We start from the raw sequence: 56,690 nt of genomic DNA, 5'->3' as shown, positions 1-56,690 counted from the left end.
CTGCCGCCCAATTTCGCGCGGTCCGAAGCCATGTTAAAGAAGGCTTCGATGTTTCTGCCGGGCCTTCGCACCGAAGGCGGGCGGCAATGGATGGGTTATCGTCCGTCCATGCCGGATTCCGTGCCGGTTATCGGCCGGGCCTCGGCGGGCGGCAATATTTATTATGGTTTCGGCCATGGCCATCTGGGCCTCACGCAGTCGGCGGCCACGGGTCGGCTTATCCGCGATCTGATCACCGGTGCCGCGCCTGCAATCGACATTGATCCTTTCAAGCCACAACGTTTTCGGAACTGATCATCATGGCAAGACATTCCTTCTTCTGCGTCGACGGACATACCTGCGGCAATCCCGTGCGCCTGGTGGCCGGCGGCGGGCCGAACCTCGACGGTTCGACCATGATGGAAAAGCGGGCGCATTTTCTGCGCGAATATGACTGGATTCGCACCGGGCTTATGTTCGAGCCGCGCGGCCACGACATGATGTCGGGCTCCATCCTCTATCCGCCGACGCGGCCGGATTGCGATGTGGCGGTGCTGTTCATCGAAACGTCCGGCTGCCTGCCTATGTGCGGTCACGGCACCATCGGCACGGTTACGATGGCGATAGAGCAGGGGCTGGTGACGCCGAAGACGCCGGGCAAGCTCAATCTCGATACGCCCGCCGGCCTGGTGGCCATCGAATATGAGCAGAGCGGCCAATATGTCGAGCGCGTTCGTCTCACCAATGTCCCGGCCTTCCTTTATGCCGAAGGGCTTGAAGTGGAATGCCCCGACCTTGGAAACCTCAAGGTCGACGTGGCCTATGGCGGCAATTTCTATGCCATTGTCGAACCGCAAGAAAATTACACCGACATGGAAGATTATTCCGCGCTGCAGCTTATCGCCTGGAGCCCGGTCCTGCGCCAGCGGCTGAACGAGAAATACAAGTTCGAGCATCCGCTGCTGCCCGATATCAATCGTCTGAGCCATATTCTGTGGACCGGCAAGCCCAAACATCCGGAAGCGCATGCCCGCAACGCGGTCTTCTACGGCGACAAGGCAATCGACCGATCGCCGTGCGGAACCGGTACGTCTGCCCGCATGGCGCAGCTGGCTGCCAAGGGCAAGCTGAAGCCGGGGGATGAGTTCGTGCATGAATCCATTATCGGCTCTCTTTTCCACGGCCGCGTGGAACAGGCCGCGGAAGTTGCCGGGCGTCCCGCAATTGTGCCTTCAATCGCCGGATGGGCCCGCATGACAGGGTACAATACCATCTTCATCGACGATCGCGATCCCTTTGCACACGGGTTCACAGTCGCGTAGGGTCTATTGGGGAAACAGGTTTTGGCGCTAGGTATGGGTGAAAATTCTCCGGTTCGGAAACCAAATCCAGCTCAGCCGCGCTTGCAGGCTGGCGCCCCAAAGACCATAAAGTGGGTACGGTCGGTAATTTTCTTAACGACCTCCCTATTTTTTGGCTTTCCGGTCATGCAAAAAATGTGGAATAAGGCGCCCCGGGTAGGAGAAAAAAACATATACAGGACGTTTGTTAGGGGACATAACTAGTTTGTGGAAGGATGATGCCCTTAGTCTTTTGTTTGAGACAAAAGGGGCTTGCATTCCTTTATACAGCCGTTAGGTGTAAATAGCCGGGAATAAAATGAAGGCGCACGAAATAAAGATGCGTCAAAAAAACCCCGGACGGTAAAATGGGTGGCTTCTCGATGGAATATTTCTTCCAGCAGGTGATCAACGGGCTCGCGCTCGGCTCGATCTATGGCCTGATCGCCATCGGCTACACGATGGTCTATGGCATTATCGGCATGATCAACTTTGCTCATGGCGATATCTTCATGCTCGGCGCCTTCATGGCGCTGATTGTTTTTCTCATCATCACAACCTTCATCGGTGCTTTGCCGATTGCGCTGATGCTTCTTCTGATGATGATCGTCGCCATGCTGCTGACAGGCTTGTGGAGCTGGACGATCGAACGCGTAGCCTATAGGCCGCTGCGCGGTTCGTTCCGCCTCGCGCCTCTGATCACGGCAATCGGCATGTCGATTGCATTGTCGAATTTCGTACAGGTAACGCAGGGGCCGCGCAACAAGCCGGTTCCTCAGCTTCTCAATGGCTCCTTCAATATCTTCGGTACGAATGTGACGATTTCGCTCAAGCAGATCGTTGTCATCGTGGTAACGGCGGTGCTGCTGACGATCTTCTGGTATATCGTCAACCGCACCTCGCTCGGCCGTGCGCAAAGAGCCTGCGAGCAGGATCGCAAGATGGCGGCACTTCTTGGCATCAATGTGGATCGCGTCATTTCGCTCACCTTCGTGATGGGCGCCATGCTCGCGGCGGTGGCCGGTACGCTCTATCTCTCCTTCTATGGCGTGATTTCCTTCGCCGACGGCTTCATCCCCGGCGTCAAGGCGTTCACGGCAGCTGTTCTGGGCGGTATCGGATCGCTTCCGGGCGCTGTGGTCGGTGGCCTGCTCATCGGTCTCATCGAGGCGCTGTGGTCGGCGTATTTCTCGATCGATTACAAGGACGTTGCCGCGTTCTCGATCCTTGCCATCGTGCTGATCTTCATGCCGTCCGGCATCCTTGGCCGTCCTGAAGTCGAAAAGGTTTAATCATGGCTGCACAGTCGAGTTCACGCCCGGATTCCCTTTTTGGCCGGGCCATTCGTGAAGGGTTCTTCGCCGGTCTTCTGGCGCTGGGCCTCTTCTGCCTCATCATCGGTTTCAAGACCGATCAGAACATCAACAACGAACTGGTGCTGCAACAGCGCTGGGGTGCGCTGGCCGTCATCGTCGTGCTGGCCGCTATTGGCCGCTTCCTGTTCGTCGCCTTCCTCCAGCCAACGCTGGAGGCGCGCAAGCTCGCCAAGAGCAAGCAGTCGGCAGCGACGACTGAAAGCCCGTCTTTCGTGCGCCGCAACTTCTCGCGTCTCGGCGTCGCTTTCCTCTTCGTCTACCCGATCCTGATCGTCGCGCTGCTCGGCTGGCAGGGATCGCTCAAATGGGTCGACAATTTCGGTGTCCAGATTCTCATCTATGTGATGCTGGCCTGGGGCCTTAACATCGTGGTCGGTCTCGCCGGTCTTCTCGATCTGGGTTACGTGGCCTTCTATGCCGTCGGCGCCTATTCCTACGCGATCCTTTCAAGTTATTTCGGCCTCTCGTTCTGGCTGCTTTTGCCGCTTGCTGGCATTTTTGCTGCCACGTGGGGTGTCATTCTGGGCTTCCCGGTCCTGCGCCTGCGCGGGGATTATCTCGCCATCGTGACGCTGGCATTCGGTGAAATCATCCGTCTGGTTCTCATCAACTGGACCGATCTGACCAAGGGTACGTTCGGGATTTCCGGCATTGCCAAGGCAACTTTCTTCGGTTTGCCCTTCAACGCCAGCAAGGATGGTTTCGCGGCCCATTTCGGCCTGACCTTCTCGGCGGCGCACTACAAGTTCTTCCTCTATTACGTCATCCTTCTGCTGGCGCTGCTGACGGCCTGGGTCACCATCCGTCTGCGCCGCATGCCGGTTGGCCGTGCCTGGGAAGCGCTGCGCGAAGATGAAATCGCCTGCCGTTCTCTCGGCATCAACACCACCACAACCAAGCTCACGGCTTTTGCTACTGGCGCGATGTTCGGTGGTTTTGCAGGTTCGTTCTTTGCTGCACGCCAGGGTTTCGTTAGCCCGGAATCCTTCGTGTTCCTTGAATCGGCTGTCATCCTCGCCATCGTTGTTCTTGGCGGCATGGGCTCTCTGGTCGGCATTGCCATTGCGGCGATCGTCATGATCGGCGGCACGGAAATCCTGCGTGAAATGAGCTTCCTTAAAGCTATCTTCGGACCGGATTTCACGCCGGAACTCTATCGCATGCTCATCTTCGGCCTTGCCATGGTCGTGGTCATGGTCTGGAAACCGCGCGGTTTCGTCGGAAGTCGAGAACCGAGTGCGTTCCTGCATGAGAAGAAGATGGTGTCGGGTGCCTTTACCAAGGAAGGGCACGGCTGATGGCGGAGATAAGCACTATGTCTGGCACTGTGTCCGGCAACACTCAAAAAGACACCATCCTTCAGGTCGAGCATCTCTCGATGCGCTTCGGCGGCCTCGTCGCCATCAACGATCTGAGCTTCAATGTGAAGCGCGGGGATATTACGGCGATCATCGGTCCCAACGGTGCGGGCAAGACCACGGTCTTCAACTGCATCACCGGCTTCTACAAGCCGACGGGCGGAATGCTGACGATGAACCGGAAGACGGGCGACAAGTTCCTGCTGGAACGCCTGCCCGACTTCCAGATCACCAAGCATGCCAAGGTGGCGCGCACCTTCCAGAACATCCGCCTGTTCTCGGGCCTCACCGTTCTGGAAAACCTGCTCGTTGCGCAGCACAATACGCTGATGCGCTCTTCCGGTTATACGATCCTCGGTCTTCTGGGACTGCCTGGCTACAAGTCGGCGGCGAAGGAGGCGATTGAAAAGGCGCGTTACTGGCTTGAGAAAATCAACCTGATCGGCCGTGCGGACGATCCGGCAGGCGATTTGCCCTATGGCGATCAGCGCCGTCTGGAAATCGCTCGCGCCATGTGCACCGAGCCGGAAATCCTCTGCCTCGACGAACCTGCCGCCGGTCTCAATCCGCGTGAATCGGCAGAGCTCAACAAGCTTCTCCTCGATATCCGCAAGGAAACCGGCACGTCGATCCTGCTGATCGAGCATGACATGTCGGTCGTTATGGAAATCTCCGATCATGTGATCGTGCTGGAATACGGCACCAAGATTTCTGACGGCGCGCCGGAAGAGGTCAAGAACGATCCGCGCGTCATCGCCGCCTATCTTGGCGTTGACGACGAGGAAATCGCCGAGCTCATCGAAGAGGCGGACAAGCCCGGCGTTGTCGATCCGGCGCATGTGGTCGCGGCCCAGCTTGCCGAGGAAGCCATCGAGGAGGAAATTGCCGAAGAGAAGGCTGAAACACCTTCTCCAAACGCGGAATCGGGCGACACTTCGGCCAGCGGTGAGACCGCTCCGGCAAAGGCTGGCAAAAGCGGTGCGAAACGCGCCAAGGCCCCGACAAAAGCTCCCACAAAGGCTTCCTCGAAGCCCAAGAAGGGAGGCGAGTGATGCAGGCTGAAACCATGCAGAAAAAGCAACCGCTTCTGGCCGTCGAGAAGGTCGAAACCTATTACGGCAATATTTGCGCCCTGAAGGGTATCGACCTGACTGTCGATGAAGGCGAGATCGTGGCTTTGATCGGTGCCAACGGCGCGGGTAAATCGACGCTGATGATGACGATCTTTGGCTCGCCGAAGGCGCGTACGGGCCGCATCGTGTTCAATGGCAAGGATATCACATCCATGCCGCCGCACGAGATTGCCAAGCTGCGCATCGCGCAGTCGCCGGAAGGCCGTCGCATCTTCCCGCGCATGACGGTTCTGGAAAACCTCCAGATGGGCGCAAGCCTCGATAATCAGCAGTATTTCGATGAAGACGTAAAGCTGATGTTCGACCTGTTCCCGCGCCTGAAAGAGCGTATCAATCAGCGTGGCGGCACATTGTCGGGCGGTGAACAGCAGATGCTGGCAATCGCCCGCGCGCTGATGGCGCGTCCGAAGCTCCTGCTTCTGGATGAACCATCACTCGGTCTGGCGCCGCTGATCGTCAAGCAGATCTTCGAGGCAATCAAGGAACTGAACCGCACGCAGGGGCTGACCGTCTTCCTCGTCGAGCAGAACGCATTCGGTGCGCTGAAGCTCGCAGATCGCGGCTATGTGATGGTCAACGGTTCGATCACCATGAGCGGCGCGGGCCGTGAACTGCTGGCCGATCCGGAAGTCCGCGCCGCCTATCTCGAAGGCGGAAGGCACTAGGAGGATAAAATGCAGGGTATTCTCTACGAAGAACCGTCGTTCTGGTTGTTTTTCCTCATCACCTGTCTGCTTGGCGGTTGGGCTGCCTGGATGACGGGGCGCGCTTGTGCTTCGACATGGCGGACCTATGTGCAGTTCCTGATCTATATGATCCCACTGGGCGCTGCGGTGCGTTTCATCCACTTCGCGCTGTTTGAGGGAACGCTTCTTTCGTTCCACTACTATCTGGTGGACACGATCGTCCTGATGATCATCGGCACTGTCGGCTTTCGCTACACGCGCACCAAGCAAATGGTGCGGCAGTATAGCTGGCTCTACGAGAAGGCTTCGCCGCTCAGCTGGAAAGCAAAATAATTTCAAAGCTTCGCCGTCATGCGGCGAAGCTTTTTTACAAGATCACGTTGACAGTAATAAGATTCAGCGTAGATATTGCTGAGTAATCAGCAAGAAAATAAAGCGATGCAAAACATCGTTTCGGGGTAAATACAATGATGGGAGTTCCAACAATGAAGAAATCGCTTTTGGCAGGCGTTGCTCTTGCAGCAGTCATGTCTTTCGGGGGCTCGGCTTGGGCTGATGTACTTCTGGGTATCGGCGCACCTCTGACCGGCCCGAACGCCGTTTATGGCGCGCAGATCCAGAAGGGCGCGGAAGCCGCGATCAAGGAAGTCAACGATGCGGGCGGCATCAATGGCGAGAAAATATCGATCTCGCTCGGTGATGACGTTTCGGATCCGAAGCAGGGCATTTCCGTTGCCAACAAGTTTGCAGCCGACGGCGTGAAATATGTCATCGGTCACTTCAACTCGGGCGTTTCGATCCCGGCTTCGGAAGTCTATGCCGAAAACGGCATTCTCGAAATCTCGCCTGCCGCGACCAATCCGGTCTATACCGAGCGCCAGCTGTGGAACACGTTCCGCACCTGCGGCCGTGACGACCAGCAGGGCATCGTTGCCGGTCAGTATATCTTCGACCATTTCAAGGATGCGAAGATCGCCGTCATTCACGACAAGACCCCTTACGGTCAGGGCCTTGCCGACGAAACCAAGAAGAAGCTCAACGAACTGGGCACCAAGGAAGCGCTTTATGAAGGCGTGAACGTTGGTGAAAAGGATTTCTCCGCGCTGATCGCCAAGCTCAAGCAGGCTGGCGTGACGGTGGTTTACTGGGGTGGCCTGCATCCGGAAGCCGGTCTCATCATCCGCCAGATGGCCGATCAGGGCGTGAAGGCCCAGTTCATCTCGGGTGACGGTATCGTTTCGAACGAACTGGCATCGATCGCCGGTCCGGCTGTCGAAGGCACGCTCAACACCTTCGGTCCCGATCCGCGCAACAACCCGGACAACGCCGATCTGGTGAAGAAGTTCCGCGACGCCGGTTTCGAGCCGGAAGCCTATACGCTTTATTCCTATGCGGCCGTTCAGTCGCTGGCTCAGGCTGCGAAGGCTGCAGGCAGCAACGATCCGCAGGAAGTGGCCAAGGCTCTCAAGGAAAAGGGCCCGTTCAAGACCGTGCTGGGCGAACTGTCCTATGACGAGAAGGGCGATCCGAAGCTTCCCGGCTACGTCATGTACAAGTGGGAAAAAGGCGCTGACGGCAAGTTTAACTACATTCAGCAGAAGTAATTTCCTGACTTGTGACACCATCGAGATGCCCGGCTTAATGCCGGGCATTTTTCTTTGCGTATTTCCAGAGATGCCGCCGAACCGCATAAAGTCATGCGCAAAAAGCGGGATATAGGCGAAGTCATTACTTTACTTCGTAATATAACGTGATTGTATCTGTTCTAGCCGTGGTCCATAGAGCGATTCTCTATGTCCGGTTTGCGTTCTGGTGGGAGGACCGGTTCCAGCGCGGGCAGCTTCAGGCCCATATTGCGTTCCAAGGCTGATGTATTCTCCCATTTGAATATCGGGCTTTGCGCGGCGGCTCCGTCGCCGCTGTTCGAGCCTGCAATAAACGGCGGTCTGATCGGATCAGATCACCGCTCTGAACGACTGTTTTGATGCGTATTCCGGATACTGTTTCAAACTTCCGGTATGCGTTTAGTGGGAGCAACTGAAATGAAGAAATCCTTATTCTGCGGCGTCTGCCTTTCGGCACTCGTTGCAATGGGCGGCGTATCGTTTGCCGACATCCAGCTCGGCGTCGGCGCACCGCTGACCGGCAGCCAGGCGGCTTTCGGCGAGCAGATCAAGCGCGGTGTCGAAGCGGCCGTCGCAGAAGCCAATGCCAAGGGCGGCATGAATGGCGAGCAGATCACCATCGTCTATGGCGACGACGCTGCCGATCCGAAGCAGGGCATTTCGGTTGCAAACAAGTTCGTTGGCGATGGCGTCCAGTTTGTCATCGGTCACTTCAATTCCGGCGTCAGCATTCCGACTTCGGACATCTATGCCGAAAATGGCGTGCTGATGATTGCGCCGGGCACCACCAACCCGACCTTCACTGAGCGTGAATTGTGGAACACGTTCCGCACCTGCCGTCGCGACGACAAGCAGGGCATCGTCGCCGGCAAGTACATGGCCGACAACTACAAGGACGGCAAGGTCGCAATCCTTCACGACAAGACACCCTATGGTCAGGGCCTTGCCGACGAGACCAAGAAGTCGCTCAACGAAAACGGCATGAAGGAAACGCTCTATGAAGGCGTGAACCAGGGTGACAAGGATTTCTCGGCACTCATTTCCAAGATGAAGGCTGCCGGAATCACCGCAGTTTACTGGGGCGGCATGCACCCGGAAGCCGGTCTGCTCATCCGTCAGATGGCCGATCAGGGCCTCAAGGCGCAGTTCATTTCGGGCGATGGCATCGTCTCCAACGAGCTTGCCTCGATTGCGGGTGACGCAGTGGCTGGTGTGATGAACACGTTTGGCCCCGACCCGCGCGACGACAAGTCGAATGCGGACCTGATCAAATCTTTCCGCGACAAGGGTTTTGAGCCTGAAGCCTATACCTTCTACGCCTATGCGGGCGTGCAGTCGCTGGTCAACGCCGCCAACGCTGCCGGAAGCAACGATCCGCAGGAAGTTGCCACCGCGATGAAGGAGAAGGGGCCGTTCAAAACGGTGCTCGGCGATATCTCCTTCGACGCCAAGGGCGACCCGAGCCTTTCACCTTATGTCATGTTCGAATGGCGCAAGGGTGAAGACGGCAAATACAATTACTTTCAGAAGTAAAAGTGCCTGATATATTAGCAAAAAATGCTGCAAAATTCAGCAATCTGCCCGGCTTTTAGTCGGGCATTTTGTTTTTATCTCCCGCTTGCACAGTTTGTTTGCGCTTGTGTCTATTGCAGGTTAAGCAATGGCGCCTTTGTCATTGCAGTTTAGGGAGATCTGCCTTGTCCCAAAAGCCTATCCGGAAAATTCTGGTCGCCAACCGATCTGAAATCGCAATCCGCGTATTCCGCGCCGCCAATGAACTGGGTCTCAAAACGGTGGCCATATGGGCCGAGGAAGACAAACTTTCCCTGCATCGCTTCAAGGCGGATGAAAGCTACCAGGTCGGCCGCGGCCCGCATCTGGATCGCGATCTCGGTCCGATCGAAAGTTATCTCTCCATCGATGAGATAATCCGTGTTGCCAAGCTTTCGGGCGCCGATGCGATCCATCCGGGCTACGGCCTGTTGTCCGAAAGCCCGGAATTTGCCGAAGCCTGTGCCGAAAACGGCATCATCTTCATCGGCCCGAAGCCGGAGACCATGCGCCGCCTCGGCAACAAGGTTGCTGCGCGCAATCTCGCCATCGAAATCGGCGTGCCGGTGGTGCCAGCCACCGATCCGCTGCCCGACGATATGGAGGCAGTCAAGAAGCTCGCTGCCGAAATCGGCTATCCGCTGATGTTGAAGGCAAGCTGGGGCGGCGGCGGCCGAGGCATGCGCGCCATCCGCGCCGAGGCTGATCTTGCTCGCGAGGTCACGGAAGCCAAGCGCGAGGCCAAGGCGGCTTTCGGCAAGGACGAGGTTTATCTCGAAAAGCTCATTGAACGCGCGCGCCATGTCGAGGTGCAGATATTGGGCGATACGCACGGCAATGCCGTGCATCTTTACGAGCGCGACTGCTCGATCCAGCGCCGCAACCAGAAAGTCGTGGAGCGGGCGCCCGCCCCCTATCTCAACGACGAACAGCGACAGGAACTTGCGAATTACGGCCTGAAGATCGCCCACGCGACCGACTATATCGGCGCGGGTACGGTGGAATTCCTGATGGATGCCGATAGCGGCAAGTTCTATTTCATCGAGGTCAATCCGCGCATTCAGGTCGAGCATACCGTCACCGAACAGGTGACGGGTATCGATATCGTCAAGGCGCAGATCCATATTCTGGAAGGCTTTGCCATAGGCACGCCGGAATCGGGTGTGCCGCGCCAGGAGGACATTCGCCTTAACGGCCATGCGCTCCAGTGCCGCATCACCACGGAAGACCCGGAGCATAATTTCATCCCCGATTACGGGCGCATCCAGGCTTACCGTTCGGCCTCGGGCTTTGGCATTCGCCTCGATGGCGGGACGGCCTATTCGGGCGCGTTCATCACGCGCTATTACGATCCGCTGCTGGTGAAGGTGACGGCCTCCGGCGCGACGCCGCTCGAAGCGATCCGCCGCATGGATCGCGCCTTGCGCGAGTTCCGCATTCGTGGCGTGGCAACGAACCTTACCTTCCTTGAAGCGATCATCAATCATCCAAAATTTCAGGCGAACGACTATACGACCCGCTTTATCGACACGACGCCGGAACTGTTCGAGCAGGTGAAGCGGCAGGATCGCGCCACCAAGCTTCTGACCTATATTGCCGATGTGACCGTCAACGGCCATCCCGAAACCAACGGACGTGCAAAGCCGGCAAAGGATGCTGCCAAGCCACGTGTGCCATGGTTTGGCGACAAGCCGATTGCCGACGGCACCAAGCAGCGTCTGGACGAGCTGGGGCCGAAGAAATTCGCGGAATGGGTGCGTAATGAAAAGCGTGCGCTGATTACCGATACGACCATGCGCGACGGCCATCAGTCCTTGCTTGCCACCCGTGTACGAACCTATGACATTGCCCGCATCGCCAATTCCTACGCGCAGGCGCTGCCGAACCTGTTTTCTCTGGAGTGCTGGGGCGGCGCGACCTTCGATGTCTCAATGCGCTTCCTCACGGAAGATCCGTGGGAACGTCTGGCGCTGGTGCGCGAAGGCGCTCCGAACCTGCTTCTGCAGATGCTTCTGCGCGGCGCGAACGGCGTCGGCTACAAATCCTATCCCGACAATGTCGTAAAATATTTCGTCCGCGAGGCCGCACGGGGCGGCATCGATCTGTTCCGTGTCTTCGACAGCCTCAACTGGGTCGAGAACATGCGTGTGTCGATGGATGCGGTGCTGGAGGAAAACAAGCTTTGTGAAGCGGCCATCTGCTACACTGGCGATATCCTCAATCCGGATCGCGCCAAGTATGACCTCAAATATTATACCAATCTGGCGAAAGAGGTCGAAAAGGCAGGCGCGCATATTATCGCCGTCAAGGATATGGCGGGCCTTCTGAAGCCTGCTGCGGCGCGCGTTCTGTTCAAGGCTCTGCGTGACGAAACCGACCTGCCGATCCATTTCCATACGCATGATACGTCGGGCATTTCGGCGGCGACCGTGCTTGCCGCGATCGATGCGGGGGTTGATGTGGTCGATGCGGCGATGGATGCGCTGTCCGGCAACACATCGCAGCCCTGCCTCGGTTCTATCGTGGAAGCCCTCCACGGGTCCGAACGTGATCCGGGGCTCGACCCGGATTCTATCCGCCGCATCTCCTTCTATTGGGAGGCCGTGCGCAACCAGTATGCGGCCTTTGAAAGCGACCTCAAGGGACCGGCTTCGGAAGTTTATCTCCACGAAATGCCGGGCGGCCAGTTCACCAATCTGAAGGAGCAGGCGCGTTCGCTCGGACTTGAAACCCGCTGGCATGAAGTGGCGCAGGCCTATGCCGATGTGAACCGAATGTTCGGCGATATCGTGAAGGTCACGCCATCATCCAAGGTCGTGGGCGACATGGCGCTGATGATGGTTTCGCAGGATCTCACCGTTGCAGATGTCGAGAACCCGGCCAAGGACATTGCTTTCCCGGATTCCGTAGTGTCGATGATGCGCGGCGATCTTGGCCAGCCGCCTTCGGGTTGGCCGAAGGCGCTCCAGAAGAAAATCCTGAAAGGTGAGGAGCCGTTCACCGTGCGTCCCGGCTCGCTGCTGGAGCCTGCCGATCTCAACGCCGAACGCGAAAGGTTCGAGGAGACGGTTGAACGCAAGATTTCCGATCAGGAGTTTGCATCGGCGCTGATGTATCCGAAGGTCTTCACCGATTATGCCTCGGCGCAGGAAACCTATGGCCCGACGAGCGTTCTGCCGACACCGGTCTATTTCTACGGCCTCAAGCCGGAGGAAGAAGTCTTCGTCGATCTGGAGCGCGGCAAGACGCTGGTGATCGTCAATCAGGCGATAAGCGAAACCGACGAGAAGGGCATGGTGACGGTGTTCTTCGAGCTGAACGGCCAGCCACGCCGCATCAAGGTGCCGAACCGCGCCAAGGGCGCGTCGGGCGGTGCCCGTCGCAAGGCGGAAGCGGGGAATGACAGCCATGTCGGTGCGCCAATGCCGGGCGTCGTCTCCACGGTTGCCGTCGCTGCTGGACAGACGGTTTCGCAGGGCGATGTGCTGCTTTCCATCGAAGCGATGAAGATGGAAACCGCCATCCATGCCGAACGCGATGGCACTATCGCGGAAGTGCTGGTGCGTCCGGGTGAGCAGATCGATGCGAAGGATTTGCTGGTCGTCTATTCTGAATAGTTACCCAGCGGGAACTGAATATTTTCAGGTTCTCACGCGCTACGCTTCCCCCTCATCCTGAGCTTGTCGAAGGACGAGGGCGGGCGCTCTGCGTTCACTCGCCCTTCGAGACGCCGTTTTCAACGGCTCTCAGGGTGAGGGAAAGGAAGCGGAATCTGTGAACCAACGCTGCGGCCGTCAAACGCCGCGGCATTTTCTTCGCGCTTGCAGTGCGCGCAATTTCTGATATGCATGTTTATGCCGATTTATGCATGATTATGCATGTTAGAGGAAATGGCTGTGACAGAGCTTCTGCTTCACGAAAGACAGGCGCGCATTCGGGAATTGCTGCAGCGGTCGGGCCGCGTGCTGGCGGCTGAACTGGCGGAAAGCTTTGGTGTGTCCGAAGATACGATTCGGCGCGATCTGCGCGAAATGGCGGCGGCCGGGCTTTGCAGGCGCGTTTATGGCGGGGCGTTGCGCGCGGTGCCGGAGCCTTCCCCATTGGCGGAACGGGATTGCGAGCGACCACAGGCGAAGGCCGCGCTGGCTGCGGTACTGGCCGGATTTATAGAACCAGGCATGACGGTGTTTCTGGATGCGTCTTCGGTGAACATGGCGCTGGCGCGGCTTTTAGTCGAACGAGGCGAAGCCATTACTGCCGTCACCAACACGCCTTCCATTGCTGCAATTCTCATGCGTTCCCCGGAGATCGAGCTGATCATGATCGGCGGTCCCATCGACCGGCGGGTCAGCGCTTCCGTTGGGGCGCGGGCTCTACGCGACGCGGAATTGTTGCGGCCCGATCTGTGCGTTCTGGGTGCATGCGGCATAGCCGCCGAAATCGGCGTGACGGCGCTGCATCTGGACGATGCGGAATTCAAACGGGTGATTGCCGGACGCAGCCGGATCGTGGCGCTTGCCATTACGAGCGACAAGCTCGGCACGGTCGCCGCTCATGATGTCGTTCCTCTGGGCGATGTTGGTGTCATGGCTGTCGAATATGATGTGGACGATGCGGCGCTTGCGCCTTATGCGGCATCGGGTATGAAGATTTTACGTGCGGCGGCGGACCGCAACTGAGGGATAGATGGAACAGGTTTCGGGACGCGAAGATGCGGCGCCCGCGCGCGCGCCGATTGTAACCAGAGAGCGGATCGCTGTTGCGCTCCTCTTCTTGACGAACGGCTATATTTTCGGCGGATGGGCCCCGAAAATTCCGGAATTTGCCCTGCGGCTCGGTCTCGATAGTGCCGGCATGGGGTTGATGATCCTTGTCTTTGGCCTTGGTTCGCTGGCCATGATGCCGGTGGCAGGCGCTTTTTCAGCGCATCGCGGTTCCGGCGTTGTGGTGCGCGTTTTTGCCCTTGCCTTCATTCCGGCATTGCTCATCATCGCACTGGTGCCGAACGTGGTCATGGCTGTGATCGTGATGTTCTATTTCGGCGGGACCATGGCCGCGATGGACGTTTCCATGAATGCCAATGCGGTTGCGGTCGAGAAAAGGATGCGCCGGGCGATCATGTCGTCCTGCCATGCATTCTGGAGCCTTGGCGGGCTGATCGGCGCTGCAACGGGCGGCTTTCTCATTACGCAATTCGGATCGACGGTTCACGCTCTGGTCACGACGATTGTCGCGGCCACTCTGATTGCCATTGCGTGGCCTTCGATCATCCCGGACACGGCGCATCATCATTCAAGCGGCGAAAAGCAGAAGCTCACCCTGCCGCGCAATCCTCTGCCATGGCTTGTCGGCATCATGGCGCTGTTTTCGATGGTGCCGGAAGGCGCGATTATCGATTGGGGCGCTTATCACATGCGGCAGGATCTCGGCGCTTCGGTCACGGTGGCAGGCTTCGGCTTCGCGGCATTCTCCGGTGCCATGGCTATCATGCGCTTTGCAGGCGATCTCGTCCGCGACCGGTTTGGTGCGGTTAAAACCCTGCGCGCCTGCACGCTCATTGCCATCATCGGCATGCTGATCGTGGGGTTCGGCAACAGCTCGATAACGGCCATTATCGGCTTCGCAATCTGCGGCATCGGTATTTCCAATATGGTGCCGATAGCGTTCTCGATGGCTGGCAACATGCCAGGCGTCAATCCGAGTGTTGGCCTGTCAATAGCCACCACGCTTGGCTATTCCGGCATGCTGGTGGCGCCGTCGCTGATCGGCTTTGTCGCCAAGCATAGCGGCTTCGGCGTGGTGTTTCTTGCGCTTCCAGTCTTGTTGCTGGTCGTGCTGGCCTTCTCAAGTCTGGCCCGATACGCCGACCAAAAACATTAAGCTTTCTTATGCCGCGCATCTTATCCGAAAACCGGTTCCCACTTTTCGGGATGCGCTATCCGGCCGTCCAGCCGCCATCAACAGGAATAGCGGCGCCGTTGATCTGCGCTGCCGCATCGCTTGCGAGGAAAGCGGCAACGGCACCGATCTGCGCCGTGGTGACGAATTCCTTCGTCGGCTGCTTGTCGAGCATCACTTCGCGGACCACGGTGTCGCGGTCCATGTGATAGGCTTTCATCTGGTCCGGTATCTGCGCCTCGACGAGCGGGGTCAGAACATAACCGGGGCAGATGGAATTGGCGGTGATTTTGGCGGTTGCAAGTTCCAGCGCCAGTGTCTTGGTGAAGCCGACAATGCCGTGCTTGGCGGCGACATAGGCCGACTTGAACGGCGATGCGACGAGGCCGTGCGCAGAAGCGATATTGATGATACGGCCCCAGCCGTTCTTGCGCATATGCGGGATCGCGGCAGCCGATGTGTGGAAGGCCGAAGTCAGGTTGATTGCGATGATGCGGTCCCATTGTTCAGGCGGAAACTCTTCCACCGGCGATACATGCTGGATACCGGCATTGTTGACGAGAATATCTGCGTTGCCGAACTGTTTCACGGTTGCCGCGATGAGTTCACGGCAGTGGTCGGGCTTCGACATGTCGGCTGCGATATAGACCACGCTGACGCCATGCTCTTCGCCGAGCTTGCGCGCGAGTGCATGATCTTCGTCGCGGTCGGTGAAGGAATTTATCACGACGTTGTGTCCCGCCCCCGCCATTGCATGGGCTATACCGAGGCCGATCCCGGAATTCGATCCGGTAATGATTGCGGTCTTGCGGGCAGATGCGTCGTTCATTGGCGGGCTCCTCCTTATGGTCATGACATAATGAGAGGGCGACATTGCGTCGGCAAGCGATTATATAAAGCGAAAGCCGGATATACGCAGGCCCATAGAAATGCGGGCCCATAGAATGCGGGCTCAGAGAATTGCAGGCCCAGAGGATTGCAGGCGTTGACATTCGGGTCGCGCTGCGCCACCTGAAAACAGGCACAGTTAAGAACAGAGCAAAATGTCTTCCGAGACCGTCAGCTATTTTTCGCATCCATTTCCTCGCCGCCAGTCGGTTGGCGTCAGTGTCGGTGGCGTTATCGTCGGCGGCAGTGCGCCCGTCGTCGTGCAGTCAATGACCAATACGGACACGGCGGATGTGGATTCCACGGTCGCGCAGGTGGCGGCCCTTCATCGCGCCGGTTCGGAAATCGTGCGCATCACGGTGGATCGTGATGAATCGGCTGCCGCCGTGCCGAAAATCCGTGAACGGCTGGAACGTCTCGGTCATAATGTGCCGCTGGTCGGCGATTTCCATTATATCGGCCACAAGCTGCTGGCCGATCATCCGGCCTGTGCGGAAGCGCTTGCCAAATACCGCATCAATCCGGGCAATGTCGGCTTCAAGGACAAGAAGGACAAGCAGTTCGCGGATATTGTCGAAATGGCTATCCGCTACGACAAGCCGGTGCGTATCGGGGTGAACTGGGGTTCGCTCGACCAGGAATTGCTGACGACGCTGATGGATCGCAATCAGGCCGAAGGCGCACCGCTCTCCGCTCAGGAAGTCATGCGCGAAGCCATCGTGCAATCGGCGCTGATCTCGGCCAATCTTGCTGAAGAGATCGGGCTTGGCCGCGACAAGATCATCCTGTCGGCCAAGGTCAGTCAGGTGCAGGACCTGATCGCAGTCTATACGATGCTGGCGCAGCGTTCCGACCATGCACTGCATCTGGGCCTCACCGAAGCCGGCATGGGCACGAAGGGCATCGTCGCTTCCTCCGCGGCCATGGGTATTCTGCTGCAACAGGGCATTGGCGACACGATCCGTATTTCGCTGACGCCGGAGCCGGGCGGCGACCGCACCCGCGAGGTGCAGGTGGCGCAGGAATTGCTGCAGACCATGGGCTTTCGCCAGTTCATTCCGATCGTCGCGGCCTGCCCCGGTTGCGGCCGCACGACCTCGACGGTGTTTCAGGAACTGGCGCAGACTATTCAGAACGACATCCGCCGCAACATGCCCCTCTGGCGTGAGAAATATCCGGGCGTGGAAGCGCTGTCGGTCGCGGTCATGGGCTGCATCGTCAACGGGCCGGGCGAATCGAAACATGCCGATATCGGCATTTCGCTTCCCGGCACGGGCGAAACGCCGTCCGCACCGGTCTTTGTCGATGGCAAGAAAGTCACGACGCTACGCGGTCCCGCCATTGCCGAAGAGTTCCAGAAGATGGTTGCCGATTACATCGAGAACCGCTTCGGGCTTGAGCAGAAGGTGGCATCCGGCCAGAACTAAGCTGTACGGATGACCGCGCGTGTCGCGGCTTCGGGCGTTGTTTTCAGTGTCGCTGCCCAGAAGACGAGCGTGGCAAGGCTGATGCCTGCGCCAAGCAGGCACACGCCGTTCCAGCCCGCATGAGCATAGACCCAGGTTGAAACTGCCGAACCGCTTGCGCTGCCGATGGAATAGAAGACCATATAGGCGGCGGTGAGCCTGTTCTGTGCATCGGGGCGCATCCGGTAGATCATCGCCTGATTGGTGACGTGCACGGCCTGAAGGCCGAAGTCGATTACAACTACGCCCGCAATCAGCCAGAGCAGCGAGTGCTCAAGCAGGGCTATCATACCCCACGAGACGAACATCAACAGGAGGGCGAGGCCTGTCATACGCTGCGCATAGCCGCGGTCGGCAGCATTTCCGGCGCGAGAGGCGGCGAGCGCTCCGGCAGCGCCCGCAAGTCCGAACAGCCCGATCTGGGCATGGGTCAGTTCAAAAGGCGGGGCGCTGAGCGGCATGACCAGTGGCGCGAGCAAAGTGGTGATATTGGCGAAGATCAGCATGGCGATGATGGCGCGAATGCGCAGCACCGGCTCAGAGCGAAACAGCGTCACGAGCGACAGAATGAGTACGGGATAGCGGACGCTGGTCGGCTGCCGCTTCTGGTCGGGGAGGGTCCGCCAGAGCAGGAGCGCGATTGAAAGCGTCAGAATGGCGGAAGCGAAATAGACGATGCGCCAGCCGCCAATGTCGGTGAGGGCGCCGGCTATGGCGCGCGCCAGCAATATGCCAAGCACGATGCCGCTCGTCACGATGCCGACCACATGGCCGCGCCGTGCCGGTGCTGCGAGGCTGGCCGCATAGGCGACGAGCGCCTGTGTGACGACAGCGAGCAGGCCCATGAAGGCCATGGCAACCAGAAGCACCGTGGCATTGGCTGCAAAGCCGATTGCGATCAGGGACAGGACCGATAGGAGAAAATGCGTGATGATGAGTTTGCGCCGGTTGAACAGGTCGCCGAGTGGAACCAGGAAGATCAGGCCCAGCGCATAACCGATCTGGCTGGCGGCGACGATAAGGCCCGCTGTCGATCGCTTGAGGCCGAGATCGTCGGCCATCACATCGAGAAGCGGGTGAGCGAAATAGACATTGGCTACAGCCAGTCCGCTTGCGGCGGCGAACAAAAGAAGGGTAGCCGAAGAAAGCGGACGTGCATCGGGGTTCGCGGACAGCGCTGCTGCCGCGTCGGTTGAGGGGTGCATGGTTGTGCTCCTACAAAGTGGTTTTAAAATGAAACCATTTTGTTTGTAGCGAAAAAGGTTTTATATTGCAACCAGATTGCAATTTGTGGAGTGAACATGGTTCGGAAGAAAAGCCTGAAAGGCGATTATTGCCCAAGCGCACGGGCTCTCGACGTGATCGGGGACTGGTGGTCGCTGCTGATCGTTCGCGAGGCTTTTGACGGTGTGACCCGATTCAGCGCCTTCCAGAGAAATCTCGGCATCGCCCGTAATATTCTTTCGGACCGTTTGCGCAAGCTGACGGCCGAGGAGATCATGGAATCCGTGCCGGACCCCAATGGCGGCGCGCATCAGGAATATCGCCTGACGGCAAAGGGACGCGATCTTCTGCCGGTAGTCGTCGCTCTGCGGCAATGGGGCGAGACACATCTGTTCGCGCCCGAAGAACCGCATTCACGGCTGGTGGACACTGTGTCGGGTCAAAACATTGCAAAGCTTGACGTGCGCGCGCAGGACGGGCGCGTACTTTCCGCCGATGATGTCGTTCTGATCAAGGTGCGCGAGGACGATCTCTGAGTAGTTGTTTTTACGCATGTCTTTCTCCCGAAACCGGTTCCTACTTTCGGGAGGCATGCTCCAGAGCGGTTCGTGTTTTAACGGAATCGTTGGAACCGCTCTATCTAACTGTTTTTACCGCATTTCCGGACGCAAAACCGTTCACACTTTTGCTGGAAATGCTCTAGCTCTGGCGTTCGGCGATGAAGCGGGCAGCCTGCTTCAGAATATCGGCATCCTTGCCGAACGGCGCCAGCAGGCTTTCCGCCTGGGCAACGAGGCCGGACAGCTGCTTGCGCGTCCAGTCGATGCCATGCAATGAAACCAGCGTGGCTTTTCCGGCGGCGGCATCCTTGCCGGTTGCCTTGCCCATGGCTTCCGCGTCGGCGGTCACATCAAGAAGGTCATCCGCCAGCTGGAAGGCAAGGCCGATGGCCGAGCCGAACTCAGCCATGCGCTCGCGATCTTCGGTGGATGCGTTGGCGATGATGGCTCCCGCCTCGCAAGCGAAGCGGATCAACGCTCCGGTCTTCATCGCCTGCAGCGTGATGATACCGGCTTCGTCGGGCTTGCTGGTTTCGGCCATCAGATCGAGAGCTTGTCCGCCTGCCATGCCTCCAAGGCCCGAGGCGCGCGCCAGCGCGGATACGAGCTGCACGCGGGTCGTTGCATCGAGATCGGTTTCATCCGAAGAGATTATGTCGAAGGCATAGGTCAGCAGGCTGTCGCCGGCCAAAATAGCCGCGGCTTCATCGAATGCCCTGTGCACGGTTGGCTGGCCGCGCCGCAGATCGTCGTCATCCATAGCCGGCAGGTCGTCATGGACGAGAGAATAGCAGTGAATGCATTCGAGTGCGGCAGCAACGCGCAGAACGGCATCGCCGCCCTTGCCGAACAAAGCGGCACTTTCGACAACCAGAAAAGGCCGGAGGCGCTTGCCGCCGTTCAGCACGCCATGGCGCATGGCGGCGAGCAGCCTTTCCGGACGGGCAATTTCTCCCGTCCGCAGGCGCTGGTCCAGAAGGCCGGTCAGTGCCATTTCCACTTCCATGGCACGAAGATTGAGAGCGGCAGTGAAATCGGTCGACAGCTTTTCCATGGCAAAGGGGATGGACGAAAGCGCCGGATTGGTCAACTGGGCACGTCGATCAGCACAGGCTTTTTCATTTGAACGTCACGAAACGGCACGTTCTGACTTGTTTCCCCGCCTGGATTATGGAATCCGGTTCAAACTTATTGAGGAATGGTTTATGTCGCTTGAGGGAAGGCAGCAGGCGGTGGCAGTGGCAAAAATCATCATCAAGAGCAAGGATGGACGCAATTATCTGGCAGATCCCGTTTGGGGTGCCCGGATTGCCCTTGTGCTCAAGATTCTGGTGATTCTGGCCGTATTGCCGATTTTGCTGCTCCTCATCTATTCCGTGCCCTTCGTCCGCCCGATCTCGACCCTGATGGTCAAGGACTATGTCCTGTTGCAGGATGTGGACCGCAGATGGGTCAGTATCGATGATGTTGCACCGGTTCTCGTCAATTCGGTGATGATGGCTGAGGACGGCCAGTTTTGCAGCCATGGCGGGGTGGACTGGCATCAGCTTGGGCTGGTGCTGGACGATGCGGGCGAGGGTGGTCCGAGCCGCGGCGCTTCCACGATCACCATGCAGACGGTAAAGAACCTCTTTCTCTGGAATGGACGCTCCTACGTTCGTAAGGGGCTGGAATTCCCGCTGGCACTGGCCGCCGATGGGCTTCTGTCCAAAAAGCGCATAATGGAGATTTACCTCAACATCGCCGAATGGGCCCCCGGCATTTACGGGATCGAGGCCGCAGCCCAGCATTATTTCAAGCGCCCGGCAGCAAAACTCAACGCCCAGCAATCGGCGTTGCTCGCCGTCACCCTGCCCAACCCGGCATTGCGCAATCCCGCCAAACCGACACGCAACATGCAGCGCATTGCCCGGATCGTGGCCGGACGCGCCGCGCGGTCGGGCCCCTATGTGGTTTGCGTGCAATAAATCGATGATACGAAAAAAAGATAAGACTCCCGCTGGTCAAACGCCGTCAGAGCGTGTATAGGCACGTGACTTTCCGGAATTTTGTCCGATGTGACAGGCTCTTCGGGGCCGTGCCGGACGTTTATTGACCGATCAGTGGAGCTGGATCCATGGCAGTACCAAAACGAAAAACGTCTCCGTCGAAGCGCGGCATGCGCCGTTCGGCTGACGCTCTCAAGGCCCCGACCTATGTCGAGGACAAGAACTCGGGCGAACTTCGTCGTCCGCATCATATCGATCTGAAGAGCGGTATGTATCGCGGCCGTCAGGTCCTCGAAGCCAAGGAATAAGTCTGACGCTGCATCGCAGCCGAAAGATGGTTTTCAAAACGCCGTTTCCGTTTGTCGGGAGCGGCGTTTTCTTTTGACAATAGAAAACCTCAACAGCGATATGAATATTTTTTGTAAGTAAATCAGTCGGATGGATGGTTTCCAGACCCAGTTGGATGCTTTTGGAATGCAGTAACAATATATGGCTAGAGTAGCTTCGTTCCTATTGAAAACAACTCTGAATTTCAATTATCCATTATCTGTACCTTATTTCTAAAACTGTTTCGGATTATTTTGGGAATTTCAAGAAAATTGAAAATCATAATATTGCCACAAAGTATAAAATATATTTTTCATCTAATTTTTAGGCAATGGATGTTGATATGAAAGATATTATCAGGCTTATTATCCAGAATGGTGGTTTGTCCGTAAGTTCTGGAATTTCGTTCTTCAATGTAGCCGGCAATACACTATACAACGAAGATCAACTGCAGAAAATGTCCGACACACCATGCCAAGTTGGGAGCACGGAACATGCTCTCCCGGGGGCGGTGGCGCATTTTGCTGGTAAAAATCTGCGTTGAGGCGCTGAAGTTCCCCGTGGCGCTGCAACCGGCGAACACTATACCTTAGGGGCGGGATGCAGGTTTACTCCAACAAGGGGCCAGAGCGGTTCTGCTTAATATGGAATCGCAGAACCGCTCTGCGTTTTCTGGTGGAAAAGCTCAGCCTGCGTCCGACGTGAAACCGGCACCCTCGATACCGGCGATGGCTGCAATTTCGTCATTGTCCGATGTGTCGCCGGAAATGCCGACTGCGCCGAGAATTTCGCCGCTTTCGTCCTTGATCAGAACGCCGCCCGGCACCGGCACGATCTTGCCGCCCGACACGCCTGACAGCCCCTCCAGAAAGTGTGGACGATCTTTGGCCTGATTGTTCAGCCAGCGCGAGCCGGTGCCGACCGCAAGCGCGCCGTAGGCCTTGCCCGAACCGATCTCGAAGCGGAGCATGGAGGCCCCGTCCTGACGCTGGAAAGCCTTCACATGGCCGCCGGCATCAAGAACGCAAACAGCAAGCGGCTTCAATTTCAGCTCGGCAGCCTTGGCAAAAGCACCGGCGATGATCGTATTGGCTCGTTCGAGCGACAGTGACGGCATGGTTGTCTCCTTAGATATAGCTAAATGTAGTTTAGCGATCATGGCCGAGGATGCACATTCCAATGCTGCTACTGGCCGGAAAAACACTTTATCGATTTTCATGAAGACGGCTGAAGCAATGCGGCAAAGCTTGCCAAGGCCAGAAATTTGGTCTTTTGTTGCGCAACATTTTATGGAGGAAAGAATGTCCGAACCGAAAGCCATCGTCATCGCCAGCGCGGCCCGTACCGCGGTGGGCGCTTTCAACGGTGCGTTTGCCAATATCCCGGCGCATGAACTGGGCGCCACGGTCATCAAGGGCGCGCTGGAACGTGCCGGTGTCGACGCAACGGATGTGGACGAGGTTATTCTCGGACAGGTGCTGACGGCAGGTGAAGGGCAGAACCCGGCACGGCAGGCGGCGATGGATGCCGGTTGCCCGAAGGAAACCACAGCGTTTTCCATCAACCAGCTATGCGGCTCCGGTTTGCGGGCGGTTGCGCTCGGCATGCAGCAGATTCTCTCCGGCGATGCGAAAATCGTCGTGGCGGGCGGGCAGGAATCCATGTCCATGGCGCCGCATTGCGCGCATTTGCGTTCGGGCGTGAAGATGGGCGACTTCAAGATGATCGACACCATGCTGAAAGACGGCCTGACCGATGCCTTCAATGGCTATCATATGGGGATCACCGCCGAAAATATCGCCCGCCAGTGGCAATTGACCCGCGCCGATCAGGATGAATTCGCATTGGCCTCGCAGCAGAAGGCAGAAGCCGCCCAGAGCGCCGGAAGGTTCGAGGATGAGATCGTTCCGGTTACTGTGAAAGGCCGCAAGGGCGATGTGGTTGTCTCAGCGGATGAATATATCCGGCCCGGCACGACGATGGACGCATTGGCCAAGCTCAAACCGGCCTTCGACAAGGAAGGAACGGTTACTGCCGGCAATGCATCCGGCATCAATGATGGCGCTGCCGCAGTTGTCCTGATGGATGCAGACGAAGCCGCCAAACGCGGCGTGAAGCCGCTCGCACGTATCGTTTCCTGGGCGACAGCCGGCGTCGATCCGGCGATCATGGGAACAGGTCCGATCCCGGCTACCAAGAAGGCGCTCGAAAAGGCGGGCTGGAGCGTTGGCGATCTCGATCTGGTGGAAGCCAATGAAGCCTTTGCAGCGCAATCATGCGCTGTCGTGCGCGATCTCGGTCTCAACCCGGATATCGTCAACGTCAATGGCGGAGCAATCGCCATCGGCCACCCGATCGGCGCCTCAGGCGCACGGGTGCTGACAACGCTGCTCCATGAAATGCAGCGCCGTGATGCCAAGCGGGGTCTGGCGACGCTTTGCATCGGGGGCGGCATGGGGATTGCCTTGTGCGTCGAGCGCGACTGATTTTCTCCCTCATCGGAAAAAGGCGGGCGGAGAATTAACTCCGGCCGCCTTTTTCTTTCCGCAATGGGGCGTTTGAAATCGGTGACGTCGGCATGATGGAATTGCCGTAAACGTTAACGAAAATCGGTTGAAACGGCTATCAAGCCGCTTCAGGCTTGGTTTTCTAGCGCTAACAACAGGCATCGACCACCATATGTTGTGAGAACAAAGGGAGAAAACTTGCAAATCAGCGATTCGTCGCCGATTCGTTCCGGCTTTGGCCTGAAGGTTAACGAAAACCGGGTTTTCGCTCGTTCCGGCATTAACGAAGTATCAGTAACGATTAAGATTTTCTGAGGAATCCCGTTGTCGTGGATCAGTCTGTTGACAGGTTTTGCCAAAGGTTAACGACCCCCGCCATTTCGCGTCAGGAGAACACCGAAAAGCGGAACATCTGATTCATTATGTTGTGGGCGTGCGTGTCAGGCTTACTATATGTTGCCGTGAACAAATGGCGAAGCTCTCGGAGTCAGCGATTCGTCGCCGATTCGTTCCAGAGTCGTTCCAATTGTTAATCGACAAGTTATTGACCGACTTCACATCAGCCATCGACATATCGGCGATTGGCCCATACTTAAACTTTAACAGGAGCGCTTTCGGTGCAGGTCGTATAGTGCTATCGCAGAACCAGCATCCAGCCCGTGAAGGGCGCTTGTACCGGGAATCCGATTATTGGCATGAACCAACTCCCTGCCCATGATTTGCCGCTGACCCTGAGTGGCCGCGATGTGACTGCGGTGCTTGGGCCGACCAATACTGGCAAAACGCATCTCGCCATCGAACGCATGCTGTCGCATGGAAGCGGCATGATCGGCCTGCCGCTGCGCCTGCTGGCGCGCGAGGTCTATAACCGCGTCGTGGAACGGGTCGGTGCAGCCAATGTTGCGCTGGTGACGGGCGAGGAAAAGATCGTGCCGCCAGGTGCGCGCTATTCCGTCTGCACCGTCGAGGCCATGCCCCGCCGCACCGATGTGGCATTCGTCGCCATTGATGAGGTGCAGCTCGCCGGTGATCTTGAGCGCGGCCATATTTTCACCGACCGTATCCTGCATCTGCGCGGGCGGCAGGAGACGCTGCTGCTCGGTGCCGGGACCATGCGCGGGATTCTGGAAAAGCTACTCCGCGGCATCAATGTGGTGACGCGTCCGCGCTTGTCGCATCTGGCCTATGCCGGTTCCAAGAAGATTACGCGCCTGCCCAACCGTTCCGCCATCGTCGCGTTTTCCGCCGACGAGGTTTATGCGATTGCCGAACTGATCCGCCGCCAGCGCGGCGGGGCCGCAGTGGTCATGGGCGCGCTCAGCCCCCGGACCCGCAATGCCCAGGTGGAGCTTTACCAGTCGGGCGACGTCGATTTTCTGGTGGCGACCGATGCCATCGGCATGGGGCTCAATCTGGATGTGGATCATGTCGCATTCGCACAGAACCGCAAATTCGACGGTTATCAGTTCCGCGATCTGACGCCTGCCGAAGTGGGGCAAATCGCCGGGCGCGCGGGCCGGCATCTGCGTGACGGCACATTTGGCGTAACCGGGCAGGTGCATCCTTTCGACGAGGAACTGGTCGAACGGGTGGAAGCGCATAATTTCGATCCGGTGAAGGTTCTGCAATGGCGCACGGCGCGTTTCGACTTTTCGTCGCTCGATTCCCTGCGATATTCTCTGGAAACGCCTGCGCCGGTCGAAGGGCTGGCCAAGGCTTTGCCCGCTGTCGACCAACAAGCGCTTGAAAATTTGTCGAAAGACGAAGAGATTGTGCGGCTTGCGACGACACCGGCGCGGATCGAGCTTTTGTGGGACGCCTGCGCGCTGCCTGACTATCGCAAGATCGCGCCGGCGCAGCATGCCGATATCATTGCAACCATCTACCAGGATCTTGTCCGCCGAGGGAGCGTCGATGAAGATTATATGAGCGAACAGGTGCGCCGCGCCGACAGCACAGAGGGGGAAATCGACACCCTGTCGCATCGCGTGGCGCAAATCCGCACCTGGACTTTTGTGTCGCACAGGCCGGGATGGCTTGCCGATCCGACACACTGGCAGGAAAAGACGCGCGAAATTGAGGACAGATTGTCCGACGCGCTGCATGAAAGGTTGACGAAACGCTTTGTAGACCGCAGGACAAGCGTGCTTATGAGGCGCCTGAGAGAGAATGCCATGCTTGAAGCAGAAATCAGCCCGGCCGGAGACGTGATTGTCGAAGGCCACAATGTCGGGCAACTGGAAGGATTCCGTTTTACCGCTGACGTTCAGGCCGAGGGGCCGGACGCCAAGGCGGTGAAGTCGGCTGCACAAAAGGCGCTGGCCGCCGAGTTCGAACGTCGCGCGGAGCGCTTTGCTGCTGCGCCGAACGGCGATTTCGCGCTGGGCTCGGATGGCGTCATGCGCTGGGTTGGCGCAACGGTCGCAACGCTGGTTGCGGGCGATGACCTGCTGAAGCCGCGCGCAGTGATCCTGGCCGACGAACAGCTCACGGGAGCAGCGCGCGATAAGGTTGCCGCGCGCATCGACCGTTTCGTCGCACATCATATCGAGACCGTTCTGAAGCCGCTTACCGATCTGGCTGCCGCCGATGCCCTGACCGGCATGACGCGCGGTCTCGCATTCCAGATCGTCGAGAATCTGGGCATTCTTCCGCGCCGCGATGTGGCGGAGGAAGTGCGCGGTCTCGATCAGGATTCACGCGCGGCACTTCGCCGCCTTGGTGTGCGTTTCGGCGCCTATCACGTTTTCATGCCCATGCTGCTGAAGCCCGCTCCCGCTGGTCTCATCACGTTGCTCTGGGCACTGAAGAACGATGGTCGCGAACGCGCCGGTTACGGCGATGTCGTGAATGTGCTGGCCGCTGGCCGCACCTCGGTCGTGGTCGACCCGGCGTTCGATCCGATGTTCTATCGTCTGGCAGGCTATCGCGTGCTTGGCCGCCGCGCCGTGCGCATTGACATTTTGGAACGTCTTGCCGATCTCATTCGCCCCGCGCTCGCCTGGCGTCCGGGTTCCGGTGCGCGTCCGGATGGCGCTTATGACGGCGGACGCTTCATCGTCACGCCCGCCATGATGTCCATTCTGGGTGCGACGACCGAGGACATGGAGGAAATCCTGCGCAGCCTCGGTTATCGCCATGAGGCGATGGAAGCGGCTGCCGTGACGGCGAAGCTTGCCGAGCTAGACGCTTTCGCGGCTGAAGCTGCCGCCAAGGAAGCTGGCATTTCGCCGGTTGCAGAAGCCGAAAAGCCCGCTGTCCCAGCCGCAGAACCCGTACCTGCGCCGGTTGTCGCTGCTGAGACAGAAACCGAAGCCAAGGTGGACGAAGCTGTTCCTGCGGCAGCGGAAGCGGCACCTGTTGGTGAAACAGCAGAAGCGGCGGCTGAAGAGCCAAAGCCCGTTCTTCTCTGGCGTCAGGGTCGCTTCGAGGGCCGCAACCGTAATCAGGATCAGAACCGTCAGCGTCAAAATCGCGGCAACCAGAATCGTGGTCATCAGAACCGTGATCAGGGTGGCGAGGCACGCAAGTCCGAAGGCGCAGAGCAGCAGGCTCGCAACGATCGCGGCGGCAAGCGCTTCGACAAGCAAAAGCGTCATGACGGCGAGAACAAGCGTGAAGGTGCCAATAAGGGTGAGTTCCGCGGCGGCAATCAGCGTCAGCAGAAGCGCGATCACAGCCATCCGGCTGGCAAGCGCGTCGAGCAGGAGCGTCCTGCGCGCATCGATCCCGACTCGCCTTTCGCCAAGCTTCTGGCTCTGAAAGAACAGATGAAGAAGTAATATGGCCGCGGAAACAGGCGCTAGACAGCGAATCGACAAGTGGCTGTTCTTTGCGCGCGTGGTCAAATCAAGATCGCTGGCGGCGAAACTCGCCGTCGGCGGCAAGGTCCGGGTCAATCGTGACAAGATCGAGCAGGCTGCCCATCAGGTGAAGGTTGGCGACGTACTGACCATTACGCTCGACCGGCGCATTCTCGTCTACAAGATCCTTGCTCCGGGAGAGCGCCGGGGGCCGGCGCCCGAAGCCCAGCTGCTTTATGAGGATCTTTCGCCGCCGGTGCCAGCTTCGGCGGGGGTACCCGAGGCAGCAACGCCTCAGCGCGAGAGCGGCGCGGGAAGGCCGACCAAGAAAGAGCGGCGCGAAACGGATCGTTTGCGCGGAAACTGACATGGACGTGTTGCCGCAGGCCAGTTGCGACGGTGATGGAAATTGCTCACCGAACCGTTTCGGAGAAAGCCTTTTCCATCTGAAAGGCGTCAAACGAAATGCTGTTTCAGATGTGCTTGACTTCGTGATATTGCGGCGTTTGTACCCTTGTCATGGCAGGATAAAATCGTTACCTCACGCATTGTCATAAAAGGGCATGGGCTGATACCCGCAACCATTTCCGTGCACAGTGACTTCGTGGCGAGATATTCCAAAACCTCAAGCCGGTTGCTGGCCGGTTGTTGGCCGATCGTCGGCTTGTCGGAATATCGGCGCAAAGCTGTAGGATAGATAAGCTGCCTGTTCAGGAATTCGGGCGGCAACAGGAGTTCGACGATGACGTATGTCGTGACCGATAATTGCATTCGCTGCAAATATACGGACTGCGTCGAGGTCTGCCCGGTCGATTGCTTCTACGAAGGCGAAAACATGCTCGTCATCAATCCCGACGAGTGCATCGACTGCGGCGTATGTGAACCGGAATGCCCTGCCGAGGCGATCAGCCCCGACACCGAGCCGGGCCTCGACAAGTGGCTGGAACTGAATACGGAATATGCGGCAAAATGGCCCAATATTACCGCGAAGAAGGACGCCCTTCCGGAAGCCAAGGAAATGGATGGCGTGGCCGGCAAGTTGGAGAAGTATTTCTCTGCAGAGCCGGGTAGCGGCGACTAATACCGTCAGGTATTGCAGCCGTTCCTTCCGGCTGCAGAAAGCTGGACCGTATATATATAAGTATCTCGTTGTTCCAGAAGGCTTCGCACTTCTGGAACATGACCATTCATCCTGTTAAGACTGACAGGATGCCAGACATTACGGAAAAGCAGGATTTATCACTTGCATTTTCTGCAATGCACCGGCAAAAGACGAATAAAATCACGGGAAAACGCCCATCTTTTAGGTGTGTTGCGTTGCCAGATACGGCATATCTGGCAATTTGTTGATTCTTGCGCGAAATTGTGTTAGGTTGTCACAATAATTTCGGTGACTGGACGTCAAGTCGTGGCGCTATGCGTTAATCTCTGAAAGGGCTGATCTTTAGTACCGGGCTGAATGGCACCGGGGAAGATGATTGCGATCTGGCGTCGTCCCCCTCACCGTACACCCGGTTGGTTAGATTTGCCGTCAGACACGTTTTCAGTTGCAAACCGACAAGCAACGTCCGTGCTTCATTTCCTCGGAGCGCGGTCGAACATCATGTGTTAACCGGCGGGTCGCGCCGGGCACAACAGGGAGTAATGAAGCGTATGTCATCCCAGCAGAAAAAGTCTCCAGTAGCGCGTGGCGGTTTCAAGGCCGGTGAGGCCATCGTATATCCGGCTCATGGCGTTGGCCAGATCGTGACGATCGAAGAGCAGGAAGTGGCAGGTCACAAACTCGAACTTTTCGTGATCGATTTCGAAAAAGACAAGATGCGCCTGAAGGTGCCGGTTGCCAAGGCCGCTTCCATCGGCATGCGCAAGCTTTCGGAGACCGATTATGTTGAACGTGCTTTGAAGGTCGTACAGGGCCGCGCACGTGTGAAGCGCACCATGTGGTCGCGCCGCGCGCAGGAATATGATGCAAAGATCAATTCCGGCGACCTGATCTCGATTTCTGAAGTCGTTCGTGATCTTTTCCGCGCTGAAAACCAGCCGGAACAGTCCTATTCGGAACGCCAGCTTTACGAAGCTGCCCTTGATCGCATGGCGCGCGAAATCGCTGCCGTGAACAAGCTCTCGGAAACCGAAGCTGTCCGTCTCATCGAAGCCAATCTCGCCAAGGGACCGAAGCGCGGCAAGGCCGACGCCGAGGCTGACCTCGACGACGATGAAGTCGAAGCCGCATAAGCTTTACTTACCTTTCTTTCAAAAAAGCCCGGCATTTCGCCGGGCTTTTTATTTGCATCGGCAAGAAAAGCCGAGGCTGCGCCATCTTTATGGAAGCTGCCAGCAATATTCTTTGGTTAAACTTTTATTGAGTTTTGCAATCAACGGTTAACCCTTCCAGTCATCATCGTGCAAAGTCGAAGATTTATCCTGATTGGGAGGGAACTTGATCGCGCCTGATGCGTTCTCCCAGACACCAGTTCGTAAACGGGTTTGTTTTGTGGCGTAATCATTTTGGCCAAAGAATGGGCCTGGCGGGGAGTTTTGGGCGAGTTCGCTAGTCGTCCAAGGAGTCTTTGTGGGACTGGCATATCCTTCCACTGAACGCCCGACGGGCGTGAGTTCAGAACAGGAGAACCAGATGAAGCAGTCATCCATGAGCAGTTCTTCCGCAGTTCCGGCCAATCGCATGCCTATGGTTGCACGCAGTCTCCCGGCGACAGCAGCCTCTTCCCAATCCATGATCCGCAGCGCGATGTCGGCTCCTTATCTGGAGCGCGAGGAGGAACGCGACCTCGCCATCCGCTGGAGGGAGCTGAAGGACCAGGAAGCTCTGCACCGCATCACATCGGCCCATATGCGGCTGGTCATTTCGATGGCGGGGCGCTTTCGCAAGTTCAAACTGCCGATGAACGATCTCATTCAGGAAGGCTATGTGGGCCTTCTGGAAGCTGCCGCGCGTTTTGACCCAGAAAGAGAAGTGCGTTTCTCCACCTATGCATCGTGGTGGATCCGCGCATCCATGCAGGATTATATCCTGCGCAACTGGTCCATCGTGCGCGGCGGTACGAGTTCGGCACAGAAGGCGCTGTTTTTCAACCTGCGCCGGTTACGTTCAAAACTGGCCCAGTCCGACGACACCATGAGCAAGGCCGAGATCTATCGGGAGATTTCCGATCAGCTCGGCGTTTCGACGAGCGATGTCGAGATCATGGACAGCCGGCTGTCAGGGCCGGACAGTTCGCTTTCGGCGCCTGTGAACAGTGAAGAGTCGGGTGCGTCGCGCCGCATGGATTTTCTGGTCGACGATCATCCCTTGCAGGACGAAATCGCCGAAAGCTCCATCGATATGGAGCGCCGTAACCGTTGGCTCAATGTGGCGCTCGACACGCTGAACGAGCGCGAACTGCACATTATCCGCGAGCGCCGCCTCGATGACGACGGTGTTACGCTCGAAGCTTTGGGTGAAAAGCTCGGCATCTCCAAGGAACGTGTGCGGCAGATTGAAAGCCGGGCCATGGAGAAGTTGAAGATCGCCCTGTTGAGCCAGCACGAACTGGCAGCCTATCAGGCGTAAATCGTTACGGTCAGGGCAACAGAAGAAGAGGGGCCGGATGGCTCCTCTTACTTTTGTGGTTCGGTGCTCTTGCCTTCGAGCCGGGAGGACCAGTCCTCTACCTTCCGGTTTTCAAGACGCCGGATCGCGTAGCGTTTCCAGCTGTCGGCGAGGTGTGAAAGCTCCGCCATCGATGCCAGTTCGTCGTAATTCAGCGTATCGACATACAGCAAATGCCAGATACGATGCAGCGTCCATTCCGGTGAAAGCCGGTCAACGAGCAGCATTCGGTCTCCGGCTTCCACGTGGCCTTCTTCAAGGATACGGTAATACCAGCCAGTCCGTCCCGTCTTCTGAACGCGGACCGCCATATCTGCGGTTGCAAAGCGTTCGTTCAGCTTCCAGCAAGGCTGGCGTCCCTGCGACACCTCCACAAGCGCACTGCCCAGGCGAAACCGGTCGCCCACGGCGACATTGTGTTCGTCGAGGCCTGACGTGGAGATGTTTTCGCCGAAAGCGCCCCGAGCGTCTAGACGCGGATTATCGCCGATCTCTTTTCGCCAGATGGCATAATGATCATGCGGATAATGATGCAGTGCCTTTTCCGGCCCGCCATGCACCTTTCGGTCGCCCTGCGCGTCGCAATCCAGTCCTTCCAACGCCACACGGATCTTGCCGGAAACCGGTTGCTTGTTGATGCCGCTTGGAACGCCGCGGCTCCCGAGAGGAGCGACTTTTCCGGCAAGGACCGAGTGGACAAATATTTCCGTCATAGGCATTACTCGCTGATCAGCTTGACGCGGTCGCCGACCGAAACCGTGGCGCCTGCCGACATGGCATTGAGAAGACGGAACAGTTCCAGCTTGCGGGTCGTGCCCTGCATGCGCGCTGACAGGCTGGCCATCGTATCGCCCGGCTTTACCGTTACGACGCGGATGCGAAGCGGCTTGATGGAATTCTGTTCGGCAGGCGACAGCAGGCGGAAGGACTGCGTGACGGTTCGTGAAGCGGGCAGAAGCGCGTTGCTGCCTTTCGGAGCAGCCGTCAGGAAGCGATAGACCTTGTTGTTGGCACCGATGACCACGATGTCGAACTGCCAGCGGTCGGCGCTGGCGCGCGCGGTTGCGGCGGGCAGACCGTTGATGGTGGTGGTCTGGATCGAGCTGTCGTCGAGGCCGGTCACCCAGCCGGAGCGGATATAATCGGCTAGGTTTGACCCAGCCGGAAGAGATGCGCCATCGAAGCGAATGGCAACTTCGCCGGGACCGCTTGCCATGACCGCATTGGCCGAATTGTCGATGCTGAAGCCATCCGGCGCCCGGAAGGTAACGCCGAGTTTTGGATGGATGAAGGTCTGCTCGCGCACATAACCTTCATTGGGCGAGTCGCCATAAAGCAGGCCGTCTATGCCGTCGAGGAAGGAATCGCGATCGGTCGTGCCGACACCCGGTGCGCCGATGCGGCGCGCATGGCCAAGCGCAAGCTGGATGCGCTGCGGTGTTGCCGGGTGGCTCGCAAGAAAGTCAAGGCTGGCGTCGGTCGCGCCTGAAACCGAGCGAAAGCCTTGATAGGCTTCCATCGACTGCAGGAAACGGGCCGAAGCGAAGGGATCGTAACCAGCCTCGCCAATCATCTTGATGCCGATGGCGTCCGCCTGCAATTCCTGATTACGCGAGAACTGGGCAAGCCGCAGCTTGCCGCGCAGCGCTTCCTCGCGACTGGCGGATTCGTTGTGCAGCACCTCGCTGGCGACGCGTCCGGCAATCGCGGTCTCTGCTTCCTTTTCCTGCCGCAAGATGCCGTGGTTGGCGATGACATGGCCCATTTCGTGGGCGATCACGGCCGCGACTTCGGAAGAGTCGTTGGCGAGCGCAAGCAGGCCGCGCGTGACGTAGAGATAACCGCCAGGCAATGCGAAGGCGTTGATATTCGGACTGTCGAGAATGGTGATGCGGTAGGTCTGATCCGGCTTGTCGGTAACGGTCGTCAGCTTGCCGACGATTTTCGCCACCATGCGCTCAAGCTTCTGGTCCTTGTATTCGCCGCCATAGGTCGCGAGGATGCGCGGATGCTGCTGGGCGCCGATTTGTGCCAGCCGGTCATTGCGCGTCACATTGTCGACCGTCACAGGATTGTCGGAAGGCTGCAGCCCCAGATCCTTGCTGGAATTGATCGACTGGCAACCTGAAATCAGGGCGATTGCCAGCAGGCCAATACCGATGGCCGGTTTCCGCCAATTTTGCTGCGTCCATTCTGGCAGGGAGATAGGTGAACACAGGAAGGCCCGGGAACGGGTCGATTGACGGAACAGTATTTTATCCTCGCTTCTGAATCAGAATGGATGATCCGGGACAAATCTAGCCACAGACCTGAAAGCGCACAAGAATCTGTAGCCGGTTCTTCCGGTTGATTGCGAACAAAATATGTCCGCAACCGTAACTCTATTTGAGGCCCGACCCCAAACTGCGCTTTTCGCCGATATAGTGCCGCAGTGCTTCCGGTCCAGTCGGTGAAAGCAGTTGAGCTGCGGGGCCGATGGCGGAAATCCTGCCACTGTCGAGAAAAAGCAACACTGCATCGAGATAGAGCGCATCTTCGGGTGTGTGGGTCACCATCAGCACGGTCATTCCGGTTTCGAGCTGAAGCTCTTTCACCAGATCCAGCATCTGGTGTCGCAGTGCCGGGCCAAGCGAGGCAAAGGCTTCATCAAGGAGCAAAACGGGCCGTTGTCGGATCAGTGCGCGGGCAATCGCCACACGCTGGCGTTCGCCGCCGGATAATGCTTCCGGCTTGCGCTGTTCCTTGCCGGTCAGCCCCACTCGTGAAAGGGCGGTTGCAATGTCTGCCCGGTCTTGCGCGGTGAGCCTGAGGTTCGGGGAGCGCCCGAGGCCGACATTCTGTTCGACGGTCAGGTGGGCGAACAGGTTGTTTTCCTGAAACACCATCGAGACGGGCCGGTCTGCAGGCGAGAGCGCGGTTACATCTGCGCCTCCAATGAGGATGCTGCCCGATTGCGGAAATTCAAAACCGGCAATCAGGTTGAGAAGCGTTGACTTGCCCGAACCGCTTGGCCCGACAATGGCAGCAATGACACCGCCTTTTATCGCCGCATCGAAATGCATGGCGGTTTCGCCATAACTGAAATGAACGTCATCGAGGCGGATTTCGGCAAGGGGGTCCATCGGGGCATTCATAGAGAAGGCGTTTCCTTTCGGGATGCGCGATCTGCGATCATCATCAATGCGAGGCAGAGGAGCCCCAGAATGAGTCCCAGTCCGGCGGCATCGAATGTGCGATAGCTGCCCATGCGCTGCAAGAGGAGATAGGGGAGCGTCAAAAGCGCGTCACTGCCGAAAAGGGCAATCGTGCCGAGGTCGCCAAGAGAAAGCGCCATGGCGAAAGCAAAGGCCATGCTAGCGGGACGCCGGATCGAAGGCCAGTCGATGAGCCGGAAACGATTGAGGCTGTGAATGCCCAACTGCGCGCAAAGCCGGTTGTGGCGGCTGGCCGCCGTATCCCATGCGGGCCGGAGAAGGCGCACGGCAAAAGGCATCGCCATGGCGGCATTTACGGTGACGACCATGAAGGGCGCCGCCGTGAAAGGGTCGGTAAAACGGCGGAGCAGGATGAACCAGCCCGCGCCGATTACAATCGGCGGCATGACAAGGATGAGGCTCGCGCCGGTGTCGAAAATATTGGCCAGCCTGCGTTTTTTTAACGCCTCGCGGGCAGAGACGAGTGCCAGTGACAGAATGACCGAGAGAAGTGCTGCCGAAAAACCGAGAGAAAGACTGGTGCCAATGGCGCGCCAGACCGGCGCTTCGGTCAACAACCGGCCGAAATCGGCAGCGAGACCGGAAACAACAACGCCTGCCACCGGCAGGGCGACATAGAGGAAGCCTGCCGCGATGACGATGATGTTAAAAACCCTTTCAGCTGCGGACGTCTTGCCATAGCGCCGCAGGGTTGCTGCATGCGTGAAGCCTTCTTCGGATGGCCTGCCGGTCAGCCGCAGGGCCAGAAGAACAAGCAATGTCAGCGCAAGCTGGGTGAAGGTGAGCGCAACGGCGCCGCCCGGATCGAAATCGAAATGCAGGCTCTGGTAGATCGCGACTTCCAGCGTGGTGGCGCGGGGGCCGCCGCCGAGCGTCAGGACGGTCGTGAAACTCGTCACGCAGAGCATGAAGATGAGACCGATCATGCCCGGCAGATTGCGCCGGATCACAGGCCATTCGATGAGGCGGAAACGTGCCCCATTGCCCATGCCGAGCTGTGCGGCAAGCTTCCAGTAATCGGTCGGGATCGAATCGTAAGCTGCCAGAATGAGACGGACGGCTAGCGGCATGTTGAAGAAGACATGCGCGATCAATATACCGGTGATGCCGTAAATGTCGGGCTGGAAGGGGTGACCAGCTGCTTCCGATAGATGAGCAACGAGACCGTTACGGCCATAGATGCCGGTAACGCCCAGAACTGCGACGAGGGCGGGCAGGGCAAGCGGCAGGGCGAACAGGCGCAGGATCAGCCCGCGACCCGGAAAATTTGCTTCGGCATAAAGCGCGCGGGCGACCGGAACCGCAAACAGCACCGAAAGCAGGCTCGACGCGATTGCCTGCAATATGGTGAAGCGCGCCACCCGCCACAGATAGGTGTCGAGATTGGCGGCAGCGTCGAAACCGCTGCTGTCGGCCTCGAAGGCAAGGGCCGCAAGCGCGCCGCCGGCAAGCACGAACAGAAAGACAAGTGCCAGCACACCCGCGACGGGTTTCATCGCGGGTGTGACATCAGGTTGGCGCCGCGCCGGATGCGCGGTCATCTGCTCGTTGCGGCCAGCCATTCATCGACCCAGGACTTGCGATTTCTGGCCACTTCGTCGGATGGAATGAGCAGGGTCTTTTCCGGCTTCGGGAGAGCATCGAAAGCGGCAGGAAGTGCGGCGGAAATCTTGCCCGCCGGGTACATCCAGTTGGTTTCAGGAATGACATCCTGAAAGCCTGGGCCAGTCATGAAAGCCAGAAATTTTTGCGCCAGGGGATTTTTTGCGCCGGTTGTGGTCTGGGCGGCCAGCTCGATCTGGAGATAATTGCCTTCCGGATAGGCCAGAGCCTTATAACGATCCGTCTTTTCCGCGATCATGTGATAGGCGGGAGACGTCGTATAGGACAGCACCATCGGGGCTTCGCCCTTGGTGAAAAGTCCGTAGGCTTCCGACCAGCCGGGGGTAACGGTGAGAATGCGCTTCTGCAATTTCTGCCAGGCGGCTTCCGCCTCGTCGCCATAGACCGATTTCATCCAGAGCAGCATGCCGAGCCCCGGTGTCGAAGTGCGGGGATCTTGCAGTACGATCTTCTGGGACGAATCGCCTTCGACCAGTTCCTTCAGGCTTTTGGGCGGGTTGGGCAGCTTTTCGGAATCGTAGACCACGGCAAAATAACCGTAATCATAGGGAACGAAAATATCGTCCTTGAAGCCGCCCGGAACGCTCACGTTGTTCTGGTCGATGCCGCTCGGGGCGAAGAAACCGGTAGCGCGTGCTTCGGTCGTCAGGTTGGTATCGAGGCCGAGGACGATATCGGCCTTGGTGTTGCTGCCTTCGAGCTTGAGGCGGTTTAGCAGGGCAACGCCGTCGGCGGATGCAATCCAGTCAACTTCGCAGTTGCATTCCTTTTCGAAGTTTTCCTTCACGTTCGGGCCGGGCCCCCATTCGGAAACGAAGCTGTCATAGGTATAGACGGTGAGCTTGTCTTTCGCCTGAGCCGAAGGCGTGAAAGCGATGGCAGCGGAAAATGAAAAGGCCAGCAAAGATAAAAGCCGCATCACGGCACTTCCTTTCTTTTACTACAAGAGGATTGAGCGCCGTTTTATGGAGCATCTAATCCCTCCGCCGGTGCAAACCGGATCAGGTTCAGCGGGTTGGCCGTTTTATTCAGCATTTCCGGACGCAAAACCGTTTCACACTTTTGCTGGAAATGCTCTTTGGACCTCTCAGCCATCAGCAAAGCGGATGGCACCCCGTTAGAGCGACTGGGACAATAATCTTTCAGGACGGGAAGAGCAAGGGACCGGCGCGGCAGTGAATGTGGCTTCCGGCGCGGATTTGCCCGTGTTATGAGCGGCTTATGAGCACATTCGTCATTCTCCTCGGCGGCGATCTGACCGTGACTGATCGCCTGAAACGCCAAATTGCAGGTGCGCGCATTCTCGCTGCCGATAGCGGTATCCGTCATGCTGCGGCGCTCGGCGTGGAACCGGAACTGTGGCTGGGTGACTTCGATTCGGCCTCTGCCGAATTGCAGGCGCAATATCGACACGTACCGCAGAAACGATTTCCATCGGCCAAGGATATGACAGACGGGGAGCTTGCTTTCGAGGAAGCCTATGTGCGGGGCGCGACACGGGTCATTCTTTGCGGGGCCTTCGGGGGGCAGCGGACCGATCACACGCTACAGCATCTCACCATGGCGACGGCGCAGGCAGCGCGCGGACGGGAGATCATGCTCTCCAGCGGAGCGGAGGAAGCATGGCCCCTGCCGCCTGGAGATTATATTTACGACTTTCCTAATGGAACGCCCTTCAGCGTCATCAATTTCAGCACAGTGGAAGGCCTTTCGATCACGAATGCAGAGTGGCCGTTAGATAATGTGACCCTTCCGTTCGGCTCTTCATGGACGGTTTCCAACATTGTTCGCGGAACACTTCGCATTACTGCGCGTTCTGGCCTCGCGATACTTGTAGCCAACTTGGAGATGGCGGCTTCCCCCATTGCGGGCTGCTAACCTTACCAATTGAAAGAGCTTGACGCTGGCAAACGAAACGTATTGTAAATGGGTCAAGCGGGTGTCATCTGCTTAAGCGCCGAAATTGGGGACGCAAGGTCGGTGATTAGTTCAACCCTGTAGGAGATGTTCCAATGAAATCGCGTCTTACGATGATTGCAGTTGCTGGCGTGCTTGCGTTCTCGACAGCCGCATGCACGACCAACGAACAGCGCACGGCCGGTTATGGCGTCGGCGGCGCAGCGCTCGGCGCTCTCGCTGGCGGCGCAATCGGCGGCAACGGCCGCGGCGCTCTGACCGGTGCTGCTATCGGTGCTGTGGCTGGTACGCTGCTTGGTGCAGCCCAGACCCGCAATGGCGTGCAGTATTGCCGTTACCGCGACCCGTATGGCCGCATCTACGAAGCACCCTGCCAGTAATTTCTGGGCCAGTAATAGCGGGCAAGCAAGTTTACGGACAGGCCGGGGAAACCCGGCCTGTTTGTTTTTAGCGGGACTTTTCGTGCGTTCCATTTGACAGAACGGCTTTTGTCGCGGACAAGCAGGGCGGAATTTTCAATCCTGTTTATCGAAGAGAACCATGGCACCACCACTCCTTCGCCTCGACCAGATCAAGCTCACCTTCGGAGGCACGCCGCTTCTGGAGGATGCCAGCCTTTCGGTGAGCGAAGGCGACCGTATTGCACTGGTCGGACGCAACGGGTCGGGTAAGTCCACCCTGCTCAAGATTGCCGCCGGTATGGTGGAGGCGACATCGGGCGAGGTTTTCAAACATCCGGGTGCAACCGTGCGCTATCTGCCGCAGGTGCCGGACATGGACGGCTTCGCCAATGTGCGCGCCTATGTGGAAGCCGGGCTGGGGCCGACCGACGATCCCCACCGCGTCACCTATCTTCTCGAACATCTGGGGCTGACCGGTGGGGAGAAGCCGGATCATCTTTCCGGCGGCGAAGCGCGGCGCGCCGCGCTTGCGCGGGTGATCGCGCCGCAGCCTGATGTGCTGTTACTGGACGAGCCGACCAACCATCTCGATCTTACGACGATCGAATGGCTGGAAGGCGAGCTTCGCCAGATTCGCTCGGCCATTGTTCTCATCTCGCATGACCGGCGCTTTCTGGAAAATGTCAGCCGGGCGACTGTCTGGCTTGATCGCGGCATCACGCGTCGTCTGGAACAAGGCTTTGCTCATTTCGAGGAATGGCGTGACAAGGTTCTGGAAGAAGAAGAGCGCGATCACCACAAGCTGGGGCGCCAGATTGCCCGTGAAGAACACTGGCTGCGTTACGGCGTCACGGCGCGCCGCAAGCGCAACATGCGCCGCCTTGGTGAATTGCATTCCATGCGCGCCGATTTCCGCAACCACCGCAAGGCGCAGGGAACCGCGGTTCTGGCGGCAAGTGACGCCAAGGAATCCGGCAAGCTGGTGATCGAAGCCAAGGGGCTGAGCAAGGCCTATGGCGAGCGCGTGCTGGTCAAGGATTTTTCGATCCGCGTGCAGCGCGGCGATCGTATCGGTCTTGTTGGTCCCAACGGTGCCGGGAAAACGACGCTTTTGTCGCTTCTGACTGGCAAGCTTGAACCGGATTCCGGAACCTTGCGGCTCGGCGTCAATCTCGAAATGGCAGAACTCGACCAGAAGCGCGAAAGCCTCAATCTGGACGAGACGCTGGCGCATTATCTGACGGACGGGCGCGGAGAAAGCCTTGTCGTGAATGGCGAGCAGCGGCATGTCGTATCCTATATGAAGGACTTTCTGTTCCAGCCTGAACAGGCGCGCACACCCATTCGCGAGCTTTCCGGAGGTGAACGCGCCCGCCTGATGCTGGCCCGCGTTCTGGCGCGCCCCGCCAACCTGCTTATCCTCGACGAGCCGACCAACGATCTCGATATGGAAACGCTCGATCTGCTGCAGGAGCTGGTCGCCGGTTTTCCGGGCACAGTCATTCTGGTCAGCCACGACCGCGATTTTCTGGACCGCACCGTTACTTCGGTCATTGCGCCGGAAGGTGACGGGCGCTGGCTCGAATATGCGGGCGGCTACGCCGATATGATGGCGCAGCGCAAGGAACAGGCGCTCAACCGGCGCTCTATCAAGGCACCAAGCGCCCGAGGTGACGAGAAGCCGGAAGAGGACGCATCCCAGCCCAAGCGTGAGGAAAAGCGCAAGCTCTCCTACAAGCAGAAATTCGCGCTTGAAACACTGCCCGGCAAAATGGATGCGTTAGCAAAGGAAATCGCAGTGCTGGAAGGGAAGCTTGCCGATCCGCAGCTTTATGCCAAGGACCCGGCGTTGTTCGGCAAGACTGCCGATCTTCTTGAGAAAAAACGCTCAGAAAATGCGGCCATGGAAGAAGAATGGCTGGAACTGGAAATGCTGCGCGAGGAGATCGAAGGGTAGGGCTACCCTTAGAGCGGTTCCGGTTAAAGCGGAACCGCTCTAACTATCTGTTTTGTCGCATTATCCTACGCAAAACCGCTGCGCACTTTTGCTGGAAATGCTTTAGATGCCTTGAAATTTAACTGCTCGCCTTGTTCAGCAGGGCGATTTCATCGTCGCTGAGCTTCAGCTCTGCTGCGGCGATCAATTCACCGAGCTGGGCCGAGCGCGTGGCGCTTGCGATGGGCGCTGTGACTGATGGCTGCGCGATCAGCCACGCGATTGCGACCTGCGCAGGCGTGACATCGAGATTGCGAGCCACGTCGTCGAGTGCAGCAATGATCCGCGACCCCCGATCCGTCAGGTATTTCTCGACCGACTTGCCGCGCGCACTTTGTGCCAGATCGTCAGCGGAACGGTATTTGCCGGTGAGGAAACCGGCTGCCAGTGCGTAATAGGGAATGGCGCCGAGCTGGTTGTCGCGGCAGATCTCCTCCAGCCCGTTTTCGAAATCCGCGCGGTCATAGAGATTATAAAGCGGTTGCAGGCTCTCATAGCGCGGCAGGTTGTTGGTCCGGGCGACTTCCAGTGCCTCGGTCAGCCTTTCAGGCGCGAGATTGGACGCACCGATGGCGCGTACCTTGCCCGCCTCGATCAGTTCCTTATAAGTGCCGAGCACGTCTTCAAACGGTGTTGCGGGATCGTCCCAGTGGGACTGGTAAAGATCGATATAATCCGTCTGAAGCCGTTTGAGGGAGGCATCGACCGCCTTGCGGATATAGGCTGGGGCAAGACCCTTCTCGTCAGGGCCCATTTCCGAGCCGACCTTGGTGGCAATAACGACCTTGTCACGCAGGCCGCGCGATTTCAGCCAATTGCCGATAATGGTCTCGGACTCGCCGCCCACATTTCCGGGCGCCCAGGCGGAATAGACATCCGCCGTGTCGATGAAATTGAATCCGGCATCGACAAAACGGTCGAGAAGCGAAAAGGATGTCGCTTCATCGACCGTCCATCCGAATACATTGCCGCCAAAGCACAACGGCGAAACGTTGAGTTCACTACGTCCGAGCTTCCTGAACTCCATGGACCCTATCCCCTTCCTTCGAGCGCGGATCGCGGGCGATCCGCCGGGTTACGATTTCAGGAGAAGGCGGCCGCGAGAGCCGATATCAGCTCATGCCAAGCGCATCCATATAGAGCTGCAGCATGGCTTCTTCTTCCTGACGTTCATGGTCTTCTTTTTTACGCAGACGAATAATGGTCCTCACGACCTTGCTGTCAAACCCCGAACCCTTCAATTCCGCGTAAACTTCCTTGATATCGTCGCCGATGGTCTTTTTTTCTTCTTCCAGGCGCTCGATGCGCTCGATGAAAGCGCGCAACTGGCCGACAGCAATCGTTTGGGCTTCGCTGGTAATGTCGTCGCTCACGAGGAGTTCTCCAATTCAAAGTCTATGATGGTGCGGATGCGCATTGCGCGAGAACCGCTTATCGAAAGTCTGGACCGTTTTTCCCGCGAGTCGCAGGCAAAATTAAGAGCCTTTTTCGATGCACGAGCCGGTTTGACGGGTCAAGCCCTGTGGATAGCGGGCAAAGCCTCTCCTGACAGCCCTGTTATCCAATGCGATCGGCGCGCGATCCGAAATGCCGGACAGTGTGGATGTCTGGAAGCGTATTGATATGCGCGATCATCGGAGCCAGCCTGTCGGCCCATTCCGCAGTTCCCTTGTCATCGGCAATCAGGTCCTGCCGCACTTCGATCAGGACATGGGCGAAGCCCTTCGCCGTCGCATGCCGGTACATGGCATCATTCTTGAGTGCACCATCGTAAGGCTCGTTGTCGCCGACGATAAGACCGGGATTTTCGCGCAACAATGACAGAAGCGGTTTCACGGCGCGATCATCCTTGTCCCACAGAAGGCCGATCTGCCAGGGGCGGGGCTTGTCCTTCCAGCGTGGCGTGAAGGAATGGATCGAAACGATGAAGGGGCCCCCACCGCTTTCCGCAGCCACGCGCTCGCTCGCCCGTGCAACCGCATTGTGATAGGGACGATAGAAGCGTTCAAGACGTTCCTCGCGCTCGCCCGCCGACATCGGATAATTGCCCGAAATGACCGCGCCGTCGGATAATTGCATGATGAGCGTCGGATCATCCTCTCCGCGATTGGGATCAATCAGCAGACGCGAAAAACCTCCGAGAACCGCTGGCGCGTTCAGGCGGCTGGCAAGCCCGCGCGTCAAATTCTCGACGCCGATGTCATAGGCGATATGGCGGTCGAATTCACTTTCCTGCAAACCAAGCGTGCCATATTCGGCAGGAACGTCGCGGCGGGCATGATCGGCAGTGAAAAGAAGGCCGAGGCTGAAATCGCCGTTAATCTCATGCAGGGGAGAAAATGGTGACGCGGATTGATGCAGCATGGAGCAAAATCCCAAAGCTCGTTGGGGAGGGGCCGACGGGAATTATTTCTGTGGTCTAAGGGAAGCTGTTTCACGTCTGTCATGAGAAAGCCCGGATTGCAATGATCATTCTTGGGCCTGGAGCACCTGTTCTCTACCGGACTGCGTTGACATCAAAGGCGAAACTGCCGAAAAGAGAGCGACCCGGAAACCGGGTTTCAGGTGCGATGCAATTCGTACAACATAAAAGCGATAGCGGGCTGAAGGGGTTCGGCGAATGCGATTTCCACTATCTCTAGCTTTGTTTGCCGGAGTGCTGCTGAGTGCGCTGGGTATGACATCCATAGAGGCGCGCGCCGACTTCCGCGTATGCAATGCGACCCAGAATCTGGTCGGTGTGGCCATCGGCTACCGGGCCAAGACCGGCTGGGTGACTGAAGGCTGGTGGCATATCGAAGGCGCTGCCTGCAAAACGCTGCTCGAAGGCCCGCTTTCTTCACGCTATTATTACCTCTATGCCGAAGATGCCCAGGGAGGCGGGCGCTGGGAGGGCAAGGTCAATATGTGTGTGGCCGAAAAAGAATTCCGTATTACTGGCGTCCAGGATTGCTTTGCGCGCGGTTTCCAGCGCAACGGCTTCCAGGAATACGACACCGGGGAACAATCGAGCTGGATGGTTCAGCTTACCGATGAAACGCCGACCCAAAATCCCACCGTTACAGGAACGAATAGTCAATGAAGCGCAACCGCAAGGTCAAGATTCTCGCCACGCTAGGTCCGGCGTCGGGCGAGGAAGCCGTCATCCGCAAGCTGTTTGAGGCAGGCGCGGATGTGTTCCGCATCAATATGAGTCATGCCGATCATGACCTGATGCGCACCCTCGTCAAGCGCATCCGCAATGTGGAAAAGGAACTGGGCCGCCCGATCGGCATCCTCGCCGACCTCCAGGGCCCCAAGCTGCGCGTCGGTAAGTTCAAAGCTGGCAAGGTCGATCTCGTTCCCGGCCAGACCTTCACCCTCGACAATAATGAAGCGCCGGGCGACGAAACCCGCGTCTATCTTCCGCATCCCGAAATTCTTGAAGCTGTCGAGCCGGGCCATCGCCTGCTGATCGACGACGGAAAGCTGCATCTGGTTGCCGAAGCAAGCGACGGCAAGTCGATCCGCTGCAAGGTGATTTCCGGAACGCGCATTTCGGATCGCAAGGGCGTCAGCCTTCCGGATACGACGCTTGGCGTCGGCGCGCTCACGGAAAAGGACCGCAAGGACCTCGATGCCGTTCTGAAGGAAGAGATTGACTGGGTTGCGCTTTCCTTCATCCAGCGTCCCGAAGATCTGGCCGAAGTGCGCAAGGTTTCGCGCGGCAAGGTCGGCCTGATGTCGAAGATCGAGAAGCCGCAGGCTGTAACGCGCCTTGATGAAATCATCGAGCTTTCCGACGCATTAATGGTCGCGCGCGGCGATCTTGGCGTTGAAATGCCGCTCGAAAGCGTTCCGGGCATTCAGAAGCAGATCACCCGCAAAGCACGCCGCGCCGGCAAGCCGGTCGTTGTCGCCACGCAGATGCTGGAATCGATGATCACGGCTCCTGTCCCGACACGCGCCGAAGTGTCGGACGTTGCAACCGCCGTATTCGAAGGCGCCGATGCGATCATGCTTTCGGCGGAATCAGCCTCGGGCCAGTATCCGGTTGAAGCCGTCGCCACCATGAACCGCATTGCGGAGCAGGTGGAAAAGGAGCCGACCTATTCGACGATCATCGATGCGCAGCGCGCAGCACCGGAGCCGACGGGCGCCGATGCAATCTCGCTTGCTGCACGCCAGATCGCGGAAACGCTGAAGCTTTCAGCCATCGTCACCTATACTGCTTCCGGCACGACCGGCCTGCGCGCTGCCCGCGAGCGTCCGCGCACGCCGATCATCGCCCTGTCGCCAGTCGTCGATACCGCCCGCAAGCTGTCGCTCGTTTGGGGCCTCCATTGCGTTGTGACCGCCGATGCGCATGATCTTGAAGACATGGTCAACCACGCCTGCGAAATCGTCTTCCACGAGGAGTTTGGCAAGGCAGGCGACCGCGTCATCATCACCGCCGGTGTTCCGTTCGGAACGCCCGGCGCAACCAACATGCTGCGCATCGCTTATATAGGGCCAGATGGAAAATCAGGCATTTAAAGCATTTCCAGCAAAAGTGCGGAGCGGTTTTGCGTCGGATAATGCGTAAGAATAGGAATAACCCGATCTGATTTCATCAGGTCGGGTTATCTTGTAAAATTCCGGCCGTGACGGCCTGCAAATGGCGTTATTTTGCGCTTCCGGTTCTCAAACCCCACCATTTTCGACTCGTCACAGCCAGAATCTCAACCAGTCATGGCAGACGGCATCTAAAAACGCGCTCCTTCGGGCGCGTTTTGTTTTGGTCATTATGAATTTCGAGAATGTTTCGCGGACGGGTGCGAAGCGGTTCTAAGTCCGCGTGTCGGTCAGTTCGTCAGCCAGATCATTGAAGTTCTTCTGTGCGTCGCGCATCATCGGATAAACGATCAAAGCCTGTTCATAGGCTTTCAGCGCCTGTTCCTTGAGCCCACGCAGGCGCAAGATGGCTGCCATACCGGTCAAAGCGCCATAATGGCGAGGTTCCAGCTCCAGCGTACGATTGATGTCGTACATGGCATGGGCATAATCTTTTTGCAGAAAATAGACTGTAGCGCGGCGGTTCCAGGCCTCCGCATATTCCGGGTCGAGTGCAATAGCCTCGTTCAGGAAGTCGATAGCCGAAGGATAGCGCTGCTCAAGCATCGCCGTGTTCGCCCATTGCATCAGAAGATCGACCGTGGCGCTGCCCGACTGCGACCAGAGCGTATTGATCTGCGAGCCAATGCGCCGCGCCTTGGCTTCATCCGTTGTACGGCGAAGATCGGCAAAGAGCTTGTCGAGACGCTCTTCCGGTGTTTCGGCTGCAGCCGGTGCCGGCTTTTCGGGCGCTGGTTTCTGATCGCTGTCCGGGCCGGTCTGAACGGGCGTCAGCGGCGCCGTAAGCGGGATTTTATCGGGCGCTGCTTCGGCATAAGCCAAAGGCATCGTGCCCAGTGACGCGATCACAGAAAAAGAAATCAGACATGCAAAAACGTTCCGCATGCGCATAGATTTTATCATGCGCAGCGAAACGTCAAATGCAAAATCAGAAATAAGATTAGCCCTGACGAGCCTTGTAGCGCGGGGCAGTCTTATTGATGATGTATACGCGGCCCTTGCGGCGGACCAACTGGCAGTCGCGATGACGGGCCTTAAGCGCTTTAAGCGAGTTCTTGATCTTCATGTCAATCACCGGTCTTGTTGGCCCGTTGACGTGCAGATGCCGCGGGGCTTCATAAAAACAGGCGCCCGAGGCGCCAATTGGTTACAGGCACTGTTAGATGCCCGAAGGGTTGGCCGAAATACACAAGGTTTCAGGCAAATGTCAACTCCTGAGCGGCAGATTCAGGGCGCTGGAGCTGAAATTCTTGGCGGGTGGTAAAAGATTCCTCGGGAATCGGCAGGATTCCCGAGGAACATTATTTCTTGCGAGGCTGGATGCGCGTCACATGCCCCATCTTGCGGCCCGGACGTGCTTCCTTTTTGCCGTAAAGATGCAGCACGGCGTTCTCTTCAGAGAGAATCGCCGGCACCTTGTCGACGTCATTGCCGATAAGATTTTCCATCACGCAATCGGAATGGCGGTCGGTGTTGCCCAAGGGCAATCCGGCAACGGCGCGAATGTGCTGTTCAAACTGCGAAATGGCACAGGCCGCTTCCGTCCAGTGGCCGGAGTTATGGACACGCGGGGCAAACTCATTTGCCAGCAATATGCCGTCCTTCAGGACGAAGAATTCGAGCCCCAGCACGCCGACATAATCAAGCGCATTCAAAAGCTTTGTAGCGGCTTTGCGGGCAGCTTCCGCGGTGCTTTCGGAAATGACAGCCGGTACCGTCGAGGTGGCAAGGATTCCGTCCTTGTGTACGTTTTCGGCGATATCGAAGATTGCGATGTTGCCGTTGCGATCACGCGCTGCGATCACCGAGACTTCCCGCTCGAAATCGATGAAGCCTTCGAGGATTGCAGGCGCTCGATTGATTGCAAGAATTGCCTTGTGGGCTTCGCTCTCGTCGAGGGATGTCAGGCGGACCTGTCCCTTGCCATCATAGCCCAGACGCCGCGTCTTGAGGATGCCGCGCTCTCCAAGGGCTCCCAGAGCCGCGATCAGGGTTTCCTCGTCATCCACGAGGCGCCAGGGAGCCGTTTCGATATCACTTTCGTTGAGGAACTGTTTTTCCGTGAAGCGATCCTGCGAGACTTCGAGTGCCGCGGGCGGTGGCAAGACCAGAGCCGTTTCGGCCAGCCTGTCGGCGGCGCTCACCGGCACGTTCTCGAATTCGTAGGTAATGACATCGGAAGCTGCGGCAAGTTCCGCAAGCGCCTTCGGATCGTCATAGGCCGCGACGATCTGGCGATTGGCGACTTGTGCCGCCGGGCAATCGGCCTGCGGCTCCAGGATTACGGTTTCAAAGCCGAGCCGCGCTGCGGCCATGGCAAGCATCCGTCCGAGTTGGCCGCCGCCGATGATGCCGATGGTTGCACCGGGCTTCAGTACGGAATTGTTCATATCAGGCCTCGTTCGAAGGGCGTTCCGCCACGCTTTCCGTCTGCGCCGTGCGCCAATCATCGAGGCGGGCTGCGAGTGCGTCGTCATAAAGCGCCAGAACGGCTGCGGCGAGCAGTGCGGCATTGACCGCACCGGCGCGGCCGATCGCCAGCGTGCCGACAGGAATACCGGCTGGCATCTGCACGATGGAAAGAAGCGAGTCCTGGCCTGAAAGCGCCTTGGACTGAACCGGGACGCCGAAGACAGGCAGAGGTGTCATGGCTGCTGTCATGCCCGGCAGGTGAGCCGCGCCGCCCGCGCCCGCGATGACGACCTTGAAGCCTTCCGCCTTGGCCCCCTTGGCAAAGGCAACGAGCCGATCAGGGGTGCGATGCGCGGAAACAATCCGGGCATCGAAGGAAATGCCGAGTGCTTCGAGTGTGTCCGCTGCATGGCGCATGGTTTCCCAGTCGGACTGGCTTCCCATGATGATGGCGACATCGGCAGTAACGCTCATTGATCTTCCTGCTCCGCTTCTTTCGTACATGTCTAGGGTGATGTTAAAATGAGAGAGCCGGGCAAACCCCGGCTCTGTCATGGATCGCTATGGATATTCAGGCGATGATGTCGGGGATGACCCGATCTTCCATCTCCTGCAGCTTGTCCTTGATTGCGAGCTTTTTCTTCTTCATGCGCTGGACGCGCAATTGGTCGCAGCCAACCGCTATCATGGCGTTTATGGCAGCATCAAAATCCGCGTGTTCCTGTTTCAGTCGTGCGACGGCCAACCTGATTTCGGCCTGTTCCTGATCGGACATGCGGTGCCCCGTTCTGTTGAATAGTTTTACGGGCCGCGCCAAACCATAAAAAGGTGCGGCGTCAGCCCGTTTCCGGCGAAGCCCTTATCACATTTTTCGCGTCAGGAAAATGCTACCACGACAAAATCGACTTTGCATCAAACTCATGCCAAACTGTCATGGTTCTGTCATGGACGCGGCTGTCGAAGGCGACAAACAATACCGCATCCTTGGCAGCCGGGACTGCGTGTTTGGCCCGGAAATACAGGAGGTGTGCCGGGCGCTCATGCAGGTTGAATGGCGGGATAGCGGGCAAACGAGTTCCACGTTGTTCCGTAAATCAGGGAAATCAACCAAAGGAGATCTGATGATGGCTATCGAGTCCCATCTTGCCACGCTCGAAAAGAAGCACGGCGCTCTGGAACAGGAAATTTCCGAAGCCCTAGCGTCACCGGCAATGGACGACCTGCATGTTGCATCTCTCAAGCGCAAGAAGCTCATGCTCAAGGACCAGATCGAAAAACTGAGATCCCAGGTAACACGTCACTGAAAAGGAAAACCCCGCTTTGATCGCGGTTCGGTAAGGCGCCTCCAGCCATCGAGATAGAAACAGACCGGGTCTGACGAGCCGCGGGTTTCTTATTTGAGGTGTTCCGCAAACTCTACTGCTGGCAGGGACCCTCAATCTACGGGTGAAGACGCTGGATTGCAGTCTTGGCGGCTGTGTCACAGCCGCCGAACATATTGTTGTAATTATTTAAAATCGATTGTTCATAGCGTCTTTCTACGAGCAGATCAGCTTTCCATTTCAGCTCTCGGGTCAAGGTTCAGCGCTTCCGGCGTGGCGCCGCGTTCTGACGGCATGCTCATGAACTGGTCCTTGTCCTCCTTCGGAACCGAAGCGCGCCTGCGGGAACGGAACAGCGCGTAGCCAGTGATGGAAATATGCGCGAGCATAGTGATGGCGAAGAGGCCGGACGGCCAGAAAATATCCATGGCCGCCGCCGCCAAAAGCGGCCCGAGCATTGTGCCGAAACCGTACAGCAGCAAAAGTCCGCTCGATACTTTCACAAAGCTTTCCGATGTCGCGTGATCATTCGCATGGGCGACCGCAACAGGATAGAGCGCATAGGCGAGTGCGCCGTAGCAGCCGGTCATGGCGATAATGACGGGGCCGCTGGAAGGCGCGACGAGGAAGGCGATGAGACCAACCAGAGCCGCCAGTGCCGCCACGCTTGCCAGCACGAAACGCCGGTCGACCAGATCGGAAATGCGGCCGATCGGAATCTGCATCAAGGCGCCCGCTGCAATTGTGACGCTGACCATCAAGGCGATTTCGGTCGTCGATATGCCGGATTTGGCACCGAACACAGCGCCAAGCGTTCCCCATGCGCCATTGGCAATGCCAATAAGGATGCAGCCGACAAAGGCGGCGGGCGAATTATTATAGAGCGCCTTGAGATCAAGTTGCACTTCCGTCAGGGGTTTGGGGCTGACAGCGGTGGAAATCGCGGTCGGGATAAGGGCCAGACAGAAGAAGATGCCGCTTATCATGAACAGATGATCGGAGCGCACATCGCCTGCAGCCACCAGCATCTGCCCGGACATGGTGGCTCCGTAGTTGACCATCATGTACATGCCGAAAATCTTGCCGCGCGATTCGTTGGTTGCACGCTCATTCAGCCAGCTTTCGATGACCATGAAGGCGCCGGCCATGGAAAAGCCGGTGAAGGCGCGCAGGATCACCCAGATCGTTGCATCGACGAAGACACCGGAAAGCAGGGCAATGATCGCAGCCGATGCGGCAAAACAGCCGAATGCCCGTACATGGCCGACGCGGCGCACCAGGCGCGGCGCGAATAGGCAACCGGCAACGAACCCACCGGCCCAGGTTGTTCCGAGCATACCGAGCGATGCGACCGAAAAACCTTCCGCGCCGCCACGCAGTGGCAGCAGAAGACCATGAAGTCCCGAAGCGATAAGGAGGAAGGCTGTGCCGCAGAGGAGGGCCAGAACCTGAATGTAAATGCGCAAAATTCTATTCCCGCAATTTGGAGCTGGGCGGTCAATGCAGCTGAGCGCCCCTTGCGATCAGTGACTATGTTCCTAAAGGTTTCATTCGGAAATGGTTCCGGAGACTTTGCTCCGGCAACCATTTCCGCTGGAGAAATCTTCGCTATCGAAACAGTGCTTCTGCCGCTGCACGGCTGTCGCCCTTCTTCAGGCGTGCAGCTTTCAATCGCTCTATTTCGGATTGCAGCAGGGCAATATGCTGGTCGATCTCCGTGACCGACAGCAGCGACAGTTCCTCCTCGCTTAGCACCACGCTGTTGCGGGGCTTTGGCACCTCATCATCGAAACCGCTCATAGCCGTCCTCCGTGGTCAATGATGGCTCAGAAAAGATTTAACACCTTGAATCGTCGCATATATATTTGGGAAAATCGATGACGATTTCCCTAACGCGATGTCTTGCATCCGTCATGCGGCATTTGTGCGACGATGCTGACCGGCAACTGCCCATAGCGTAGGGCACGAAATCTGAATGGAGTTTTGAACATGATGGCCGACCTGCCTTCCCAGATGACCGCTATCGAAATCTCCGAACCGGGCGGACCCCATATGCTTCGCCCTGTTCAGCGCTCGGTGCCGGAACCGAGGGAAAATGAAGTTCTGGTGCGGGTTCGTGCCGCAGGGGTCAACCGACCGGATGTTTTGCAGCGGCTGGGACAATATGCACCGCCGCCCGGCGCGTCGGATATTCCGGGGCTGGAGATTGCCGGTGATATCGTTGCCGTGGGCGGCGGGGTGAAGCGTTACAAGATCGGCGATCAGGTCGTCGCATTGCTGGCCGGCGGTGGTTACGCCGAATATGCCGTCGTGCATGAAACCAATGCGCTGCCCCTGCCTTCCGGCTATGGCTACATCGAAGCGGCGGCGATCCCGGAGACTTTCTTCACTGTCTGGCACAATGTGTTCGAACGCGGCGGGTTGAAGAAGGGGGAGACGTTTCTGGTTCACGGCGGCTCGTCGGGGATCGGCACGACAGCCATTCAGCTCGCCAAGGCGTTCGGAGCGACTGTCATTGCGACTGTAGGCTCGAAGGAAAAGTGCGACGCCTGCGTGAAACTGGGGGCAGATCGCGCCGTCAATTATCGGGAAGAAAATTTTGTCGAGGTCGTCAAGGAAGTGACGGGAGGCAGAGGTGCCGATGTGATTCTCGATATGGTCGGCGGTGATTATGTCGATCGCAATTACAAGGCTGCGGCCGAGGATGGCCGCATCGTGCAGATCGCCTTTCTCAATGGTGCGAAATCCACGGCCAATTTTGCGCTGCTGATGACCAAGCGCCTGACCCATACCGGCTCCACGCTGCGTTCAAGACCGGTCGATTTCAAGGCCGGCATCGCGCGGGAACTGGAGGCCAAGGTCTGGCCGCTTCTGGCGCAGCGCCGCGTTGCGCCGGTGATGGACATGATCTTTTCGCTGAAAGACGCCTGGCGCGCGCATGAGCGCATGGAGGAGGGCAGGCACATCGGCAAGATCGTACTCGATATCGCCTAGGCACAGACCCATTCTTGCTCTGGCGACAAAAAAACTATATATAGGCCGTGATTTCCCGGAAATTGTGGTTTTGCCCACGTCCCGCGCCACCGGAGCGGACGAACAGAAGGATTATATCTAATGGCCACCCAGCTTCTTATGCCGAAGGCAACGGCCGTTTGGCTTGTCGATAACACGGCCCTGTCCTTTGACCAGATTGCCGCTTTCTGCAAGCTGCACCCGCTGGAAGTGAAGGCTATTGCCGACGGTGAAGCTTCGCAGGGTATCAAGGGTCTTGACCCGGTCATCACTGGCCAGATTTCGCGTGAAGAAATCGCGAAGGGCGAAAAAGACCCCTATTATCGCCTGAAGCTTTCCGAGCCCAAGGTTCGCGTTCCTGAAGCCAAGCGCAAGGGACCACGCTACACGCCGCTTTCCAAGCGCCAAGACCGCCCGAATGCGATTCTCTGGCTGGTTCGCAATCATCCTGAACTGAAGGATGCGCAGATTTCCCGCCTGATCGGCACGACCAAGTCGACCATCGAGCAGATTCGCAATCGCACGCACTGGAACTCGGCAAATCTGACGGCGATGGACCCGGTTACGCTCGGTCTCTGCTCGCAGATCGATCTCGACATCGAAGTCGAACGCGCTTCGCGCAATCGCCCGGCCACGCCGGAAACGGACAGCACCTTGCTGCCAGCTTCCGCGACCGAGAATTATGACTATCGTGACGAGCAGCCGGCGGAAGACGAACTCGATGCGGACAAGGTTTTCGCCAAGCTCTCCTCGCTCAAGAGCTCGACCCCGGACGAAGACGAAGAAGAATAGTCTGGACGAGAAATCGCTTTATCGAAATGCCAAAAAGCCCGGCTTTAGCAGCCGGGCTTTTTCTTTTCGTCTTGGGAGGTACTCAGTCCTTGAAGGCGTTATATTCGCTCAATTCCATGAGGCGGTAGAAATCCGCCAGCGTCTTGCCGCGTTCGGCCCGGAATACCCGGCCTGCATTGTTCGCCTCCACGATGCGGTCGGTGCGGAACGTGCGGAACGCATTGCGCAATTCGCACCAGCCGATAACCGTCCAGACCTTGCCCCAGAACCAGAGGCCGAGCGGACGAATATCGCGCTCGCTTTCCCGCGATTCCAGATCGCGATAGCGGATATTGAGTACGTTGCCCTGATCGACCGCTCGCTCAACCGCGTCGATGATGCGGCGCTCGTCCATGCTGATGCGAGCGGTTGGCGCATGAATCTGTGTGCTGGTGATGCGGGCGCGCTCTTCCTTCGGCAGAACGGCTTCGATCTTGACAAGTGCCTCTTCCGCACCGCGCGCCATGGAAACGCCGCCCCAGGCGCGGATGAGGCGCGCCCCTGCAACGAGGGCGACAATTTCGTCGCGCGTGAACATCAGCGGCGGCAGTTCGAAACCCTGCCGCAAGATATAGCCGACACCGGCTTCGCCATCGATGGGGACGCCTGTCGACTGCAGATCGGAAATGTCGCGATAGATGGTGCGTTCGGAGACTTCCAGCCGCTCGGCCAGCTGGCGCGCGGTGACAAGCCTGCCACCGCGCAGGTGCTGAACGATCTGAAAAAGGCGGTCTGCACGGCGCATTCCGTTTCAGTCTCCGTTGCAGTATCTGGTTTTGCGCTGTTCCAGATAGCGATCCGGCCAGCCCAGATCCTTGCGCAGGTCTTTCGGCAGGCCGTCGATGACCCGCTGTGTGCGGATAAACCGGCGGCGCTCGTCCTGCCTGCGCTTGTATTCCTTCAAAACTGCGATCAATGGTGCGATTGCGAGTGCCATGGTGAAAACTCCCTCATCCTTGGATACGCAGTATCGCACACCCCTCCTGACAGCTATCTGTCAGGAGCAAATCCGTCCTTTATTATCGTCCCAATGGAACGGGATCGCAACGTCACGCCTTGAAGCGCGGTGCCGCCGTGTAGCTGAGAGGCAGACGTCCGCCATCCGCATAGATAGTCTGCCCAGTCACATAACTTGCATCCCGCGATGCCAGAAACGATGCAATCGAAGCAATTTCAGAAGCTTGACCAATGCGCCCGAGCGGCGTTCGCGACAGGATTGTGTTGCGGGCGTCGGCATCCGTGTTTACGGCGGAAAGCATGTCGGTCTCGATGGAACCGGGGCCGATCGCATTGACGCGAATCCCCCAGTGGGCGAGCGCTACTGCCATGGTGCGTGTCAGTTGGTTCAATCCGCCCTTGGAAACGGAATAGGCGAGCTGTTCCGGCAAGCCGAAGATCGCGTTGATCGATGACATGTTGATGATCGTGCCCGGATCGCCGCCCGATTCGACCCGTTCCACCATGCGTTTGGCCACGGCCTGTCCGCACAGAAACGCACCTTTGAGATTAACCCGCATCACGCGGTCGAAATCTTCTTCCTTGAGGTCGAGAAAATCCGCCTGATGCACGATACCGGCATTGTTGATGAGAATATCGATCTCACCCAGATTGGTAATGGTGAAGGTCAGGAGATTGTGAACATCGAGCTTGTCGCCCACGTCAGCCGCCATTGCGCGCACCGGACCGAATTGCTCCAGATCCTTGGCTGCACGCATGGCTGCAGCATTGTCGATGTCGGACAGGACGACGCTTGCGCCATCCATCAGGAAGCGCTTTGCTATGGCATAGCCAATACCGCGGGCCGCGCCGGTGACGATGGCCACCTTGCCTTCTAATTGCATGGTCAATCTCCAGTTCGCGTGGAGAGTGGACCGGCGGAAACCGCCGGTCAATAGCCCGGTAGATTGAGGTCAGGCGAAGGCGAGGCCAGTGTGACGCTCGCGCAGAACGGTGCTGATCTCGTCCAGAATAGCCGGATCATCAATCGTGGCTGGCATCTTCCATTCTTCGCCGTCGGCAATCTTCTGGATTGTGGAACGCAGAATCTTGCCGGAGCGTGTTTTCGGCAGGCGCTTTACGGTCAGCGCCAGCCGGAAGGCAGCAACAGGGCCGATGACGTCGCGCACCATACTGACACACTCGTTCTCGACCTCCTGCGGATCGCGGTCGATATTGGATTTCAACACGAGGAAACCGCAGGGAACCTGTCCCTTGAGAGGATCGGAAATGCCAAGCACCGCGCATTCGGCAACGTCGGGATGGCTTGAAAGCACTTCTTCCATCGCGCCTGTCGACAGGCGGTGACCGGCGACATTGATGATATCGTCGGTGCGGCTCATGATATAGAGATAGCCATCCTCATCCATATAACCCGCATCGGCGGTCTTATAGTAGCCCGGAAATTCGTTCAGATAGGCCTTGCGGAAGCGTTCGTCCGCATTCCAGAGCGTCGGCAGGCAGCCCGGCGGCAGCGGCAGCTTGATGAGGATATTGCCGAGCTGTCCGCGCTCGACCTCGTGGCCTTCATCGTCCAGCACGCGGATATCATATCCCGGGAGACAGACGGCCGGCGAACCGTATCTCGTTTCCAGAAGCCCGAGACCGAGCGGATTGGCGACCATGGGCCAGCCGCTTTCCGTCTGCCACCAATGGTCGATTACCGGACAGCCCAGCAGGTCTTCGGCCCAGTGGATTGTGTCGGGATCGGCGCGCTCGCCCGCAAGATAAAGGGCGCGGAAACCAGAAAGATCATGGCGGCGGACGAAATGGCCGTCCGCATCCTCCTTCTTGATGGCGCGCAGCGCGGTCGGCGCGGTGAACATCACCTCAACGCCGTGTTCTTCAATAATGCGCCAATATTCGCCAGCATCCGGGGTGCCGATGGGCTTGCCTTCAAACAGGACGCTGGTCGCGCCAAGAAGCAGGGGCGCATAGACAATATAGGAATGGCCGACGACCCAGCCCACATCGGATGCCGCCCACCATACTTGTCCGGGTTCCACACCGAAAACATTCTTCATGGACCAGACTAGCGCCACCATATGCCCGCCATTGTCGCGGACGACGCCTTTCGGCTCGCCGGTCGTGCCGGAGGTGTAAAGTACATAGAGCGGGTCGGTCGCGGCCACTGGCACGCAGGGCACAGCACGGCCACGCGCGGCGTCGACAGCTTCGCGATAGTCGATGTCACGGCCAGCCACAGGTTCGTGCCGGTGCTGTTCGCGCTGCAGGATTATGCAATGACTGACCTTATGGCGCGCAAGCGAAATCGCCTTGTCGAGCATGGCCTGATAGGGCACCACCCGCGTCGGTTCGATGCCGCAGGACCCGGCGATGATCATCACCGGCTTGGCGTCGTCGATGCGGGTTGCAAGCTCGTTGGCGGCAAATCCGCCGAAGACGACGGAATGGACGGCACCGATGCGGGCCGATGCCAGCATGGCGACGGCTGCTTCAGGAACCATCGGCATATAGATGAGAATACGGTCGCCTTTCGACACGCCATTGTCGAGCATGACGGCGGAAAGCGCCTCTACTTCTTCCAGCAGTTCGCAATAGGTAAACTTGCGCACCTTTCCGGTGACCGGACTTTCGTAGATCAGCGCGACCTGATCACCGCGCCCATTGGCGACATGGCGGTCAAGCGCATTGTAGCAGGTATTGCATTCGGCTCCGACATACCACCGGCCATAGACGCCTTCGTCGCCTGCAAAAACCCGGTCCCACGGCTTGAACCAGTCAATTGCCGCCGCGGCATCCGCCCAGAAGCCTTCAGGATCGTGCTGCCATGCGGCATAGGTTTCGGCATATTTCGAAGTCATGCTGTTCCTCCCAGAAGCACGCGCCAAACCCACCCCGACAGAGGGCGGTCGTCGCGTGGTGATTATCCGGTGACAAAAACGCAAGATCGGCCTCCTCCGGCCCATCTCCTCCATGCGCGTTCGTCTCCTCCAGAAACGCAGTTTACGCCGCCGGGTTGCGGCTCGTCCATGAAACTTAAGAAGGAGGCGGAACGGTTTGGCGTTTCCAAGCCTTGCGCCAGGGGCCTG

The 56,690-nt window shown here is 58.1% G+C and carries 53 protein-coding genes, 1 pseudogene and 1 riboswitch (1 of these 55 cut by a window edge); of the genes and pseudogenes, 31 read left to right on the top strand and 23 right to left on the bottom strand.

What is annotated here, in order from left to right; translation table 11 throughout:
- From J9800_RS20580 to J9800_RS20525, 12 genes and pseudogenes are all read left to right on the top strand, one after another.
- Positions 1-294: the 3' portion of an NAD(P)/FAD-dependent oxidoreductase gene (locus J9800_RS20580; protein WP_114216937.1), read on the top strand. 969 nt of this gene lie to the left of the window's left edge; 294 of the gene's 1,263 nt are visible here — the last part of the coding sequence; its start codon lies off the left edge, out of view; its stop codon occupies positions 292-294.
- Positions 295-299: 5 nt separating this feature from the next.
- Positions 300-1,301, top strand: a complete 1,002-nt coding sequence (locus J9800_RS20575; RefSeq protein ID WP_114216936.1) for a 4-hydroxyproline epimerase — start codon at positions 300-302, stop codon at positions 1,299-1,301.
- 401 nt (positions 1,302-1,702) lie between these two features.
- Entirely contained in the window at positions 1,703-2,611 is a 909-nt protein-coding gene (locus tag J9800_RS20570) for a branched-chain amino acid ABC transporter permease (protein ID WP_112591531.1), read from the top strand.
- A gap of 2 nt (positions 2,612-2,613) precedes the next feature.
- Positions 2,614-3,993, top strand: a complete 1,380-nt coding sequence (gene livM / locus J9800_RS20565) for a high-affinity branched-chain amino acid ABC transporter permease LivM (RefSeq protein WP_112591289.1) — start codon at positions 2,614-2,616, stop codon at positions 3,991-3,993.
- Between the two features lie 29 nt (positions 3,994-4,022).
- Positions 4,023-5,024, top strand: a pseudogene (locus tag J9800_RS20560) (ABC transporter ATP-binding protein); the annotation flags it as partial.
- Positions 5,025-5,104: 80 nt separating this feature from the next.
- Positions 5,105-5,851 carry an ABC transporter ATP-binding protein gene (locus J9800_RS20555; protein WP_112591291.1) on the top strand — a complete coding sequence of 249 codons (747 nt, stop codon included), beginning with the start codon at positions 5,105-5,107 and terminating at the stop codon, positions 5,849-5,851.
- A 9-nt stretch (positions 5,852-5,860) separates the two neighbouring features.
- Positions 5,861-6,205, top strand: a complete 345-nt coding sequence (locus tag J9800_RS20550) for a DUF6867 family protein (protein WP_112591293.1) — start codon at positions 5,861-5,863, stop codon at positions 6,203-6,205.
- Between the two features lie 152 nt (positions 6,206-6,357).
- A complete protein-coding gene (locus tag J9800_RS20545; RefSeq protein ID WP_112591295.1) occupies positions 6,358-7,476 on the top strand; it encodes a branched-chain amino acid ABC transporter substrate-binding protein in 1,119 nt (372 codons plus the stop codon).
- 438 nt (positions 7,477-7,914) lie between these two features.
- Positions 7,915-9,030 carry a branched-chain amino acid ABC transporter substrate-binding protein gene (locus tag J9800_RS20540; RefSeq protein WP_114216935.1) on the top strand — a complete coding sequence of 372 codons (1,116 nt, stop codon included), beginning with the start codon at positions 7,915-7,917 and terminating at the stop codon, positions 9,028-9,030.
- A 164-nt stretch (positions 9,031-9,194) separates the two neighbouring features.
- Complete coding sequence (gene pyc / locus J9800_RS20535) at positions 9,195-12,665, top strand: pyruvate carboxylase (RefSeq protein ID WP_114216934.1); 3,471 nt, start codon at positions 9,195-9,197, stop codon at positions 12,663-12,665.
- A 273-nt stretch (positions 12,666-12,938) separates the two neighbouring features.
- Positions 12,939-13,727 carry a DeoR/GlpR family DNA-binding transcription regulator gene (locus tag J9800_RS20530; RefSeq protein ID WP_286167633.1) on the top strand — a complete coding sequence of 263 codons (789 nt, stop codon included), beginning with the start codon at positions 12,939-12,941 and terminating at the stop codon, positions 13,725-13,727.
- A 7-nt stretch (positions 13,728-13,734) separates the two neighbouring features.
- The gene (locus tag J9800_RS20525; protein WP_114216932.1) at positions 13,735-14,928 is read left to right on the top strand and encodes an MFS transporter; all 1,194 of its coding nucleotides are present in this window, start codon (positions 13,735-13,737) and stop codon (positions 14,926-14,928) included.
- A gap of 55 nt (positions 14,929-14,983) precedes the next feature.
- Here J9800_RS20525 and J9800_RS20520 read toward each other — a convergent pair whose 3' ends face one another.
- A complete protein-coding gene (locus J9800_RS20520) occupies positions 14,984-15,775 on the bottom strand; it encodes a 3-hydroxybutyrate dehydrogenase (RefSeq protein WP_114216931.1) in 792 nt (263 codons plus the stop codon).
- A gap of 214 nt (positions 15,776-15,989) precedes the next feature.
- Between J9800_RS20520 and ispG the strand changes: the two genes are divergently transcribed.
- Positions 15,990-17,261 (top strand): flavodoxin-dependent (E)-4-hydroxy-3-methylbut-2-enyl-diphosphate synthase, encoded by a 1,272-nt coding sequence (ispG, locus tag J9800_RS20515; protein WP_114216930.1) that lies wholly within the window; start codon positions 15,990-15,992, stop codon positions 17,259-17,261.
- Here the strand turns inward: ispG and J9800_RS20510 are convergent.
- Positions 17,258-18,505, bottom strand: a complete 1,248-nt coding sequence (locus J9800_RS20510; protein ID WP_114216929.1) for an MFS transporter — start codon at positions 18,503-18,505, stop codon at positions 17,258-17,260. The genes ispG and J9800_RS20510 overlap by 4 nt on opposite strands.
- 96 nt (positions 18,506-18,601) lie before the next feature.
- Between J9800_RS20510 and J9800_RS20505 the strand changes: the two genes are divergently transcribed.
- A complete protein-coding gene (locus tag J9800_RS20505) occupies positions 18,602-19,060 on the top strand; it encodes a winged helix-turn-helix transcriptional regulator (RefSeq protein WP_114216928.1) in 459 nt (152 codons plus the stop codon).
- A gap of 163 nt (positions 19,061-19,223) precedes the next feature.
- Here the strand turns inward: J9800_RS20505 and J9800_RS20500 are convergent, their stop codons facing one another.
- Positions 19,224-20,138, bottom strand: a complete 915-nt coding sequence (locus tag J9800_RS20500; protein ID WP_112591537.1) for a polyprenyl synthetase family protein — start codon at positions 20,136-20,138, stop codon at positions 19,224-19,226.
- Positions 20,139-20,322: 184 nt separating this feature from the next.
- On the opposite strand from J9800_RS20500, the gene J9800_RS20495 reads away from it, so the two are divergent.
- From J9800_RS20495 to J9800_RS20485, 3 genes are all read left to right on the top strand, one after another.
- Positions 20,323-21,051 (top strand): biosynthetic peptidoglycan transglycosylase, encoded by a 729-nt coding sequence (locus tag J9800_RS20495; protein WP_205315982.1) that lies wholly within the window; start codon positions 20,323-20,325, stop codon positions 21,049-21,051.
- A gap of 149 nt (positions 21,052-21,200) precedes the next feature.
- Complete coding sequence (rpmF, locus tag J9800_RS20490) at positions 21,201-21,380, top strand: 50S ribosomal protein L32 (protein ID WP_006467787.1); 180 nt, start codon at positions 21,201-21,203, stop codon at positions 21,378-21,380.
- A gap of 362 nt (positions 21,381-21,742) precedes the next feature.
- Complete coding sequence (locus tag J9800_RS20485) at positions 21,743-21,943, top strand: hypothetical protein (RefSeq protein WP_162792701.1); 201 nt, start codon at positions 21,743-21,745, stop codon at positions 21,941-21,943.
- Positions 21,944-22,084: 141 nt separating this feature from the next.
- Here J9800_RS20485 and J9800_RS20480 read toward each other — a convergent pair whose 3' ends face one another.
- Positions 22,085-22,516, bottom strand: a complete 432-nt coding sequence (locus J9800_RS20480; RefSeq protein WP_114216927.1) for a GlcG/HbpS family heme-binding protein — start codon at positions 22,514-22,516, stop codon at positions 22,085-22,087.
- Positions 22,517-22,700: 184 nt separating this feature from the next.
- On the opposite strand from J9800_RS20480, the gene J9800_RS20475 reads away from it, so the two are divergent.
- The 6 genes from J9800_RS20475 to J9800_RS20450 all read left to right on the top strand — a co-directional run bounded on the left by J9800_RS20475 (position 22,701) and on the right by J9800_RS20450 (position 31,280).
- On the top strand, positions 22,701-23,885 hold the full coding sequence (locus tag J9800_RS20475; RefSeq protein WP_114216926.1) for an acetyl-CoA C-acetyltransferase: 1,185 nt from the start codon (positions 22,701-22,703) through the stop codon (positions 23,883-23,885).
- Between the two features lie 716 nt (positions 23,886-24,601).
- On the top strand, positions 24,602-27,688 hold the full coding sequence (locus tag J9800_RS20470) for a helicase-related protein (RefSeq protein ID WP_114216924.1): 3,087 nt from the start codon (positions 24,602-24,604) through the stop codon (positions 27,686-27,688).
- 1 nt (position 27,689) lies between these two features.
- Positions 27,690-28,076: an RNA-binding S4 domain-containing protein gene (locus J9800_RS20465; RefSeq protein ID WP_114216923.1), complete on the top strand. Its 387-nt coding sequence runs from the start codon at positions 27,690-27,692 to the stop codon at positions 28,074-28,076.
- Between the two features lie 375 nt (positions 28,077-28,451).
- Positions 28,452-28,790: a ferredoxin FdxA gene (fdxA, locus tag J9800_RS20460; protein WP_006467781.1), complete on the top strand. Its 339-nt coding sequence runs from the start codon at positions 28,452-28,454 to the stop codon at positions 28,788-28,790.
- Between the two features lie 572 nt (positions 28,791-29,362).
- The gene (locus tag J9800_RS20455; RefSeq protein WP_006471273.1) at positions 29,363-29,944 is read left to right on the top strand and encodes a CarD family transcriptional regulator; all 582 of its coding nucleotides are present in this window, start codon (positions 29,363-29,365) and stop codon (positions 29,942-29,944) included.
- A gap of 400 nt (positions 29,945-30,344) precedes the next feature.
- Positions 30,345-31,280: an RNA polymerase factor sigma-32 gene (locus J9800_RS20450; RefSeq protein ID WP_112591324.1), complete on the top strand. Its 936-nt coding sequence runs from the start codon at positions 30,345-30,347 to the stop codon at positions 31,278-31,280.
- 47 nt (positions 31,281-31,327) lie between these two features.
- Here the strand turns inward: J9800_RS20450 and J9800_RS20445 are convergent, their stop codons facing one another.
- The 5 genes from J9800_RS20445 to thiB form a co-directional block, all read right to left on the bottom strand.
- A complete protein-coding gene (locus J9800_RS20445) occupies positions 31,328-32,032 on the bottom strand; it encodes an MOSC domain-containing protein (RefSeq protein WP_114216995.1) in 705 nt (234 codons plus the stop codon).
- A 5-nt stretch (positions 32,033-32,037) separates the two neighbouring features.
- Positions 32,038-33,519 carry a cell division protease CdlP gene (gene cdlP, locus J9800_RS20440; protein WP_112591326.1) on the bottom strand — a complete coding sequence of 494 codons (1,482 nt, stop codon included), beginning with the start codon at positions 33,517-33,519 and terminating at the stop codon, positions 32,038-32,040.
- Positions 33,520-33,700: 181 nt separating this feature from the next.
- Positions 33,701-34,441 carry a thiamine ABC transporter ATP-binding protein gene (gene thiQ, locus J9800_RS20435; protein WP_114216994.1) on the bottom strand — a complete coding sequence of 247 codons (741 nt, stop codon included), beginning with the start codon at positions 34,439-34,441 and terminating at the stop codon, positions 33,701-33,703.
- Between the two features lie 8 nt (positions 34,442-34,449).
- The gene (gene thiP, locus J9800_RS20430; protein WP_114216993.1) at positions 34,450-36,075 is read right to left on the bottom strand and encodes a thiamine/thiamine pyrophosphate ABC transporter permease ThiP; all 1,626 of its coding nucleotides are present in this window, start codon (positions 36,073-36,075) and stop codon (positions 34,450-34,452) included.
- A complete protein-coding gene (gene thiB, locus J9800_RS20425; RefSeq protein WP_114216921.1) occupies positions 36,072-37,076 on the bottom strand; it encodes a thiamine ABC transporter substrate binding subunit in 1,005 nt (334 codons plus the stop codon). Before thiB ends, thiP begins: the two co-directional genes overlap by 4 nt.
- 42 nt (positions 37,077-37,118) lie before the next feature.
- A riboswitch (TPP riboswitch) is annotated at positions 37,119-37,284 on the bottom strand.
- Positions 37,285-37,378: 94 nt separating this feature from the next.
- On the opposite strand from thiB, the gene J9800_RS20420 reads away from it, so the two are divergent.
- The 3 genes from J9800_RS20420 (at position 37,379) to J9800_RS20410 (ending at position 40,432) form a co-directional block, all read left to right on the top strand.
- Positions 37,379-38,035 (top strand): thiamine diphosphokinase, encoded by a 657-nt coding sequence (locus tag J9800_RS20420; protein ID WP_112591330.1) that lies wholly within the window; start codon positions 37,379-37,381, stop codon positions 38,033-38,035.
- Between the two features lie 134 nt (positions 38,036-38,169).
- Positions 38,170-38,454 carry a YMGG-like glycine zipper-containing protein gene (locus tag J9800_RS20415; protein ID WP_112591332.1) on the top strand — a complete coding sequence of 95 codons (285 nt, stop codon included), beginning with the start codon at positions 38,170-38,172 and terminating at the stop codon, positions 38,452-38,454.
- A gap of 160 nt (positions 38,455-38,614) precedes the next feature.
- Positions 38,615-40,432, top strand: a complete 1,818-nt coding sequence (locus J9800_RS20410; protein WP_114216920.1) for an ABC-F family ATP-binding cassette domain-containing protein — start codon at positions 38,615-38,617, stop codon at positions 40,430-40,432.
- Positions 40,433-40,550: 118 nt separating this feature from the next.
- Here J9800_RS20410 and J9800_RS20405 read toward each other — a convergent pair whose 3' ends face one another.
- The 3 genes from J9800_RS20405 to J9800_RS20395 form a co-directional block, all read right to left on the bottom strand.
- Positions 40,551-41,498, bottom strand: a complete 948-nt coding sequence (locus J9800_RS20405) for an aldo/keto reductase (RefSeq protein WP_210845918.1) — start codon at positions 41,496-41,498, stop codon at positions 40,551-40,553.
- 85 nt (positions 41,499-41,583) lie between these two features.
- Positions 41,584-41,844, bottom strand: coding sequence for a DUF2312 domain-containing protein (locus J9800_RS20400; RefSeq protein WP_002964837.1), 261 nt, complete (start codon positions 41,842-41,844; stop codon positions 41,584-41,586).
- A 184-nt stretch (positions 41,845-42,028) separates the two neighbouring features.
- Positions 42,029-42,835: an N-formylglutamate amidohydrolase gene (locus tag J9800_RS20395; protein WP_114216918.1), complete on the bottom strand. Its 807-nt coding sequence runs from the start codon at positions 42,833-42,835 to the stop codon at positions 42,029-42,031.
- Between the two features lie 256 nt (positions 42,836-43,091).
- Between J9800_RS20395 and J9800_RS20390 the strand changes: the two genes are divergently transcribed.
- Together J9800_RS20390 and pyk are read left to right on the top strand one after the other, a co-directional pair.
- Complete coding sequence (locus J9800_RS20390) at positions 43,092-43,553, top strand: DUF1036 domain-containing protein (protein WP_112591340.1); 462 nt, start codon at positions 43,092-43,094, stop codon at positions 43,551-43,553.
- Positions 43,550-44,986 (top strand): pyruvate kinase, encoded by a 1,437-nt coding sequence (gene pyk, locus J9800_RS20385; RefSeq protein WP_114216917.1) that lies wholly within the window; start codon positions 43,550-43,552, stop codon positions 44,984-44,986. Before J9800_RS20390 ends, pyk begins: the two co-directional genes overlap by 4 nt.
- Before the next feature lie 291 nt (positions 44,987-45,277).
- Here the strand turns inward: pyk and J9800_RS20380 are convergent, their stop codons facing one another.
- The 5 genes from J9800_RS20380 to J9800_RS20360 all read right to left on the bottom strand — a co-directional run bounded on the left by J9800_RS20380 (position 45,278) and on the right by J9800_RS20360 (position 48,251).
- A complete protein-coding gene (locus J9800_RS20380; RefSeq protein ID WP_114216916.1) occupies positions 45,278-45,967 on the bottom strand; it encodes a tetratricopeptide repeat protein in 690 nt (229 codons plus the stop codon).
- A gap of 37 nt (positions 45,968-46,004) precedes the next feature.
- Positions 46,005-46,130: a type B 50S ribosomal protein L36 gene (gene ykgO / locus J9800_RS20375; protein ID WP_006467766.1), complete on the bottom strand. Its 126-nt coding sequence runs from the start codon at positions 46,128-46,130 to the stop codon at positions 46,005-46,007.
- 235 nt (positions 46,131-46,365) lie between these two features.
- Complete coding sequence (locus tag J9800_RS20370) at positions 46,366-47,454, bottom strand: 5-(carboxyamino)imidazole ribonucleotide synthase (protein ID WP_114216914.1); 1,089 nt, start codon at positions 47,452-47,454, stop codon at positions 46,366-46,368.
- 1 nt (position 47,455) lies between these two features.
- Complete coding sequence (purE, locus tag J9800_RS20365) at positions 47,456-47,950, bottom strand: 5-(carboxyamino)imidazole ribonucleotide mutase (protein ID WP_114216913.1); 495 nt, start codon at positions 47,948-47,950, stop codon at positions 47,456-47,458.
- A 97-nt stretch (positions 47,951-48,047) separates the two neighbouring features.
- A complete protein-coding gene (locus tag J9800_RS20360; RefSeq protein WP_006471281.1) occupies positions 48,048-48,251 on the bottom strand; it encodes a YdcH family protein in 204 nt (67 codons plus the stop codon).
- 346 nt (positions 48,252-48,597) lie between these two features.
- Between J9800_RS20360 and J9800_RS20355 the strand changes: the two genes are divergently transcribed.
- Entirely contained in the window at positions 48,598-48,780 is a 183-nt protein-coding gene (locus tag J9800_RS20355) for a YdcH family protein (RefSeq protein ID WP_021588029.1), read from the top strand.
- A 245-nt stretch (positions 48,781-49,025) separates the two neighbouring features.
- Here J9800_RS20355 and J9800_RS20350 read toward each other — a convergent pair whose 3' ends face one another.
- Positions 49,026-50,264 (bottom strand): MFS transporter, encoded by a 1,239-nt coding sequence (locus J9800_RS20350; protein WP_112591353.1) that lies wholly within the window; start codon positions 50,262-50,264, stop codon positions 49,026-49,028.
- Between the two features lie 142 nt (positions 50,265-50,406).
- On the bottom strand, positions 50,407-50,598 hold the full coding sequence (locus J9800_RS20345; protein ID WP_112591355.1) for a DUF1192 family protein: 192 nt from the start codon (positions 50,596-50,598) through the stop codon (positions 50,407-50,409).
- A 189-nt stretch (positions 50,599-50,787) separates the two neighbouring features.
- Here J9800_RS20345 and J9800_RS20340 point away from each other — a divergent pair, with 189 nt between their 5' ends.
- Both J9800_RS20340 and J9800_RS20335 read left to right on the top strand, forming a co-directional pair.
- A complete protein-coding gene (locus J9800_RS20340; RefSeq protein WP_114216912.1) occupies positions 50,788-51,792 on the top strand; it encodes an NAD(P)H-quinone oxidoreductase in 1,005 nt (334 codons plus the stop codon).
- A gap of 120 nt (positions 51,793-51,912) precedes the next feature.
- Complete coding sequence (locus J9800_RS20335; protein WP_112591359.1) at positions 51,913-52,602, top strand: DUF1013 domain-containing protein; 690 nt, start codon at positions 51,913-51,915, stop codon at positions 52,600-52,602.
- A gap of 82 nt (positions 52,603-52,684) precedes the next feature.
- Here the strand turns inward: J9800_RS20335 and J9800_RS20330 are convergent, their stop codons facing one another.
- The 4 genes from J9800_RS20330 to J9800_RS20315 form a co-directional block, all read right to left on the bottom strand.
- Positions 52,685-53,386 (bottom strand): helix-turn-helix transcriptional regulator, encoded by a 702-nt coding sequence (locus J9800_RS20330; protein ID WP_112591361.1) that lies wholly within the window; start codon positions 53,384-53,386, stop codon positions 52,685-52,687.
- Positions 53,387-53,392: 6 nt separating this feature from the next.
- Positions 53,393-53,578 carry a hypothetical protein gene (locus J9800_RS20325; protein WP_112591363.1) on the bottom strand — a complete coding sequence of 62 codons (186 nt, stop codon included), beginning with the start codon at positions 53,576-53,578 and terminating at the stop codon, positions 53,393-53,395.
- Between the two features lie 112 nt (positions 53,579-53,690).
- Positions 53,691-54,482, bottom strand: a complete 792-nt coding sequence (locus J9800_RS20320; RefSeq protein ID WP_114216911.1) for an SDR family NAD(P)-dependent oxidoreductase — start codon at positions 54,480-54,482, stop codon at positions 53,691-53,693.
- Positions 54,483-54,551: 69 nt separating this feature from the next.
- On the bottom strand, positions 54,552-56,462 hold the full coding sequence (locus tag J9800_RS20315; RefSeq protein WP_114216910.1) for a propionyl-CoA synthetase: 1,911 nt from the start codon (positions 56,460-56,462) through the stop codon (positions 54,552-54,554).
- Positions 56,463-56,690 lie beyond the last annotated feature (228 nt).

The organism is Ochrobactrum sp. AP1BH01-1 (assembly GCF_018066705.1).
Classification (GTDB): domain Bacteria; phylum Pseudomonadota; class Alphaproteobacteria; order Rhizobiales; family Rhizobiaceae; genus Brucella.
This window is presented reverse-complemented; position numbering and strand designations above follow the sequence as displayed.

What these genes read in the sequence shown, in the direction of transcription:
- J9800_RS20575 (WP_114216936.1), top strand. Translation starts at nt 300, where the DNA reads ATGGCAAGACATTCCTTCTTCTGCGTCGACGGACATACCTGCGGCAAT.
- J9800_RS20570 (WP_112591531.1), top strand. Translation starts at nt 1,703, where the DNA reads ATGGAATATTTCTTCCAGCAGGTGATCAACGGGCTCGCGCTCGGCTCG.
- livM (WP_112591289.1), top strand. Translation starts at nt 2,614, where the DNA reads ATGGCTGCACAGTCGAGTTCACGCCCGGATTCCCTTTTTGGCCGGGCC.
- J9800_RS20555 (WP_112591291.1), top strand. Translation starts at nt 5,105, where the DNA reads ATGCAGGCTGAAACCATGCAGAAAAAGCAACCGCTTCTGGCCGTCGAG.
- J9800_RS20550 (WP_112591293.1), top strand. Translation starts at nt 5,861, where the DNA reads ATGCAGGGTATTCTCTACGAAGAACCGTCGTTCTGGTTGTTTTTCCTC.
- J9800_RS20545 (WP_112591295.1), top strand. Translation starts at nt 6,358, where the DNA reads ATGAAGAAATCGCTTTTGGCAGGCGTTGCTCTTGCAGCAGTCATGTCT.
- J9800_RS20540 (WP_114216935.1), top strand. Translation starts at nt 7,915, where the DNA reads ATGAAGAAATCCTTATTCTGCGGCGTCTGCCTTTCGGCACTCGTTGCA.
- J9800_RS20530 (WP_286167633.1), top strand. Translation starts at nt 12,939, where the DNA reads ATGGCTGTGACAGAGCTTCTGCTTCACGAAAGACAGGCGCGCATTCGG.
- J9800_RS20525 (WP_114216932.1), top strand. Translation starts at nt 13,735, where the DNA reads ATGGAACAGGTTTCGGGACGCGAAGATGCGGCGCCCGCGCGCGCGCCG.
- J9800_RS20520 (WP_114216931.1), bottom strand. Translation starts at nt 15,775, where the DNA reads ATGAACGACGCATCTGCCCGCAAGACCGCAATCATTACCGGATCGAAT.
- ispG (WP_114216930.1), top strand. Translation starts at nt 15,990, where the DNA reads ATGTCTTCCGAGACCGTCAGCTATTTTTCGCATCCATTTCCTCGCCGC.
- J9800_RS20510 (WP_114216929.1), bottom strand. Translation starts at nt 18,505, where the DNA reads ATGCACCCCTCAACCGACGCGGCAGCAGCGCTGTCCGCGAACCCCGAT.
- J9800_RS20505 (WP_114216928.1), top strand. Translation starts at nt 18,602, where the DNA reads ATGGTTCGGAAGAAAAGCCTGAAAGGCGATTATTGCCCAAGCGCACGG.
- J9800_RS20500 (WP_112591537.1), bottom strand. Translation starts at nt 20,138, where the DNA reads ATGGAAAAGCTGTCGACCGATTTCACTGCCGCTCTCAATCTTCGTGCC.
- rpmF (WP_006467787.1), top strand. Translation starts at nt 21,201, where the DNA reads ATGGCAGTACCAAAACGAAAAACGTCTCCGTCGAAGCGCGGCATGCGC.
- J9800_RS20485 (WP_162792701.1), top strand. Translation starts at nt 21,743, where the DNA reads ATGAAAGATATTATCAGGCTTATTATCCAGAATGGTGGTTTGTCCGTA.
- J9800_RS20480 (WP_114216927.1), bottom strand. Translation starts at nt 22,516, where the DNA reads ATGCCGTCACTGTCGCTCGAACGAGCCAATACGATCATCGCCGGTGCT.
- J9800_RS20475 (WP_114216926.1), top strand. Translation starts at nt 22,701, where the DNA reads ATGTCCGAACCGAAAGCCATCGTCATCGCCAGCGCGGCCCGTACCGCG.
- J9800_RS20470 (WP_114216924.1), top strand. Translation starts at nt 24,602, where the DNA reads ATGAACCAACTCCCTGCCCATGATTTGCCGCTGACCCTGAGTGGCCGC.
- J9800_RS20465 (WP_114216923.1), top strand. Translation starts at nt 27,690, where the DNA reads ATGGCCGCGGAAACAGGCGCTAGACAGCGAATCGACAAGTGGCTGTTC.
- fdxA (WP_006467781.1), top strand. Translation starts at nt 28,452, where the DNA reads ATGACGTATGTCGTGACCGATAATTGCATTCGCTGCAAATATACGGAC.
- J9800_RS20455 (WP_006471273.1), top strand. Translation starts at nt 29,363, where the DNA reads ATGTCATCCCAGCAGAAAAAGTCTCCAGTAGCGCGTGGCGGTTTCAAG.
- J9800_RS20450 (WP_112591324.1), top strand. Translation starts at nt 30,345, where the DNA reads ATGAAGCAGTCATCCATGAGCAGTTCTTCCGCAGTTCCGGCCAATCGC.
- J9800_RS20445 (WP_114216995.1), bottom strand. Translation starts at nt 32,032, where the DNA reads ATGACGGAAATATTTGTCCACTCGGTCCTTGCCGGAAAAGTCGCTCCT.
- thiQ (WP_114216994.1), bottom strand. Translation starts at nt 34,441, where the DNA reads ATGGACCCCCTTGCCGAAATCCGCCTCGATGACGTTCATTTCAGTTAT.
- thiP (WP_114216993.1), bottom strand. Translation starts at nt 36,075, where the DNA reads ATGACCGCGCATCCGGCGCGGCGCCAACCTGATGTCACACCCGCGATG.
- thiB (WP_114216921.1), bottom strand. Translation starts at nt 37,076, where the DNA reads ATGCGGCTTTTATCTTTGCTGGCCTTTTCATTTTCCGCTGCCATCGCT.
- J9800_RS20420 (WP_112591330.1), top strand. Translation starts at nt 37,379, where the DNA reads ATGAGCACATTCGTCATTCTCCTCGGCGGCGATCTGACCGTGACTGAT.
- J9800_RS20415 (WP_112591332.1), top strand. Translation starts at nt 38,170, where the DNA reads ATGAAATCGCGTCTTACGATGATTGCAGTTGCTGGCGTGCTTGCGTTC.
- J9800_RS20410 (WP_114216920.1), top strand. Translation starts at nt 38,615, where the DNA reads ATGGCACCACCACTCCTTCGCCTCGACCAGATCAAGCTCACCTTCGGA.
- J9800_RS20405 (WP_210845918.1), bottom strand. Translation starts at nt 41,498, where the DNA reads ATGGAGTTCAGGAAGCTCGGACGTAGTGAACTCAACGTTTCGCCGTTG.
- J9800_RS20395 (WP_114216918.1), bottom strand. Translation starts at nt 42,835, where the DNA reads ATGCTGCATCAATCCGCGTCACCATTTTCTCCCCTGCATGAGATTAAC.
- J9800_RS20390 (WP_112591340.1), top strand. Translation starts at nt 43,092, where the DNA reads ATGCGATTTCCACTATCTCTAGCTTTGTTTGCCGGAGTGCTGCTGAGT.
- pyk (WP_114216917.1), top strand. Translation starts at nt 43,550, where the DNA reads ATGAAGCGCAACCGCAAGGTCAAGATTCTCGCCACGCTAGGTCCGGCG.
- J9800_RS20380 (WP_114216916.1), bottom strand. Translation starts at nt 45,967, where the DNA reads ATGATAAAATCTATGCGCATGCGGAACGTTTTTGCATGTCTGATTTCT.
- ykgO (WP_006467766.1), bottom strand. Translation starts at nt 46,130, where the DNA reads ATGAAGATCAAGAACTCGCTTAAAGCGCTTAAGGCCCGTCATCGCGAC.
- J9800_RS20370 (WP_114216914.1), bottom strand. Translation starts at nt 47,454, where the DNA reads ATGAACAATTCCGTACTGAAGCCCGGTGCAACCATCGGCATCATCGGC.
- purE (WP_114216913.1), bottom strand. Translation starts at nt 47,950, where the DNA reads ATGAGCGTTACTGCCGATGTCGCCATCATCATGGGAAGCCAGTCCGAC.
- J9800_RS20360 (WP_006471281.1), bottom strand. Translation starts at nt 48,251, where the DNA reads ATGTCCGATCAGGAACAGGCCGAAATCAGGTTGGCCGTCGCACGACTG.
- J9800_RS20355 (WP_021588029.1), top strand. Translation starts at nt 48,598, where the DNA reads ATGATGGCTATCGAGTCCCATCTTGCCACGCTCGAAAAGAAGCACGGC.
- J9800_RS20345 (WP_112591355.1), bottom strand. Translation starts at nt 50,598, where the DNA reads ATGAGCGGTTTCGATGATGAGGTGCCAAAGCCCCGCAACAGCGTGGTG.
- J9800_RS20340 (WP_114216912.1), top strand. Translation starts at nt 50,788, where the DNA reads ATGATGGCCGACCTGCCTTCCCAGATGACCGCTATCGAAATCTCCGAA.
- J9800_RS20335 (WP_112591359.1), top strand. Translation starts at nt 51,913, where the DNA reads ATGGCCACCCAGCTTCTTATGCCGAAGGCAACGGCCGTTTGGCTTGTC.
- J9800_RS20330 (WP_112591361.1), bottom strand. Translation starts at nt 53,386, where the DNA reads ATGCGCCGTGCAGACCGCCTTTTTCAGATCGTTCAGCACCTGCGCGGT.
- J9800_RS20325 (WP_112591363.1), bottom strand. Translation starts at nt 53,578, where the DNA reads ATGGCACTCGCAATCGCACCATTGATCGCAGTTTTGAAGGAATACAAG.
- J9800_RS20320 (WP_114216911.1), bottom strand. Translation starts at nt 54,482, where the DNA reads ATGCAATTAGAAGGCAAGGTGGCCATCGTCACCGGCGCGGCCCGCGGT.
- J9800_RS20315 (WP_114216910.1), bottom strand. Translation starts at nt 56,462, where the DNA reads ATGACTTCGAAATATGCCGAAACCTATGCCGCATGGCAGCACGATCCT.